Here is a 57671-nt window from a genome sequence, read left to right on the forward strand (position 1 = left end):
GAACCTCCGCCAGTGCCCTCACGCAGCGTCCGTCTCACCAATCTGCCCTGGGCATCATAGTGGCTGGTGGCCCACTGCCCATTGCCACTCAACTGGCCCACGGCGCGTCCCGCCAGGTCGTAGCAATAACTCGTGGTCCGCCCGCCCTCGGTGATGCCCACCGGCCGATTGAGCGCATCAAAGGTGCGTGCCTCACTCCTGCCTGTGCCATACGCCGTGGCGATGCGATTGCCCGCAAGGTCATAGGAATATGCATGGGTGAACCCACGGGACACCTCAGTGCTCACGCGGCCGAGGTCGTCATAGGTATAGCTCACATTACCCGCAGGCTGCGCGCCTTCAGTCACGCTCAGCAACTGTCCCACCGCGTCGTACGCATAGGTGCGCGTGCCTTGCGCTCCACCCACGTACGTGACCGTGCTCAGGCGATTGCGCATGTCATACGCATAGGTCGTCTGGCGTCCCATCGCATCGGTGCGGGAGGTCTTGTTGACCTCATCATAACCAAAGGACGTGGTCTGATTCCCTCCTTGCCCTTCGAGCGGATGTGACACGGAGGTCTCGCTCAACACCCGGTTTTGTGCGTCATAGACAAATTGTGTCAGCCGGTTGTTGGCGTCCTTCACTTCCGTGCGATTGCCACCTTTGTCATACTTGAAGTTCGTCTGGTAACCCAGCGGGTCGGTGGTGCGCGTCATGCGGCCCAGGGGGTCATACACGTTGAACACGCTGCGCCCGCGGGCGTCGATCGTCTCCAGGACATTGCCGCCAGCATCATACTTCGTACGGGAGTAGGTGGCGAGCGTGCCCAGTCCATGGACATCCACCGCAGGACGTTTCACGCCGGTCGCACGGCCGAGGCGGTCATAGCCGGTCTCCGTCACGTGACCCAAAGGGTCCGTCACCTTGATTGCACGTCCCATGACGTCATACTCCGTGGTGGTCATGGGCTGCTTCCACGTGCCGCTCATGGCGTCCGCGATGTATGGCATCTCAACCTCCACGGGGCGATTGCGATTGTCATACTCGGTCTGAATCACGCGGCCCAGCGGGTCCTGCACGGCAACGACATTGCCATTGGCATCGTAGGCCGTGCGGGTCACCGGTCGCACCATATTGCCATACCCGTCATCCACCACGGGCGCTTCCGCGCGAATCATCCGCCCGGCATCATCATAGAAGCTGTAGGCAGTGCGCCCCAGCTCATCCACACTCTTCCATACCTGCCCGGCTGAAGTGTAGAAGGACTGCTTCACGGATGCAGGAACACCAGACCCAAAGGGCAAATGCACTTCCGTGGGCCGGTTCAGCCCGTCATACTCCGTGGTGGTGATCCTGCCCAGGGGATCCGTCACGCTGATGGCATTGCCCACTTCATCATACTCCGTTTCCGTGGTGACATGCTGGACGGTGGTGTGGGAGGTGTCCACCATGGTGGTTTCCACAGGGCGATACAGCTTGTCATACTCCACCGTGGTCACGAACCCCTGTGGGTCCGTGGTGCTGGTGGGCTTGAATCCACTTACGGAGAAAATGCTCCCTCCGGAATTGGCTCCGCTATAGCTGAAGGTGCTGACCAGCTTCTCCGAGGTGATGCCCGTCGAGTTGACCGTCGTCTTGGTGAGCCGACCCATGTTGTCATACTCATGCTCAGCCATGACACCCCGTGGGTCCTTGACCGTCACGGGCAGGTTAAAGACATTGTAAGAGGTCTCCGTCACGAGGTCTCCGTTGTAGTCCGCCACGAGGTCAGTGCCCGAGGAGAACGTCCCACCCCCCGTCACTCGCGCGCCGGCCATGCCATTGCCATTGAGGTCCACCGTGCTCTTGGTGCGGCGGTTCAGGTCGTCATATTCGTGGAAGGTCTTCGTCCCCTCCTCATTGCGCTCCCACAGCACGTTCCCATGAGGGTCGTAGCTGAGTTCCTTGAAGGTGCTGTCGGGATGGATGACCTTTTTCAAGCGGAGGGTGTCCGCTTCATATTCGAAGGTGGTTGTATATCCCCTGGGATCCTTCACCGTCTTCTTGCTGCCATTCCCAGTGTAGGTGTACGAGGTGATGCTCTCCATCCCTCCCGCCACACGGACGATTTCGTTGCAGACGCGTCCATTGTCGTCAGGCTCATATTCCGTCACCATGTCCCCGATGGCCGTCGTATTGGACTGCACCGTGCGTTTGGTCAGGAAGCCATCATAGTCCAGATCCGCATAGGCATAGTCCGTGATGCGCAGGGGTGAGCCTCCCCCTGAAGGAATGACCCGCTCCTGCAGACGCAGACCGGTCACAGGCTCAATCGTGTACTCCGTACGCGTGCCACGCTCATCGGTCACGCTCTTGAGCACCCTGGTCGCTGCATCGTACGTGAAGCTTTTCACGCCCTGCAACGCATTTTCCTGGCTGGTGGGATCGTCAAAGTACCCGACTTGCTCAGCGGGTCCCTCCCAGACGTCTTCATAGTTGAACAGGGTGGTATTACCGCTGACATCCGTAGCCGATGCCAGCGCCATGCCTGCCTCAGCGTTGAACTCGAACGTTTCAATACCTGCCGCCGAGCTCAGCGCCATTTTCTTGAAGGTCAGAGTCAGCGACCGGCTCGTGGACATCTCATCACCCGGATCGGGCAGCAGCGGAATGAAGATATCCGGCTCGGTGAAGGTGTAGGTATAATTCCCCGCGGGCCCCGACACTGTCGTCTGCACTGCACTTTCGATCAGCTCCCCTTCGACATTAATTCCCACCTGTCGTGTACCGCTGAAATTGACGACCGTTCCTCCGGGCATGGTCACGCTCGTCAACAGACGTGGCAAGCCCGTCTGGATGCGGGTAATCAAGTCCCCCACAGACCATTGAACGAATTTTTGTGAGTGGTTGAGGATGTACTCAAAGTTGTAGTTCTTACCTCGCTCATCGGTGATCCGATTCAACTCAAGGTGAGTGGTAACGTTTACCGGACCTGGCGCCTCTGGGTCCGGTGTGGGATCCGTTTCGTAGGCGACCTGATAACCGTAGCCAACGGTGTTTCCCCCACGAGTGACACTCTGCAATACCGGGATTGCGTTCACCCCTTCTCCGAGGAGCGTGTAGTTGTAATTGATGAACTCACCTGATGGTCCGCGCACGGTGGTGATACGCCCATCGTTTTGGATGATGTCCATGCGGAGGGCCGGCCGCTCTGGATCGTGGATGGTGCGGGGAATCAGCGTCTTGAAAGCCCTCGGCGGATCGTCCTCACTCACCGGATAGGTATAGACCAGCCTATTGCCGAGCCGATCCTGCACCCACAGCAACCTGGCATAGTCCAGCCTGTTGAGGCCATCGCTTCCGGTCAGACGGTCATGGGGGAAGCTCTGCGAGAACGTTGAAGTCTCAAACATGCACGCGGTGCCGAATTTTTTCTTGTACTGGAGATAGGTTGTCCCGCCGATCACCACTTCCTCCAAGGTGTCAAAGCGCGTTTCCCCGTGCTGTTTTTCCTGTCGGCTGTGAATCCAGGGCCTGGGCAGAGATTCCAATCCCATCGCCGGAAGCATCCTGACAAAGACGACCGTACTTCCCTGTTCATCGGTCACCACGGCACGTGTGCCACTGTCTTCAAACCGAATATGAGGTGTCAGATTGGACGTCCAGCCCATGCCAAAAGGCCGGTCCGGTCGCTCCAACGGGCGGAGTCCTGAGCGCGCCGAATAACTTTCCGGAGTTAGATCCCGGCGCACCGCAAAAGGCATCAAGCTGCTCTCGACGCTGACATACACATCGCTCACGGAATGGCGCAACAGTCGGGAGTAAGCGTCAACATAGGTTTCCTCGGGAATTTCTCCCGATTCATCCTGCACCTGCGGCTTGTCATCTGGGATTGGTGTGCCATTCAAACCAACTTTGCGGTACCTCGGGCCAGCCCCGTCCGTTGCTGCGAGGGTGAATGGAGAGTTGTGTACGGGAATGGGCACATACCTGACTGCTCGCTGAGGGCCGTAGGCAAGATCCGAACCACTGGACTCCAACAGGATTGTCTGACTGCTGCTCTCCTGGCCCATTGCGAGAGTCATCGTCTGGATGCCACCCACCCAACTGATACTCGTAACGCGCTCCTCAGGTGGCGCGTACAAGTCAAACACCGTACGCGCGACTCGGAATTTTTTAGTGATGGGTTTGTTGGCACCTCCGGCAACGTGCAGTCTGAGCACCTGCTGTTGTTCGATGCTGGTTCGGGAATAGTTTTCCCAGTTGGCCACTACATTTGAGGGAGTCTGACCATTCGAACCCAGCAGCATGGAATACTCCACAGAGCTGCTGGTGCTCGAATCCCACCACGTATAATACTCGCTCTCGAGGCCGTAGTTGAAATGGTCCCAGAGATCTGGCTGCTCCAGGACACCATCGCTGAGCACCACCCAGTCACCCATCGGCAGAACGGGGCGCGTAGGAGAGACGTCCTGAGCAGTCTCCCAAGTAAGCCCAAAGAATCCGTAGCCATCCGGCGCCGAGCGCAAGCTGCTCCACGCCTCTTCTTCGGTGATCTCCCCTTCATACCGCGTGCGGTTCACGTAATGATACACCAGCCCACCGCGTGCCTGCCAGCGGAGATCGTCATGATACTGGCTCAAGGGTGGCAGGTACTCAGTGAAGTCGAACTCCTTTACGATGCCCGGTAGCAGCGGCATGACGGAGGGAGTTTGCGCCGAGGATCCCCCGTTATTCGCACCGCTCTGGTTTCCTGACCACCCTACTGTCGGCGGAGTACCTGAAGGAACACCCGCACTCACCGGAAGAGAGTCTGCATCTCGCGGATCACTGCCTGCCAGCACTTCGGTCCGATTGTCATGTCCATCAGCATCCCAGTCGTCATTGTATGCCCGACCATCATTGCCGAGATCCGTTTGGTTGAGTCCCAGCGAGGCTGAGGTGATGGAGAACGCGAACTGGAAGTCATCACCATTGGCCGGATTGGAGTCGGAATCAGCCACTGTCGGATGCGTGTTGCGCACATATTCTTCCACGTTGAACACGTAGTCACCGTCCGGGTCGTCGTACGCATCGGTGGGATCTTCAATATTCAAGCCCCAAGTGAGCTCCCAAACATCGGTCATCCCGTCGTTGTCCCTGTCATATCGCGCCTGATATTGAGCCCCCAGATACCACCCTTGTTGATAGGCGCTCACATTGCTCACCCCGTCACCATCCAAGTCGCCATGGATGTCATCCCATTCGTCACTGGGATTGAGCCCATAGTGCTGTTCGATGCGATCGGGAATTCCGCCGTAGTCCGAGTCCGTCATGTCCACCATGTACCAGTCCGTATACTGGCCGCTCAAGCTGTGAGCATTGGTGGGACTTACTCCCATGTTCTGATATACCACCGCTTCCTCATAGTCCGTGAGTCCATCGTCATCAGAATCCACGTCCGTGTCGCTGGTTCCGAGGGCTGTCTCCTCGCTCAGAAGCAACCCATCACCATCCTGGTCCCAATCATCGGGCATGGGATCCTGCCAGTTAAGCAGCAAATCGCCATCATTGTCTTGCAGTGCGGCTCCGTACCACGCGGTGTTGTTGATGGAGCTGTAGTTGGTATAGTCGCCCGGGAATGGATCCAATGAGTTCTCGATTCCATCACTGTCGACGTCATTGGCGGGTGGATATGGCTCGGGGTCGTTCCAGTTGGGAATGCTGTCGTGGTCATCATCAGCCACCACGTTGCCGTACCACGGAATATTATTTACGCTGCTGTAGTTGGAGTAGTCGTTCGGGAAAGGGTCGTTTTCGTTTAGCAGTGCATCGTTGTCATAGTCCCCACTCGGATCGACTGACGCCAGGTGGTCCTCGAAGTCTGTGTGGCCATTGTCATCGGTGTCAGTATCCAACGGGTCCGTGCCCGTCGTGAATACCTCATCAAAGTCTGTGATGAGATCGCTGTCCGTGTCGGGGGAGTAGGGATTGGTCCCCAGAAAGTTCTCGTACCAACCTTGCAGAGCATCGCTATCCGCATCGCTGTAGTCTGGTCCTTCTGATGGCTCAGGGTCTGTCGAGTTCCAGACGGGATTGCCATTGGTGTCCGGTTGATACTGCGATTGTACCGGCCCCAGCATGCACAGCAGCGCTGCCAGCAATTGAGCACCATGACCGAACACGAACCAGCGGCGGTAAAATGCGCGAAGGGAACAAGACGGGGACTGAGACAGTTTCATCAGCAGAATGCGCGTTTTTTCCTATATAGAACTCGGAAGAATTCTTGGCTTATATAGGTTATCCGCGCATCACGCAACTGCATATTTGAACAGTTGTCGCGATTTTTGCGCGCTCCTGTTGTTTCGCTGGCCCGAGATAGGAGGCGAGCCCGCCAGCACCAGCCGTTGCATGATTGCGCGATGTTGGCTCTCCGGCGCTGAGCAATTGCGTCAAAACGGCTCGAATTGCCGGGCTTGGCGACCCGTCGCTCGCACACAGCATTCTTATAATTGCCTCATTACGAGCAATTTCTGATGTACACGCTTTCAATGGCACGCCTCCTGCCAGATAGGGCGCGCACATTTCTCACTTTACCCCTAACTATGAGCAAAATTCTCGGCATTGACCTTGGTACCACCAACTCCTGTATGGCTGTCCTCGAAGGCAGCGAGCCTCAGGTGCTGGAGAATTCGGAAGGAGCGCGCACGACGCCGTCCGTGGTGGCCTTCACCAAGAGCGGTGAACGCCTCGTGGGCCAGGCAGCCAAGCGCCAGGCGGTGACCAACCCGCGCAATACTGTTTTCTCCGTGAAGCGTTTGATGGGCCGCAAGTTCTCCGAACTGACGGAGGCGGACAAGCGCGTGCCCTACAAGATCGTTCCTGCCTCCAACGGCGACGCCCACGTGGAAGTGGAAGTCGGCGGCGAAAGGAAAACCTACAGTCCGCAGGAAGTCTCCGCGATGATCCTGGCCAAGCTGAAGGCGGATGCGGAAGCCCGTCTCGGTGAAACCATCACGGAAGCGGTCATCACCGTTCCTGCCTACTTCAACGACTCGCAGCGCAATGCGACGAAGGCCGCCGGCGAAATCGCGGGCCTGACCGTGAAGCGCATCATCAACGAGCCCACCGCAGCCTCCCTGGCTTACGGCCTTGAGTCCAAGAAGGACGAAAAGATTGCCGTGTATGACCTTGGTGGTGGTACGTTCGACATTTCCGTACTGGAAATCGGCGACGGCGTCTTCGAAGTGCTCGCCACGGATGGCGACACCCACCTCGGCGGTGACGACTGGGACAACAAGTTGATCAATTGGATCATCACCGAATTCAAGAGCGAGAGCGGCATTGACCTCAGCGGTCAGCCTGACGCACTCCAGCGCATCAAGGAAGAGGCGGAAAAGGCGAAGATCGCCCTGAGCTCCAGCCAGAGCTACGACATCAGCCTGCCCTTCATCACGGCCGACCAGACCGGTCCGAAGCACATCACCAAGACGTTGACCCGCGCGAAGCTGGAGCAGCTGACGGATGACCTCTTCGAGCGCACCGTGAAGCCGGTGCGTGACTGCCTTGCCGCAGCCAAGCTCGACGCCTCCAAGATTGATGAACTCGTCCTCGTGGGCGGCATGACCCGCATGCCCCGCGTGATCGAAACCGCGCGCAAACTGGCTGGCAAGGAACCGCACAAGGGCGTGAACCCGGACGAAGTCGTCGCGGTGGGTGCCTCCATCCAGGGCGGTGTGCTTGGCGGCCACGCAGCGATGAAGGACATCGTTCTTCTCGACGTGACACCGCTCACGCTGGCGATTGAAACGGAAGGCGGCATCGCCACTCCGATGATTGCCCGCAATACCACGGTGCCGAAGAAGGCGACGCAGACCTTCTCCACAGCGGCGGACAACCAGCCCGGCGTGGAAGTCGTGGTCGTGCAGGGCGAGCGCCCCATGGCCCGTGCTGAGGGCAACAAGGTGCTCGGCACCTTCAAACTCGATGGCATCCCACCCATGCCCCGTGGCATGGCACAGATTGAAGTCTCCTTCGACATCGACCGCAACGGCATTCTGCACGTCACCGCCAAGGAAAAGACCACGGGCAAGGAGAGCAAGATCTCCATCGCCGGAAGCAGCGGTCTGACCCCTGAGGAAATCGAGCGCGCCAAGCGCGAAGCCGAGGTGCACGCCGAGGAAGACAAGAAGCGCAAGGAAGGCGTCGAAACCAAGAACAAGGCGGAATCCCTCGTCTATCAGGTGGAGAAGTCCCTCAAGGACCTGGGCGACAAGGTGCCCGCCGACCAGAAGCAGCCCCTGCAGGACAAGGTGGACGGCCTGAAGAAGGCCATCGCCGACGACGACACGACTGCCATGGCGTCCCGTATGGACGAGCTGGAGAAGCTCTTCGCTGCGGCCTACCAGGCCATGGCGGCCGCCGGTGGCGCTCCTGACATGGGTGGCGAGGCCGGACCGGAAGCCGCCGCCACAGGCGGCAGCGCAAGCTCCTCAAGCGACGCAGGCAGCGGTGCCAGCAAGGACAAGGGCAACGTGGTCGACGCCGACTTCGAAGTGGTGGACAAGAACGACAACAAGTCCTAAGCCCCAGCCTTCTTCTTCAGTAGATTAGTTTCCCCACAGCCGGCTGCGAAGCCGCACTCGCGGTACGCAGCCGGCTGGGTGAACCAAACCAAAACACAACACAGAACCGAAACAGCACACAGCATACCAACCATGGCTACGAAAATTACACCCCTGGGTCGCCGCATTCTTGTGAAGCGTGTGAGCTCCGAGGAAAAGACCGCCGGCGGCATTTTCCTTCCTGACACCGCAAAGGAAAAGCCCCAGGAGGCTGAAGTCCTCGCACTCGGCACCGGCAAGGACGATGAAGGCAAGGACGTGAAGGACCTCTTCACCGTGAAGGTGGGCGACAAGGTGCTCATCAGCAAGTACGGCGGCACCGAAGTGAAGGTGGACGGCGAAGACGTGCTCATCATCAACGAAAGCGACGTGCTCGGCATCGTTGGCTAAGGCCCGCGCTGTTCGTTCTGACGCCCCGTTTCCAAAAAGAACAAAAATACTAAGAGATAATACACCATGGCAAAGCAACTCAACTTCGACGAAAGCGCCCGCCAGGCCCTCCTGCGCGGCGTGCAGAAGATCGCCAAGGCGGTCAAGGCCACCCTCGGACCTTCGGGCCGCAACGTGATCCTGGAGAAGAAATTCGGCTCCCCCACCATCACCAAGGACGGCGTGACTGTCGCCAAGGAAGTGGAACTGTCCGACCCCTATGAAAACATGGGCGCCCAGCTCGTGAAGGAAGTCTCCAGCAAGACCAGCGACGTGGCCGGTGACGGCACCACGACCGCCACGGTGCTCGCCGAGGCCATCTATTCCGAAGGCCTGCGCAACGTAACCGCCGGTGCGAACCCGACCTCCCTGCAGCGCGGCATCCTGAAGGCCACTGAGGCCGTCGTCGCCAAGCTCAAGGAAATCAGCGTGCCCGTGACCAAGGCGACCGAAATCGCCCAGGTCGCCACCGTCTCCGCCAACTGGGACACGGAAATCGGCAAGATCATTGCTGATGCCATGGACAAGGTGGGCAAGGACGGCACCATCACTGTGGAAGAGGCCAAGAGCATCGAAACGACCCTCGAAGTCGTGGAAGGCATGCAGTTCGACAAGGGCTACCTGTCCCCCTACTTCGTGACGAACGCGGAGAGCATGGAAGCCATCATCGAGAACGGCTACATCCTCATTCACGAGAAGAAGATTGGCAGCCTCAAGGACATGCTGCCCCTTCTTGAGAAGGTCGCTCGCTCCGGCAAGCCCCTCCTCATCATCGCGGAAGACGTGGAAGGTGAAGCGCTCGCCACCCTCGTGGTGAACCGCCTGCGTGGCACCCTCAACATCTGCGCTGTGAAGGCTCCTGGCTTCGGCGACCGCCGCAAGGCCATGCTCGAAGACATCGCCGTCCTCACCGGCGGCCGCTGCATCACCGAAGACCTCGGCATCAAGCTTGAGAACATCGAGCTTTCCGACCTCGGCCGTGCGAAGCGCATCACCGTGGACAAGGAAAACACCACCATCGTCGAAGGTGAAGGCACCAGCGAAGCGATCGCCGGCCGCGTGGCCCAGATCCGCCGCCAGATCGACGAAACCACCAGCGACTATGACCGCGAGAAGCTCCAGGAGCGCCTTGCCAAGCTCGCCGGCGGTGTGGCCGTCATCAACGTCGGTGCTGCCACCGAAACCGAGATGAAGGAAAAGAAGGCCCGCGTGGAAGACGCCCTGCACGCCACCCGTGCAGCCGTTGAGGAAGGCATCGTCCCTGGCGGCGGTGTGGCCCTCATCCGTGCTCAGGTTGCCATCGACGGCATCAAGCTCGTTGGCGACGAAGCTACCGGCGCCGACATCGTACGTCGCGCGATCGAAGCTCCTCTCCGTCAGCTCGCTGCCAACGCGGGCGTGGAAGGCGCACTCGTCGTCTCCGAAGTGAAGAAGCAGAAGGGCAACGGCGGCTACAACGTGGCCACCGGCGAATACGTCGACCTCATCAAGGCCGGCGTCGTCGACCCGACGAAGGTGACCCGCAGCGCTCTCCAGAACGCCGCCTCCATCAGCGGTCTCCTGCTGACCACCGAGTGCCTCATCGCCGACATCCCCAAGGAAGAAAAGGCCGAGGCTCCTCACAGCCACGCTGACATGATGTAATCAGCATCCGGGCAGGTTCTTGAAACACCAGAATCAGCTCTGAACAATCAGCGGGTCGCAATGCATATTGCGACCCGCTTTTTTGTGCCGCTTCGCGTCAGGCGATACAGTCATCGCTCCAGAACCAATCATGACAGCCCGCGACAGTTTTGAAGAGTTTGATGCCCTCCTGTCAGTATCCAATTGCGACCGTTGGGCTGATGGACAAGGTCTTGAGGATGCCCAGGAACTCCTGGGGAAATTCACCAGCGCTCAGTGGAGCCGTCTGGAACACGAATGGAGGACACGCGACAAGAAGTGGCGCCTGTGTCTGGAATCCGCCCTCTGCCCACTCCAAAGCGCAGCTGAGGGCCGCCTGCTTCTGGAGATGGCATATGATGTTGACCCGGACGTGAGGTACTCCGCGCTCCACACGATCTCGTTCTACTGTGGCGTGAATAGTTCGGGCACCTATTTTTTTTGACGAGAGTTGTCGAGTGCCCGGGTTTTATGAGTCCGCGAAGGAGGGAGGGAGACTCTTGCAAGTACTCCGAAGGGAGATGGAGGCTCGAGCTCCCACGGTCTTTGACGGCTGGGAACTGATGGCCAAAATGTTGGCGGAGTGAACGCGCTGAGGCAGCGGTCAAAATGCAGGATTATCCATCCTTCATTCGGCCCAGGCCATTTTTTGTTATTTTTTTGAAGCTTGGTTGTCGTACGATGTCAGATAGCGTCTTCCCAAAGAGACCCATGAATTTGCGCACTCTCGGAGAACCCCTCATGTGGGCGAAAGCCCTGTGGGAGCGGCGTACTACGATCCGCCTGTCACGCGAGCAACTGGAAGCCCAGCAGCTCCGCAAGTTTCGCCGCTTCGTCGCTTATGTGCAGAAGCGGTCGCCCTATTATCAGAAGATTATTCAGGAGCGGGGTATTGATCCCGCCACATGCGTGCCCACGGATTTCCCTGTGCTGACCAAGCGCGATGTGATGGCGAACTTTGACGATATCGTCACCGACCGCCGCATCACCCGCGAGCGCGTGCTGGATTTCCTCGCCAAGTCGAAGGACCCCGGAGAGCTCTTCGAGGACGAATATCACGTACTGCACACCTCCGGCACTTCCGGCACCATGGGTGTGTACGTGTATTCTCGTGAAGGATGGATTAAAGGTGCGAGCAACATCACGCGTGTGGCGCCGCCGCGACTGCGCCGGCGTTCCGCATTTGTCGCGGCCACGCGTGGCCACTTCGCCGGTGTGAGCCTCATGGTCACGGGGAACCGTGGCACGAACCGCCTCTTCTACAATGTGCGTACCTATGACGTGGGCCGCCCCATGCCGGAGATCATCGCGGACCTGAACAAGTTCCAGCCGCATGCGCTCTCTGGCTATGCTGCCGTACTGAAGGTGCTGGGCGAAGCGCAGGAGAGAGGGGAACTGAAGATCAAACCCGAGCTGGTGGGCAATGGCGGCGAACCTCTCATGCCTGAGGTGAAGACCCTGTTGCAGCGCGCGTTCAAGGCACCCGTGTCCAATGCCTACGCCACCAGTGAGCTGCTCTATATGGGGCTCACGCTTCCGGACTCTGGCCCGGATGGCAGCATGCACCTCATGGAGGACAACCTCATCTTCGAACTGCATGACGACCACACCTGCGTGACGAATCTCTTCAATGAAGTGATGCCTCTCATCCGCTACCGATTGGATGACGTGCTGGTGCCGGACACGGAGAGCGAGAACAATCTGCCCTTCACCAAGATACGCGGCATCGTGGGTCGCGCTGAAGACGCACTCGTCTTCACCAACAGTCAGGGCAAGGAAGATTTCATTCATCCCATTGTCATTGTAGAGCTGGTCATCCCCGGCCTGAATGCCTGGCAGGTGGTGCTGGAGAGCAAGACATCCTTCCGTTTCCGAGCCCGCTTCGAGCCTGGTCAAAGCGAGGCTGAGCAGCAGGCCACCAAGGAACGCATCATGCAAACCGTGGGTGCCCTGCTTGCCGAGAAGGACATGGGCAATGTGAAGTTCACCATTGAGCCGGTGGAAGAGATGGAGATCGACAAGCACTCCGGGAAATTCCGTCTCGTAGTGCGCGACCCTGCGCTGAAGCCGCCAGTGAGAGCGTGATCACCAACAGGCGACTCGATAGGCAATTCCATCTGGAACGCCAGAAGCCCCGAGTGTTGACTCGAAAAGATTGGGAGTACGGAGACCTGTGATCGTTTCCGCTTCGATACGAAGGTACTCCTTTCAGGATTTGCGTGAGAGAAAAGCGCTGCGCCTTGGAAGTCTGGCAGTCGCAGCCTCCTGCAGCGGAATGGCGAGCTTGAAGAGCAAATGCGATGCAAGCTTCACCAGCCAAGTCTGTGAATGTACGTCCACCATCGCTAGCTGGGTGGTGCCCGGGCAGAGCCACACGCAATAAAAAAGGAGCGGCCCGAAGGCCGCTCCCACTGCAATTCAATCTACTCTTAACTTAACCGACTGATTAGAAGCGGATGGTCAGGCCACCTTCAAGGATGTGGCCGATGGAGTCGTCATATCCGGCAACTGCATCCTGACCGTAGAGGAAGCGATAGCCGATGTTGAGGCTGGCAGCTTCGGTCACACGGAAGGTCACACCGGCCTTGGCTTGGGCTGCGAAGTTCCAGTCGCTGTCGGATTCGCCGCTGAAGAAGGCATCGCCGCCGACGCTTTCCACCTCAGCTTCGCTCCAGATCACGCCCAGGCCACCACCGACGTAGATGCCGACAACATCGGTCACATCAACCGTGTAGAGCACGTTTGCAAAGATGGGGACCTGACGGAACTCACCGTCCACATCGAAGTTGCCAAGCCCCGGGACATGGACTTCGGCGTCTTCAACTCCAAGGTAACCGGATTCCAATTCCACTGACAGGCCATTGCCAAAGGCATAGCCGACCGCACCGAGGATGGAGTAGCCGGTGTCAAAGTCGAGGTCGACACCGAAAGCGCTGGCGTCGTCGAGCCAGAGAGCGCCACCGGCGAGGGACAGGTAGGGGCCGCCGACAGGTGCGGAAGCAGGAGTCGGAGCGACAACGCCCTTGCTGGAGGTGTAGGTGCCAGCCTGGCTGGTCGCCACCATGGCGAGACCAAGCAGAGCGAGGAAGCTATTACGAAGAAGTTTCATGCGATTGTGTCTTGGTTTGTCGGTGAGGGTGAATCATGCCCTTGGAGGGCATGATTCCTTCTGCCCTATACGTCAGAAGTTGCCAATCGCATGCACTTTTTTCAGACGGCAACCAATTATTTTTCGAAGTGCCCCAATCCATATTTCTCCACTCCATGATTAATCATGGAGCTCTCCTGGCTCGAACCAGCCTCGCTTGCGGGTTTCTTTGAGCACGGGATCGTTCACGCGCTTCATCCAGGCTTCCATCTTCCCATCCAGGTCACTCACGACCTTTTGGATCTTTTGTCCCTTGTCCTTGCGTCCTGCTCCGCCAAGCAGATTCTTCGTCTCTCCTGGATCGTCTTTTAGATTGTAGAGCTCATCCATGAGATTTGCGTGGAAATGCCGGACATACTTCCACTCTTCGGTCCGGATCATGCGCATGTAAGCCAGGCCGCTGTTATGCAAATCATACTGGCCAAACCAGTCACCACGCCACGAGACAGCTTCTCCACGCAGCAGGGGCGCGAAATTCTCCCCCTCCACCTTCCATCCAGCGGGAGGCGTCACCCCCGCCATGCCGAGCAGGCTGGGATAGTTATCCAGATTGAGCACCTGCTGCGGGATCACCGCACCTGCCTTCGTGACTCCCGGCCAGCGCACCAGCAACGGGATGCGCAGGGAGGTATCCCACATGTTGGGCCGCTTGGGACCACCCACACCGCCGGCCACCCACATGCCGTTTCCCTTCGTGTGGATACCATGGTGTCCTATGTTGTATCCGTGATCGCTGGTGAACTGGATGATCGTCTTGTCCCAGAGTCCTTCTTTCTCAAGCCAGGCAAAGAGGCGCCCGAGATTCCGATCCACACTGTGGATCGCCGCATAGTATTCACGGGTCCAGTTCTTGATCTGCTGTGCATCCGCGCCCTTCGGCAAGGGCACCGTGGGATCAAGATTGGCGAAGAGCTTGCTGTCCTCTTCCGGCACAGGCGCATAAGCGGTGTGTGGCTCGCGGAAGTGCAGGCTCAAGGCAAAGGCCTTTGCTTTGTTATCCCCGAGCCAGCGGATGGCTTCATCGGTAAGCAGATCGGCTCCATATCCCTTCACCTCCTTCGGACCATCGGGAAAATCATAGGTGGGGTTCATGGGTGAGGTGCCGCCACCCAGGAAGCCATAGAAGTGACCGAAGCCCTGCGCTGTGGGATGCGACTCGGGCTTTTCCCCGAGGTGCCACTTTCCGATCAAGGCCGTGGCGTAACCCGCCTGCTGTAGCACCTTGGACCAGGTGACAGCATCCTTCCCAAGGCCCAGTCCGGCTTTGGCCTCATTGGGCGCAATCCAATCCGTGACCCCCAGTTGAGCTCCATACTTGCCCGTCAGAAACGTCACCCGGCTCGGTGAGCACACTGGTGTAACCGTGAAAGCGTTCTCGAAGCGCACGCCCTCCTTTGCGAGACGATCCATGTTCGGCGTGATGCTCTCCTTGTTCCCGTAGCAGCCGAGGGTCCACGAGGCCTGGTCATCCGTGACAATGGAGATGATGTTCAGGCGCGAGGCATCGGCTGCAGCGAGCACAGACGGCAGAAGCAGGCTGACCAGTAGGAGGAAGATGCGGGACATGCCGCTCACAACGCCCCCTTGCGACGATATGTTGCACGCATGTGAAGCGAAGTGGGGACACGATAGCGGACGTTTGCGCATGCAGCCCTTGCGTGTGCGATTAGACTGGAGCACCTCCATGACTGAACCTGCCCAGCAGCAGCAGCAGCAATCCAGACCCAAGCGGCCGCTCTGGAGGCGTCTGCTCCGATGGATGATTCTGGCTGGTCTGACGCTGGTGTTCCTTGTTCTGCTGGTGCTCGGAGGCGGGCTGTGGTACGCGAGCCACAATCGTGTGCGGATCGCCAACCGCGCTCTGGAAACCGTGGGACCGTTCCGCGGCCGCCTTGAGGCCGTGGAACTCGATCGACTGGGCAACTTCGACGTGCGTGGACTGGAGCTTGTGAACAAAGCTTCCGGCAAAACCGTCGTGCGGCTGCCGAAGATCAGCGGGAAATTCGAGTGGGGTGCCCTGCGCTCGAATGCCGTCGAGTCCCTCGTGCTTGAGAATGCGGAAATCCATCTCGATGAGATGGCACTCAAGTCCTTCATGCCGGCAAAGGATGCAGCGAACGCCACAGGATCCACTGAAGGAGCGAAGGGATTCGCAGGGCTGCGTATCGATCACCTGCAACTGAAGGACGCGAAGGTCAGCTTCACCGACAAGGACGGGACACGCCATGAAGTGGAGATGGACTACCTCGCGAACAAGCTGCAAGTGGACGCCCAGGGCCTGCTCAACAGTGGCGAGCAGCAACTGACCATCTCCCACGAAGACCTCGACGTGGAACATGCCCCCTACGGCGTGCGTTTGCTGGAGGCAAAGGGACGCATTAAGAACGGCGTGGTGGATCTGGATGAGGTGAATGTGCAACAGCCAGTGCTTCATGCCACACCCCAAATGCTGGGCGAGTTTGGCATGGATGCCCGCACCGGATCCGCGGCACCCACCACGCTGCCAACCAACGGACCGATGGCACTCGCAACTCCCGGGCTCATTCGCGGCATCCGTGTTGGAAAATTGGCCGTCAAGGATCTCTCCGTGAGTGCCCATGGCTTCGCTCCCGGAAACAGCACGGGAATCGTGATCCCGGATGCCGGCATCGTGATCCCACGCTATGAGGCTGACGACCTGGCATGGAACCCGGGCGACCAACTCCAGGCTGGTGCGCAGCGGCTGCTGTTCCAGGATCTAAGCATTGTCTCGGAGACAGATGACGGGGCGCTGAGGATTCGGGAATTGAGCGTGGCGCTGAATCCCAAGGAAGATGGTCAGCCCTGGACCATCCGCTACCTCCGTGTGAATGACCCAACCATCTATTGGACCCGTGGACTTCACCAAGAACTACAGGAAAAGGCAGTGGAGTTTGGCCTGGGAACGAAGTCTGCCGCAGTTGAGGGTGATGCTCCTGCTGACTCCTCGTCTGCAGTCCCCGGCAATGCAGAAGCCAGCGCAAGCACGGTGCGCATCATGAAGGCCGGCATCACAGGGGCCACGGTGAAAATCTCAGATCTGGAGCTCATGCCTTTTGATCTGTCTGCCAAGGCCGGGCTGATGCTCACGGAGATTGAATTTGGAGCACAGGGTTGGAAGTCGCAAAGCTTCCAATCGCTGGAGGTGACGGAGGGCAGGCTGCAGTTTCCCACGAAGAAGGGCGAGCAGGCTTACATGCCCTTCTTCGAGCTTCCTGCCGGAGAGCTGGTGATGAAACCGGATGAGTGGAATGCCAACCGGAAAGTCGCCCGTCTTTTGCTGGAGAAGCCTGTGGTGCGGCTCCGTGAGGGCAACACTCCCTGGATCGCTCATCAATATACGCTGGAGGGTCCGCCTTACCCGGTGCCCACACCATCCACTGCGAAGGCGGAAACCTCAAAACCACCTCCACCATCTCCCGTGGAGGAACAGCCTCTCGTGGGACCGCCACGACCGATCGAGCAACCGTGGTGGAAGCGGCTTCACTACGGCCAGCTCGCTGTGAAGGACGGGTTCGCGGATCTGGTACTCTTCCTGCCACGACCGGTGGATATGCAGGCGAAGGTGAACATCACCACCGAGCGGACCACGACTGGCGGCAGCCGGCACCATGTGCGCATCGAGGACTTCGCGGGAAAGCTGCCCACGCTCTCCAAGCTGCCCTTCCCCGTGCTTCAGGCAGGCGTGCTGGAGGGATCCGTGCTCCTGCCGGAAATGTGGAGCCAGCGACGCATTGAAGAACTGAAACTCACCGGGGCGAACATCGAGGTGGGTGAGGCTCTGATGAAACTTTTCGAACCGGAGAAGAAGCCGAAACCCAACGAGAACACCGGTGCAACCGCGGACACACCTTCGGAAGTTTCAATCACCACCACGCACGGGGAACCATGGCGTGTGGGCCATCTTCAGGTGGCAGACAGTTCTGTCTCGTTGCAGCACATCGTCCCGGGATCGGAGTCCGTTCACTTTGGGCTCGCCTTCGAAGTGAACGAATCGCCGCTATTGATGGAGGACATTCTGAAGGACTCCACGCCGCAACGCGTCGAGCTGGCAAACATCCGCATCCCTTCAGTGCAGGATCCCTCACGCTCCGTGGCCGAGCTGGAGAAGATTGCCATCTCCCTCAGCTTGCAGGGGCTTGCTCGCAAGGAGGTCGACCACATCGAGATTGTGAGCCCCACGCTCTATGTGGGCGAGGATCTTTTCTGGTATGTGGACTACTATCGCAAGTACATGGCAGCGGGCGCCCGCCCTTCGCCAGACAGCCCCCAAATAGTCGCTGCCAGTGACGATTTCGAATTCGAGGTCTCCAGCGCTGTCATCGAGAGTGAACCGCCCCTGAGCGAGGCCGCATGGAGCATCAAGCGACTACAGGTGCATGATGGAAAATTGGTGATCGCCCCGAAGGGCAAGCCGCTTTTCAAGACTCCCTTCCCCTTCAGCGTAGATACCGAAGTGACGCGAGGCACGCTGCAAGCCGACCTCGCCATTCCGCCAGACACCTACCCCATCCCACAGATCAATCTCAAACTCGTGGGCATGCGCGGTAATGTGCAGTTCAACCTGCCCTTCAAGCAGAAGGACAACAACCTCACGGAAACCTTCGAGGTGGACAGCATCCAGTACGAGGACTTCAAGACGGGAAAGGCCTTCCTCACTGTGACCTATGACAAGGCGGGTATCTACGCGAAATTCGGCGCCGAGGCATACGAGGGCTATCTCAACGGTGAAGCGAATGTCTACCTCAGCGACAGCTACCACTGGGACGGTTGGATCACTGGCAAGGATGTGCAGACCAAGTACCTCGCGGAGATCATGACGCCGACCTACTTCTACATGGAAGGAAAGGTGGAAACCTCGCTGGTGGCCCAGGGAAGCATGATGGAGCTCTACCAGGGAGACGCGTCCTTCAAGAACCTGACTCCCGGCAAGATCAGCATCAAAGCCCTGGATGATGTGATCAAGGACCTGCCCAAGGTGTGGGATCCCCTGAGGCAGCAGATCACCAAGATAGGACTGGAAACCATGCGTGACTTCGCCTATGACCGGGCGGAAATGAAGGCGCGCTTCTACGGACGCGAAGGTAATGGGTACTTCCGGTTTGTGGGCCCCCAAGGGTCACGCAACTTCGACATCAACGTATACGACCACCGATGGACCGACGACAAGGAGGCCAAGACAACGTCCCCATGACCCAGGATGCCTTGACGCCAATCCCCCGGAAAGTCTCGCAAGCCATGCTGGCGTTTCTGCTTCTGGGCCTCTCCTCTTGCAAGTCGTTCAAGGTGGACCTTCAATCACCGGAACCCATCAAGGTGGATGTGAACATGCGCCTGGATGTCTACCAGTACAAAGGTGACGAGCCTGAGAAGCCCAACGAAGAGCAAGCACGCTACGATGAGGCGCAGACCCGCATCCGCAATCGCCTCGCAGAAATCCAGACCTTCAAAAACAACGGCCTGGTGGGCGAAGACCATCGCGGACTGCTTTTCCTTCGCGAAAAACCCGCCGGGGAATGGGGAGACCGTGTGGAGAAGGAGGTCAATGAGGAGAACGAAGACCGCAACCTCATGATTCGCCACGAAGCCAAGGCCAGCAATCGTGCCATGCATGAAGTGCAGGAGGAATTCTGGAAGCAACGCACGAATCGAGCCTTCCATGGCGAGTGGATCGAAGTTGCCGGAGACAAACCAAACACCTTCAAATGGGTGCAGTCCGACGGCCCACGCGAGAAACCCACGGCAGATGCCACCGGCGGCAACAAGCCAGCCGCCGGCACCACGCAGTCCGCTCCCGGGAGCTGAGTTCCTACCTCAGTGGCAGAGGATTCGCGTCCACGGGCGGAGACTTTTCGCCGATGTAGACGGGCTCGCCCAGCATCTTGGGCTCGGTCTTGAGGAACTCGACATCGAGTACCGCCATCACGCGGGCGATGGTCTCGCGGGCATATTGTTTCCACATGATGGCGCCAGTGGCATCCGTGGCATTGAAGGCGACACACTCGGACAAGCCGTTGCGGTGGGCGATGTAGATGGCCCGCTCGTTGTGATACTTCTGGGAGATAATGGTGAACTCTTTCTGGCCAAATACCTTCCGGGCACGAATGACACTATCGAGAGTGCGAAAGCCCGCATAGTCACAGTAGATCTTCGTGGCTGGCACGCCGAGGGCGATGAGCGCCGCCTTCATCTCACTGGGCTCGTCATAACCATTGCGGGAGTTGTCTCCGCTGACAATGAGGTAGCGAACTTTCTGCTCCTTATAGAGGTTTGCGGCTGCCAGCATGCGAGCCTTGAAGAACTGATTGCTGCGACCATCCGTCTTCGGCACGGTACCGAGGACCAGGCCGCACTCCCTGCTCGGTATGTCGGCAATATTGTCATACACCTTGCCCCGCGCCATGCCCCATACCGCAAAGTAGAAGGCGGTGATGGCAATGGCCAGGTGGGTCCCCAGCACCATGATGCGCACCAGCCAGCGTTTCAGGAATTTGTCGAACCAGACCATCTCGCCATGGATCCACTCCCCGAGGGAACGCCGCTCTGGCCTCGCTCCGGTAATAGACGCCGCCACGCCAAATTTCGCGCGACCACCTTGGACCTTGGAATCTTGACGCATGCGCTAGCATCCTGCTCCATGCGAGCGTTGGTTCAACGGGTTTCCACTGCGGAAGTACTTATCGACGGGAAGTCAGCGGCCCGAATCGGGGCTGGTTTGCTTGTCCTGCTGGGCATCGAAGAAGCAGATCAGGATGAGGACATCGAGTGGCTGGCCGGAAAACTCGCCCGGCTGCGTATCTTTTCCGACTCAGAGGGCAAGATGAACGCCTGCATCACCGAGATCGGCGGTGACGCACTGGTAGTGAGCCAGTTCACGCTGCACGCAAGCACGAAAAAAGGCAACCGCCCCAGCTTCATCCGGGCGGCAAGACCGGAGGCAGCGATCCCACTTTACGAAAAGTTCCTTGCCCGTCTGGAGGGGGAAATCGGGAGACCGGTGGGACGTGGGGTTTTCGGGGCGGACATGAAAGTATCCCTGGTGAACGATGGCCCCGTGACGATCTGGATGGACACGAAGGCCAAGGAGTAGGACCATTGAGCAAATCCGCCCTTCGGGCGTCCAAGTCCAGCATGATCGGGTCAGGCGTTGCAAAGACGGTGGACCCATGTATTCTCTGCGCCCAAAATGACCCCTGTGGAACATTTTTTCCTGCGTCCTGCAACGGTGATGTTGAGCATGCTGTTGCTATGCTCCAGCGCGGGTGGTCTGGCGGTGGGTGCTGAGACGACGACCAAGAAGAAGGCGTCTGAGGAAGAGGAGTCTGGCAAAAAGTCCACCAAGGGTGGCAGCAAGACTACCACCACACCTTCCTCCTCCGGTGGAACCAAGTCCACCCCTGAGAAGACCGAGAAGACCGCTCCTGCCACGACCACCAAGTCAGGCAGCAAGTCCTCCAAGGGCAGTTCTTCGTCGTCGAACACTGCTGCGAACACTGCCAAGAAGGAAGAAAGCAAGCCCAAGACCGAGCCTGCACCGGCCCCGAAGCCAAAGATCATCGCCAAGGTTGATCCCCCCAAAGAGGAGCCCAAGACCAAAGAATCCGAAAAATCCAAGGACAAGGAGTCCACGAGCAAAACGGCCGACAAGACCGTGAAGCCGGAGTCAAAAACGGAGCCTGCCAAGCCCGCAGAGCCGAGGGATGTGACCTCCACCTCCAAGGCAACTTCCCGGGAAATGGACCCGAAGGAGAAGCCGGATTCCGAGTTCGGCCATGAAACCGAGGCCGATAAGAAAGCTAGATCCGAGGCTGCAAAGGGAAGCAAGACGGCGGCTGCAGTAACCACCAGCAGCGACATCTCTGGCTGGGAAATCCTTCACTATCAAGGTGCTGACTACGTCACAGCAAATAGCATCCACCGCTTTTATCGGTTCCACAATCTGGAAGCGGACGGCAATCGCGTGTCCTTCACCTCACCCGTGCTCATCATGCGGGCCACGATTGGCAGCCAGGACCTCCTCATCAACAATATCAAGTTCGTGATGAACGACCCGGTGCTGGAACTCAATGGCAAGCCCTGTTTCTCACGGCTGGACCTGTGCAAGCTTATCGACCCCGTTCTACGCCCCAGCTATATTAATACCAGCAGCGGCTTCGACACGGTGGTTATCGACCCGGGTCACGGCGGACATGACTCTGGGGCACGGGGCATCTACGGATACGAGAAGGATTTCGCCCTGAAACTGGCCTTTGCGTTGAAGTCACAGCTTGAGGCTCAAGGCATTCGGGTAGTGATGACCCGCACGACAGACACCTTTATCTCGCTCGGCGGCCGCGTACAGTTCGCCAACAAAGTCCCGAACAGCATCTACGTGAGCCTGCACTTCAACTCCGGGCCAAGCACCGGAACGGGTATCGAGACCTTCGCCCTGACACCTCAAGGTGCATCGTCCGTATACGGCTCGCGTACAGTCGACGCCTACTCCTTCAACGGGAATCAGCGTGACTCGGAGAACATTGCCCTTGCCACCGCCATCCATGCCTCCGTGGTAAATCACTTCAAGCTCGTGGACCGTGGTGTAAAACGCGCTCGCTGGTACGTGCTGAAGGGTTTGGAGCGTCCCGGAGTGCTTTTTGAGGGCGGATTTGTCACCAGCCCGGTCGATGGCCGCCTGATCGCCGCCGACAATTTCCGTAGAGAGATGGCCGCGACCCTGTGCCAGGCCATCATGAACTACAAAAGGGCCCTCCGTCCCAGCGGTGTCCGGCCCATGGGCTCAAGATGAGATAACTTCTCGATAGGCCTTGTGCTTACCGCCGGAGTGACTTAGTCTACCCGCCCACTCACGAAAAAATCGCTGAAGGCATGATCTGCTCGGTGCCGGTATGCGACACTTGCGTGCCCCGAACATGACTGAAACCCAACCTTCCGCTTTTCGACGTTTACTCTCTGGAGTTTTCACCACTGCCCGTCAGTGGGTGGACAACGACTACTGCACCACCGAGGAACAGGCCCACGCCAAAGATCGCGTGGACTGGAAACGGTGCCTTCCCTTCATCATCATTCACGCTGGCTGCTTCGCCGTGATCTGGGTGGGCTTTAGCTGGTTCGCGCTCGCTGCGGCGGTGCTTCTCTATTTCGCCCGCATGTTTGCCATCACGGCATTCTACCACCGGTACTTCTCACACCGCACCTTCCGCACCTCGCGCTTTGTGCAGTTCATTTTCGCTGTCTGGGGCAATACCGCCATGCAGCGTGGTCCCCTCTGGTGGGCAGCTCATCATCGCCACCACCACCAGCACTCGGATGATCATCCGGATGTGCACTCCCCCACCCTCAAGGGTTTCCTCTGGTCGCACATTGGCTGGATCACCAGCCCGAAGAACTTTCCGACGGACTACAGCCGCGTGAAGGATTTCATGAAGCACCGCGAAATCGTTTTCCTCAACCGCCACGACGTGCTGGTCCCCGTGCTCTACGGCATCTCGCTCTGGCTTATCGGCTGGGCTCTTCAGACCTGGGCTCCCGGACTTGGCACGAGCGGCGCACAGCTCTTCGTGTGGGGCTTCTTCATCAGCACCGTAGCCCTCATGCACGGCACCTTCTTCATCAACTCGCTGGCCCACGTCTTCGGCAAACGCCGCTTCAAGACGGAAGACACCAGCCGCAACAGCCTCTTCCTTGCTCTCCTGACCCTGGGTGAAGGCTGGCACAACAATCACCACCGCTACATGCACTCTGCGAAGCAGGGCTTCTACTGGTGGGAAATCGACGTCAGCTACTACATGCTGAAGATCTTCTCCTGGATGGGCCTCATCTGGGACCTGCGTCCGGTGCCCGCGCACATTTACGAAGAAGCGCGCCTCCACGCACAGAATCCTGACGCATCCCACCGCTGATGCGCCGGCGTGAACTCGAGGCGTGTCTGGATCACCAGACGCGCCTCAAAAGTTTACGCCACATGAGCCGCCCGCATCTTGCCATCACTGTTATGGGAGCCGGCATTGCCAGGCTGAACTGCGGCAACGTATGACATAGCAATCCGCCAGCCAATCGCCTCGTGTGCTGCTGAACTGTCTCGTTCAATCGCTTCTCGGTGCCCGCACCTGCTCCACAACTCATTATTGGATGCGCACGCTCCAAGGAGGCGTCAGGCAAGGCGAATTACTCACGCGCCTGAATGCAAGCGAGCTGAGCGGGCCACGTCCACCCTCACGCATCCGCTCTTCATCCTGACAACGGCAGCTGTGCAGAAGGACCTACCGGAACTTCGTCGCAACAAGGACCTGTCATACCACCACGACGCCGCTGCGAATGAGCACGAACAGCTGATGAGGCACACTTCTCTGCCGGTGGTCTGATACGCACCACAGCGTGCTGCTACCGCGAGCCGGAAGAACAAGCTCCGGCAAAAGCACGTGGCCTGCCGAAGCTCATGAGGATGGCCGGGGGATTCCGGTAGACTACCGCGACTGCGGCATCATGCGTCCCATGCCGGCGCCGCTTTCGAAGGAGCGGGGACGGTTCCACGGCAGGCCGCTGGAATCATCGCTGGGCGGTACGGGCACCTTCTTCTTGGGCTCGTCCGTGGCGGCACAGCCAATTGCGGAAAAGGCCACAAGGCACAGGAGAAAGCTTTGCAGGAGCCGACGCAGATTCACTCGCTTCATACGTGACGGAGCATAATCGCGTTACTCTCCTGCGCAAGAGCCAGACTGCCCCTTGTGCCCTTTCCTGACGTCCCTCCTGCGGTCGGGGGAATGATGGAGGTCTGCGAAGGCAAAAAGACGCCCGGGCTGGTCAGCCCGGGCGCGCAAATCTTTATCGCAGGTATTCGCCGTTGGCTTACTGGTACAGCGTTTCGAGAATGACACGGTCCCCGGGGGAGATGGCCACGCCGTTGCGGACGGATTTCATGTCGATATTCGCCAGCGTCTTGCTCTGGTCCACGGACACAATCTGCAGGCGGCCGATGGGCTGGTTGCCACGGGTCACGAGGAGCTTGGTATCCACCGTGATGCCCTTGTTTTCGCCGCCTTCGATGACCACGAAGCCCCAGTCGTTGTTCACGGCCACGATGGTGGCGGAGAGGGAGTTGCGGTCGAAGGACTTCTTGCGGGTCTCAATGCTTTCCACGATGTCGGAAAGCTGGCTCTGAACTTTCTTGAGTTCGCCTTCCTTGGCATCGATCAGCTCCTGGGTCTTGGAAGCCTTCGTCTGGTTGTCCGCGATTTCCTTCTTGATGCTGTTCATCACTTCCGGAGCCTTCTCAATGGAGAAGCCGGGAGGAAGGTCCTTGGCAATCTTATCGATCTCCGTCTTGTACTCCGAGATCTTGGTATTGGCGGCCTCGACGTCCTTCTGGGTGCGCTCGGCTTCGGCTTCCGCATTGCGGAGCTTGTTCTTGGCCAAGTTGAGGCGTTCCTCTTCATTCGTGATTTCCATGTTCGCCGTGGCGACCTTGTTCTTCGCGGTCTCGGCTTCGGTCGCGAGCTTGTCCGCGTTGGCGCGTTCCACCTTCAGCTTGGTATCGCTTTTGTGCCTCTCGGTGCGGAGGTTTACCAGGGACTGGTTGTTCTGGTAGGAGATGACAATAGCGACCACCATTACGACGGCGCTGAGCATGAAGAGGACTTTGGTCATGGCTTCGGAAAAAGGGGCGGAAGGACTGCGCGAAAGAAAGGAGGCGGCTGATTAGGGCTTCGGGGCGAAGGGGTCAGCACCAGCAGGAGGTGTGGTCGGAGCAGGAGCAGGGGCGGGAGCCATGCCGCCAGCAGGAGCGGGGGCAAAAGGATCCGCTGCGGAGGGGGCTGCGGGAGCAGCAGGGGCTGCCGGAGCCATGCCGCCAGCGGGAGCGGGAGCAAAGGGATCCGCCGCGGCTGGGGCCGCAGGAGCAGCAGGGGCTGCCGGAGCCATACCACCACCAGGAGCAGCAAAAGGATCTGCACCAGGAGCAGGGGCAGGAGTGGCACCGCCAGCAGGGGCGGGAGCACCAGGATCAGGTGCAGCCGTGGGAGCGGGAGCAGGAGCGGGAGGCTGCGGTGCAGCCACCACGAGGTCGCCGGGGCGAATTGTCTCACCTTGGGCCAATGTGCCGGGCACCACATCCGCCACGGACGAGGCTTGCTCCACGTCGCGGACCTTCAGCTTGGCGACGACGTAGCGACCGCGCTTCACATCCAGTATTGCATTGGCAATCATGCCACCGAGGTTGCCCTTGTTAAGGATCACGAAACCGAACTCATTGAACGGGGCGGAGACGCGGGCGGTGAAGTCCGGGGCGAGGACACCAGCGCGCATGCGCTTCTGAACTTCGCCCATGTTTCCGATTTCCAGCGTCACCTTCTTGATCTTCTCATCCGCGAAGGCGAGTTGCTGATCCTTGTTGGTCACTTCAGCGACGGAGGCTTCCTTCTCCTTGTTCAGCTTCTCGATGTCGGCCACCAGCAACTTGATGTCACCAGCTTTGCGGATCTGCTCTTCGAGCTGGGTGAGCTGCTTGGAAACCTCCTCGTGGCTCTTCTTGAGAAGCTCCACCTCAGCCTGCTTGGCGGTGGTGTTGGTATCCACTTCGGTGACCTGGGACTTGATCTGGTCACGCTTGGTCTCGGCCGTTTTGAGCTCCTCGTCACGCTGGGTCTTCACCTCAGCGATTTCCTTCATGAGAGCGTCTGTTTTCTCAAGATTGCTCTTGGCACGGTCGCCCATGACACGCTCCTGCTCGTGAACGCCCCTGTTGAGGTTCGCAAAATAAGCACCCGCGGCCAAGGCGAGCGCGGAGAAAATGGACAAAACTTTCCAGAGCATGTGAGGAACAGCAGGTTAAATCGGCAGAGAAATTTGTGAATTGGATCCTTTTCTATCCAAAAGCCTCCCCTGAGACAACATAAAAAGTGCGACTCAAGAGCGGTGGCGGGACCTTTTTTGCGCATCATTGCGCTAGAATGGCAATTCCCGTTTGAGTTCAACGCGGTGCGTGCCATGCTGAGCGCGTCAGGGACCGTGGATGGCAAGCTGGCGAACCCCGCCAGGGCCGGAAGGCAGCAACGGCAGTCAGTCTTTCCTTGCCGCGGCTCCCTGGCCTTTTTTTTGAAATTTGCACGAACGGTGCACCTCGTGGCTTGGGCACCAGAGTCTGTTTTGCCCATTGCCGGCGGATTTCATGGCAATAAGTGTCTGGCTACTCCGTTCCACGGGCCAGCTATGAAGTCCGTCGTCCTCTCTGCCGCTTTTATCACCGTTGGATTGCTGTCGTCGCCCCTCGCCGCTGCAGATGCCCCGCTGCTGGCCGTGCCAGGGAAGATCATCCTTGAAAGCAAACTCGACACTGCACCGGGAGCCCCGTGGCGCGCCGTCAAAGGTGGCTGGGAATTGAAGGAGGGAGCGTGGCGCGGTTCGGAGAAAGCGGAGGACAAGCACGGCGCCGTCACCCGCATGAACACGAAGCTGAAAGACTTCGTCATCGAGTACGAATTCAAGTTTGAAGGGGCCAAGTCCACCAGCCTCAGCATCAATGCCGTGAAGGATCACATGGCCCGCATCGCCATCACCCCGAACACGGTGTCTATTCAGCGGGATGACAATGACCACGAAGGACCGGACAAAGCCGTGGTCTTCGCGCGCATTTCCGTGAATTTCCAGCCTGGCACCTGGCACAAGGTGCGTCTGGAAATGGTGGGCGACACCCTGCTGGGCAAAGTGGACGACCTGGTGGCGTGGGGCAGCAACGACCTCTTCAAGCAAGAGCGGGCGAACCCCGGCTTCACGGTGGGAGGGCAGTCGGTGGACTTCCGCAATCTCACGATCCGCGAGGCGACGCTCAATCCCGAGTGGGAGAAGGTGAAGACGACCCTGCCCGCACCCGGCAGCCAGCTTGCCGCCGCGCCGACACGCAAAGGAGCGGCCCGTCCAAAGAAGTCTGAGTAAAAGACATCACTGCCCATGAGGCGACGCGGGAATGCGTCGCCTTTTTTATTGCCTCAGAAAAGAACCCTGCGGGTGGGGCCATCCGGCGTATGCCAAACGATGCATGCAAGACCGACCACCCCCCATGGACCCGGAACTGACCCATTTGGATGACCTCTATCATGCTCACTGGCGCCTCAAGATTATCAGGCACCTCATGACCACTCACCGGGCCTCTCCGTGGAAGGGCAGTGTGGCGTGGCGACTCCAGGAGGCGGACTACCTCCAGAGGCTCGCATCCGCGGAAGATCAGCTCGTCTTGTGCCGGCAAAAGCTTGCCGACTTTCATCGACGGCAGGAAGAAACACGCGGTCATGCTGGTGCTGGGAGAGACGGCTACAAAGAGTCCGCAGCTTGAGCCGGATGGGAGAATGACACGGTGAAGGTGACCCACACGGAGCACTGAACCTTTTCCGGGGCCTGAGACACGAGGGATGCATCCGAGACGTTTGCTTCCCGCTCCATGCATCGCTGCCGCCATTTTTCCCAACTGCTGCTCCCCGCATTCCTAATCGCCGCTCCCGCGGGAGCGCAGGATCAGTCGCCCGTCCCTGGAGAATCGCCGAGGGTGAAGGAAGGCCTCGTGCTCTCGCTGGACGCCAGCGTGCAGGCATCGCTGAGGCAGGCATCCTCGCTACCGCCTCTGCTGAACCGCCGGGCGGTGGATGCATGGCTCGATGACGCGAAAGGCCAGGCGCATGCAGTGCAGCCGGTGGCGGATCGCAGGCCGGTCCTCGTGAGCAATCAAGATGCGGCGTTCCTGCGTTTCGATGGGAAGGATGATTTCCTGTCCGTCACGCCGGGAAGGCAACTCGCTCCTGAGGTCACAATCTTTCTACTGGCGGCGCCGAAGAAAAATAGCGGGACGTTCTCCGCCCTGCTTTCCACAGCAGAGACCGGCAAGAACGACTACACCAGCGGGCTGAATGTGGATCAGGGTCCGGCCACCACGGATGGGCTGAGTGTGATCAATGTGGAGTCCGCAGGCGCAGCGGGATTTCGTGATCTGCTGGTGCCCGGCATCTTGGGAGCGGCGGAGCGGCCCTTTGGCGCGTTTCATGTGTTCACGATTCGTTCACGCATCGGCAAGACAGGCAATGAGGTCTTCGTGGATGGCATCAAAGCCGGTGACCGCGAACGCCTGGAGTCCCACATCGGCCTGGATCAAATCACCGTGGGAGCGCGACGCTATTCACATGATGCGGGGCAGCCTCCCTATGTGCAGGGATTCTTCGCAGGGGACATGGCAGCGGTGCTGATCTACAATCGCGCGCTGACAGATGCGGAAAGGGACAAGGTTGAGCAGCAACTCATGGCGAAAATGCCGGCCCTGCACGCACTCTCCGATGGGGTGCAGGGACACGCGCTCGAAGTATTGGAGAGCCCGCCGCTGGTGCAGATGCTCGTGCCTGGATTCACCGTGGAGGAGCTGCCGCTACGCATCGGGAATCTGAACAACATCCGCTACCGAGCTGATGGCAAGGTGGTGGCGCTCGGTTATGATGGGCGCATCCATCTCCTGAGCGATACCAATGGGGACGGACTGGAAGATCGCAGCACACCGTATTGGGATCAGACGACAATGCGTGGCGCACTGGGCATCGTGGTTTCCGAAAAGGGCGATCCCCATGGCAAGGGTGTGTTCGTGGCCAGCAAGGGCAAGGTATCCTTCTTCCCCGATGCCAATGACGATGATCGTGCTGACGGAGAGAAGGTGATTGCCTCCGGCTGGAAGGAAACTTTTCATGGCGTGGACACGATTGGCCTCGCAAGAGATCCCAAGGACGGCTCGCTCTACTTTGGTCTTGGCTGCACCAACTTTGCGGACGGCTATCTCATGGACCGGAACACGGGCAAGTCAGGCTATGACGTGCGCGGAGTGCGTGGAACGATCCAGCGGCTGAGTGCGGACTTTTCCCAGCAGGAGACGATCTGCAGCGGTGTGCGGTTTACGTGCGCGCTGGCCTTCAATCGCGCAGGAGACCTTTTCGCAAGCGAGCAGGAGGGCGCGACCTGGTTGCCCAACGGCAATCCCTTCGATGAACTCCTGCACATCGAGCGTGGGAAGCACTATGGCTTCCCGCCCAGGCATCCCAAGCATCTGCCAGACGTGGTGGATGAGCCCGCCGTGATGGAGTATGGCCCGCAGCACCAGAGCACCGTGGGCATGGTTTTCAACGAGGGCGTGAACGGTGGTCCGTCGTTTGGCCCCAAGTTCTGGGCAGGCGATGTCATCATGTGCGGCGAGTCACGTGGCAAACTCTGGCGCACCAAGCTGGTGAAGACGCCACAGGGATACGTGGCGCAAAATCATCTCCTTGCCTGCCTGGGAATGCTGCTTGTGGATGCGTGCGTGACGCCCCAAGGAGACCTGCTGCTGGCCTGCCACAGTGGTCCTCCGGATTGGGGCACCGGGCCCGCGGGCGAAGGCCGCCTCTTCAAGATTCGCTATCTGGGAAAAGAAACTCCGCAACCAGTGATGGCGTGGGCTTCGGCCTTGGATGAGTTTCGGATTGCCTTTGATCGCAAACTCGATCCCGCGGACTGGGCGGCCGCGCTGAAGAAGATTCGCATCGAAGCCGGGCAATTCGTCAGCGCCGGGGACCGCTATGAGACCGTGCGTCCCGGCTACCAAGTGGTGCGGGACCAAATGGGTGCCCCACGGCGCTGGGTGGAAGTGCTGGGTCTTTCCATGAGCCAGGATCAGCGGACACTCATTCTACGTGTGTCCAGGCAGACAGAGGCGGTGGGTTACGCGGTGACATTGCCGGTGCCACAGAAGTGGATCCCCAAGGGTGGCCTGGAACAAAAGGCAGAGATGGACCTGGCGCTCACCTTGAATGGAGTGGTCGGGAGTTCAAAGGCGGCCACGGGTGAAGCCACCACCTGTGTGCTGCCGCATCCTTCGGTGTTTGTATCAAAGGAACTTTCCCGTGGCTCTGCTGACCATGAAACGTTTTTTGAGAAGGTGACTGAAGGCGGCACGGTGTCCATGAGTGCTCTGGTGGACTCGTCCAATCCCTTTGTCCCAGCAGTCCAGCCGGGAGCGAAGCTCGACTGGGACGCCACGACAGACCCCTTTGTGAATGCGCTCTTCACGGTGTGCAGTGGTGGAAAGAGTGACGAAGTGCGGATCACTCACGACCTCGCGAACGCGGGAAGGCTCAAGCCTCTCAGTGTCACTGCGAGTGCTTTGTCATCATTGGGGGACCTTTACCTCGAAGGTCAGGGCCGAAAGCTCGCGCTGGGAACATCACGCGTCTATGTGCCATGGACCGCAGAAACCAGGAAGACGAGTGAAAAGGCGACACCTGCGCTCGCGAAAGTCCGCACCGATGTGAAAGGGAACTGGATGGAAGGGCGGCGGCTCTTCTTCGGTCAGGCCGCATGCTTCACGTGCCATACGTTGCGCGGGGAGGGACTCGCCTTTGGGCCGGACCTCACGAATCTCGTCCACCGGGATCGTGGCTCTGTGCTGCAGGACATCCTGCGTCCCTCCGCCACCATCAATCCCGATCAATTTGGCAGTGTGGTGAAGATGAAGGATGGCACCAGTCTCGCGGGCATCATCAGAGCCGGAGCAGGAGAGACGGTGAAAATTGGCCTGCCGGGCAGTGCGCAGATGGAGATGAGTCGCGACAAGGTGGCAGCCAACGAGCCCATGAAGATCTCGCTCATGCCAGAAGACTTCAGCAAGCGGTTGAGCGCCACGCAGCAAGAAGACCTGCTGACCTTCCTGCTGACGGCACCGTTGGAACCTGCGACCATCACGCGCGTGGATCCTCCTGCGCCTGCGCCACGTTCCTTGAAGGAAATGGCTTCCCTGCTGCCACCAACAGCGTCCGCTGAAATGCGTGCCACATGGAAGCCGCTACGCATCCTCCTTGTCATCGACACCAAGGACCACGGCATTGATGAGCATGACTATCCACTGTGGCTGGAGCGCTGGACGCGTCTGCTCTCCCTCGGTGAGAAGGTACAGGTGGATACCTGCGAAGGATTTCCAAGCGTTGAGAAACTCGCCAAAGCAGATGTAACGGTGTTCTACTCCCGAAACACAGGTTGGGATCTGCGGACCGCCAAGTTGCTGGATGACTATCAGGAACGTGGCGGCGGGCTCGTCTATCTCCACTGGGCCATTGAAGGCGGAAAACACGCCATGCCTCTCGCGGAGCGTGTGGGCCTTGCCTTCTCATTCTCGAAGTTCCGACATGGTGACATGGAACTTGAGTTCACAACTTCCGGGCACCCGATCACCCAGGGATTCAAGAAGCTGAAATTCACGGATGAGTCCTATTGGAACCTGCGTGGTGAACCCAGCCGCGTGTCATTGCTCGCCACTTCACAGGAAGATCAGGCACCGCAACCGCAGCTCTGGACCATGGAGCGCGGGAAGGGGCGTGTCTTTGGCTGCATCCCAGGACACTACACCTGGACGTTCGATGACCCGCTCTACCGTCTTCTCGTATTGCGTGGAATCTGCTGGGCGGCCAAGCAGGACGACGTCGAGAGGCTCTCTGAACTGTCCCTGATTGGGGCCCGTGTACAGCCCTGAATTGATCCTGCTGATCCAAGATTGCTTCCTTGCGAGAACGAATTATTTGGGAGCCGATCAATCGGGGTCTTCACGAGCGTTCAGTTTTCTGCTTTGCTCTCCCCGATCATGAACACTGACTCCAAGCCCGCTTTCTCACGCCGACGCTTCGTGGCCTCCGCAGGCCTCGTGGCTGGCACGATGATTACCCGCCCGCTCTTCGGTGCGGATGCTCCCAGCAACAAGCTGAACATCCTGCTTATCGGTGTGTGGGGCCGTGGCCTCGCGCACTACGATGCTCTCAGCGAAGAGAATGTGGTAGCGCTTTGCGACGTAAACGAAAAACGTTTCCCGGACGCGCTCAAGCGTTTTCCCAATGCGACGACGTATGTCGACTGGAGAAAGGCGCTGGATCACAAGGGCCTCGACGCCGTGGTGATCTGCACCACCGACCACACGCATGCATTCATCGCGAGCTGGGCCCTGAGCCGCAACCTCCACGTGTATTGCGAAAAGCCCCTCGCCATCACCGTAAATGAAGCCCGTGCCGTGCGTGCGAAATGGGAGGAAAAGAAAGGCAAGCTCGCCACGCAGGTGGGCATGCAGCGCCACGCACAGGCAAACTTCCGCCGTGTGCGCGAGCTCATCCATGACGGCGTCATCGGTGATCTCCAGGCCGCCTACGCGTGGGGCAACCGCCAGATCCGCCGCTCCGGTTATCTTCCTGCGGAAGGCACGCCTCCCGAGGGCTTCAACTACGATCTCTGGCTCGGACCTGCTCCCTATCGCCCCTACAACCCCGGCTACTTCAAGGGCGGTGCGGGTGCAAATTGTCTTGAATGGAACATGTTCTGGGACTTCGGCGCCGGCCAGATTGGCGACATGGGCAGCCACACCATGGACATTGTGTGGAACGTGGTGGATGCCAAGCTGCCAACCTCCGTCTCGGCGAAAGGTGAAGCCTTCAACTCGGACGTCACGCCCGTGGAATGCGAGTCGCACTTCGAGCATCCCGCCAATGACTGGCGCGGCCCCATCACGGTGAGCTGGTATCAGGGAGGCGTGATGCCACGTGCACCCAAGCCGATGATCGATCTCACCAAGATCGGCCACGGCGCGATGTTCAAGGGATCGAAGGGGTTCCTGATTTCCGACTTCGACACGCGCATGGTCCTGCCCTTCGGTGATGATGCCGATCTCACCTACTACAAGCCACGCACCAAGGAGACACTCATCCCGCCGGTGGGGCACTTCCAGAAGGAGTGGCTTGCCGCCTGCCGCGAACCCAGCAAGAAGACTTCCTGCGACTTTGGCTACAGCGCGGACATGATTGAGCAGATGCTGCTGGGCCTCGTGGCCTACCGTGTCGGTAAGAAGATTCAGTACGATCCGAAGACCGGCAAGAGCCCTGATACGCCTGAAGCGGACACCTTCATGGGCAAGCAGTATCGCGACGGCTGGACCATGGACGGCTAAATCCAAGCTTTAGTCGAGCGACGCAACCGCGGCCAGCTTCACGCTCGCCGCGGTTTTTTTATGCTATCGGGAAGGACAGCACGGCCTTTGGCATTATCCATGCAGCAATTATTTATGCGGTTCTTTTCGAAAGCATTCTATGCGACATCGAAAAAAGAACTGGCCGGATGAACCACTTTCCAGTAGCAAACCACCCTACTGTATGTCCGCAAAACTTCAGGCCCTTCGAGCTGATATCACCACGTTGGCGGTGGATGCGATTGTGAACGCTGCCAATACCACGCTGATGGGGGGAGGTGGTGTGGATGGCGCCATTCATCGCAAGGCAGGTCGCGAGCTGGTGAATGAATGTGCCACGCTCTATGGGTGCCGCCCCGGTGAGGCCAAGATCACCAAGGGGTACAAGCTTCCTGCCAGACATGTGATCCACACCGTGGGCCCCGTGTGGCGTGATGGCACACGGGGAGAAGCTCAAACGCTGGAGTTTTGTTATCGCAACTCGCTTCAGGTGGCGCGTGCTCATGGTCTGCGCACGCTTGCGTTTCCATGCATCAGCACCGGAGTCTATGGCTATCCTCCAGAGAAAGCGGCCAAGGTAGCCGTGGACACCGTGAGGGCCGTCACGGCGGAGCATCCGGACGCGTACGACGACATCACCTTCTGCTGCTTCTCGGATAGCGACCTGAATCTCTATCAGGAACTCTTGGCGGCCTGAGGTGTGGCTGGAATGCTGAGGAGTGCTTTTGATGCCCTGTCGCCCAGCTTCAGATAGAGCTTGCGCACATCTGCGCCTTTTGCCTGCTCGTGCAGTCTGCTGCTGAGGAAGACGTAGAAGGAGCGTGACTCGGGATCGATCCACAGGCAGGTGCCCGTGAAGCCGGTGTGGCCGAAGCTGGTCGCGCCAAAGTTTCCACGAGGCTTGCTGAAGGGAGTGTCCATGTCCCAGCCGAGGGCCCGCTTGTCCTGCATTCCGGCGGGTGTGTGCGGTGTGGTCATGAGACGCACGGTCTCCGGTTTCAGCACGCGCACGCCATCGAGTTCCCCGTTGTTCAGAATCATGCGCGCATAGCGGGAAACATCCGCCACCGTGCTGAAGAGCCCTGCGTGACCTGCCACACCGCCCATGCGCCGTGAGGTGGGATCATGCACCACGCCACGCAGCAGGATCTCGGTTTCGTCCTTTTCTGTCGGAGCGATGCGTGGACGCCATGAGGCAGGCGGATTGAACCCTGTGTCCTTCATCCCAAGCGGCTGGAAGATATGCTTCGCCGCAAAGACATCCAATGGCTCGCCCGACACGCGACGCACGATTTCACCCAGCAGGATGAAGTTGATATCACTGTACCGGAATTTTTCATCCGGGTCCGTGGTTGGGAAAGCCACACACGCCCAGCCCATGCCGCTGCTGTAGCCGGACCACGCAGGATTGCGGGGAAGCCCAGGCTTCAATCCTGACGTGTGCACCATGAGATGCCGCACCGTGATGCGCTCCCGCACCCCGCCGGCGAACTGAGGAATGTATGTGGATACGGGCGCATCCAGCTTCACCCTTCCCTGCTCCACCAGCAACATGATGCTGGGTGTGGTGGCGACCACCTTGGTCAGGGAGGCGAGGTCAAAAATCGTGTCCTGAGAGATGCTCTCTTTTTCCGGTGCCTTCGCGCGGAATCCATAGCAACCCTCCCGCCACACTCCCCGATGCTCCACGTGCCATGTGGCTCCTGCAATGACGCGGTCCCAAACGGCCTGATGAATCGCCTTGCTGAATTCCCGGGTGTACTTGCTGTCGAGCTGTTGAAGCGGGGGCGTGGCCGCTGTCTGTCCATGAAGCGCCGCTTTCGCCAGCAGCATCATGGCAAGTGCCAGTCCCAAGCTGCGACGTCCGCCTCTCATGACTCAGGCTGCTTCGTCTTGGCGCTGCGCAATAGACGTGCCGCCAGTTCCAAATCGGAGGGATAGGTGACTTTCAGATTGGGTAAGGGATTGTCCACCACGTGGATGGGCTCGTTCAAGAGCTGCACGGCGGAGACTTCGTCCGTGACCAGGAGGCCATCTTTCACCACATGCTCATAGGCGAGGCTGAGAAGCGCCTTGTCAAATACCTGGGGAGTCTCCATCACCCAGGCGTGCTCCCGATCGATGTCACCGGAGATCACCCCATGCACATCCGCGCGCTTGAGCGTTTCTGTCATGGGGCGTGCGCATACGGCAGCCTTGCAGGCACGAGCACGCTCAATGCAGCGCGTGATCTGCTCCGTGGTGATGAGTGGGCGCGCGCCATCGTGCACAGCCACGATATCGGTGTCTTCGCTCAGGCGTTTCAAGCCCTCGTAAACGCTCAGATAGCGCTGCACCCCACCCTCGCTGAGCGTGATGGGTTTTTTGAAGATGCCTAGCTCTGCCCAATCCAGCACCATCTCGCGCGTCGCATCGCCCACCACAATGAGAAGGGCGTCCACCGACGGGCACGCGTCAAAGGCCTCAATGGTCCAGCGCAACACAGGTTTACCGAGTAGATCGGCGGTCAGCTTGTGAAAACCCATCCGGGAACTGTTCCCGGCGGCAACGATGATGGCAGTGGTGGACATGGGAGCGGAAGCGTGGGGTTATTATGCTCCAATGAGCCGGGACAGGCAACCCTGCCGGGAGTCACTTTCAGCGGAGACATGTGGAGAAGAAGAGGCATCACGCCCGCGTACTGCTGCCTGATGCGCTCGATCCTTGCTTCATTACTCCTGATAATGGCCCTTCTCCCGTGCCCGCTCCGAGCGGAATTCCGGGCTGGCGCCGCCGTGGTGGATATCAGTCCGCCGAAGCTTCCTGTCCTGGTGAATGGAGGCATGCTGAGCCGCTATGTGGACAAGATCAACACGAAGGTCCATGCCCGCGCCATCGTGGTCGCCGATGGGAAGACCCAGGCCGCCATTGTGGTGGCGGATAGCTGCATGATGAGCCGGGAGGTGCTGGATGATGCCAAAAAAGCGGCGGCGGCGAAGACAGGAATCCCCATGGATCGCATCCTGATTTCCGCTACTCACGCGCACTCCGCGCCCTCTTCCATGGGGTGCCTCGGAACAGATCCTGATCCCGCCTATGTGCCCTACCTCAAAGAAAAGCTGGTGGAAGCCATCGCCGCCGCCCAAGCGAAGCTGGAGCCGGCGCGCATTGGTTTTGCAAAGGCGAACGCCGCGGAGTTCACCGCGCTGCGGCAATGGATCCGCAGGCCTGACCGCGTGGTGGAGGACCCGTTTGGCAACATGACCGTCCGGGCGAATATGCATGCTGGCCGTAAATGGGAGGACGTGACCGGCGAGTCGGGACCTGAGGACCCGGACCTGTCCATCATCTCCATCCAGACCAAGGGAGGCAAACCGCTGGCGGTGATGGGCAACTTCTCGATGCACTACTTTGGAGACAAGGACATCAGCGCGGACTACTTCGGACTTTTCTCAGAAGGGCTGAAACAGCGCATCGATCCCCAGGGCATGATGGTGGGCATCATGTCCCATGGCTGCAGCGGCGATATTTATCGTGTGGACTACAAGGTGCCGGAGGCGGACCGCCCCAAGCCGACCATCGATGAATACACGAATGGCCTGCTGGACATCGCCATGAAGGCATACGCGGGCATTGAGTATCGTGATAAGGTCGATGTGGCCATGGCCGAGAAGCGCATGACGATGAAGTACCGGGTCCCGGACAAGCAACGCCTCGAGTGGGCCCAGCGCATCGTGACGGAGATGGGGGACCGCCCCGCAAAGAACCCGACCGAGGTCTACGCCCGTGAACAGATCATCCTCCACGAGCGGCAGCAGACGGAGATCGTCGTGCAAGCTCTGCGAATCGGAGACATCGGGATCGCGACCACGCCCAACGAGACCTACGCCATCACGGGGCTGAAGATCAAAGCAGCCAGCCCATTGAAGCACAACATGGTCATCGAATTGGCCAATGGCGGGGACGGCTACATTCCTCCGCCGGAGATGCACGCCTGGGGTGGCTACAACACCTGGGCGGCGCGATCCGCGGGCCTGGAGGTCATGGCGGAGCCAAAAATCACACAGGCAGCAATCGCACTTCTTGAGGAGGTCAGTCATGCGCCTCGCAAGCCATGGAAGCTTGCCATGGGCCCTGCTTCAAAGACCATCGCGCAAATGAAACCCCTGATGTGGTGGCGCCTCAACGAATTTGGAGGGCCACTGGCTGAAGATGACAGCGGAAATCATCGTGATGCCACCTACGAAGGTGGTGTCGCCTATTATCTTGATGGACCCAATGCGGCGCCGTTCACCGGAGGTGAAGTGAATCGCGCCCCGCATTTTGTGAGTGGCCGCCTGTGCTCGGAATTCGCTGGAATGGACGCTGATTATTCCGTCTCACTCTGGGTCTGGAATGGCATGCCGAATGATGGCCGCGACGTGAGCGGTTGGTTCTATTCGCGCGATCACAACCACGGTCTGAGTACCTACGGTGAGCATCTCGGGGTGGGCGGCAAAAGCGGCAACACCGGCAAGCTCATCTTCCAGGGAGACAAGCTCCTGGCAGGCAAGACAGAAATGCCCCGCTGGACCTGGCAGCATGTGGTGCTGGTCCGTTCAGGCAACTCCGTGCGGGTCTACTTGAATGGCTCCCTCGAGATCGAAGGAGAGTCGAGAGCGTCCAACATCACAGACTGCTTTTTCGGAGGCAGAAGCGATCATGACTCCGGTTGGGAAGGCCGCCTCGATGAGATCGCTGTCTTCAATCGCACGCTGAGTGCCGATGAGGTGGCCCGTCTCGGGGCGAATTCCCCGAAGTGACGGGATCAGCAAGGCAACGGGTCGGAGGCGCGCTCAGACAAACTACTGCTGAGCGACGCCCTGACCGATGTCGATGCGGTGATACTTGTTGGGTTCAAGGTGGTCCAAGGTGGTCTCCCTGCCATCGGGCCAGGTGATGTGCACACGCACTTCGCGTGGCGCTTCACCCAGTCCGAAAAGCAGTCGCCTATCGCCCTGAGCGGAGAAGCCGCTGACGCACTGTGCCTCGCGAGTTTGCAGCATCTCGCGGCCCTGGGCATCCTTCTGGATGAGTCGCACGCGGGTGCCGAGCGCATCGCGACTGACGTTCATGCCATCCCCTCGCAGCTCAAGACCCAGCCAGGGGTGTGGCTTGGCGAGGTCATTCCGGTAAAGGGACGCGTTTTTGAATTGATGCGTGATGAGACAATCGAGGTCGCCGTCATTGTCGAAGTCCGCCAGGGCCACGCCACGTGAATTGCCCAGCTCCGGCATGCCCACGGCCTCCTGGACTTCACGGAACTGCATGCCTGCATCGTTCCCCTGATTGAGCAGCACCTTGTTTTGCTGCCAGCCCCAGATGGCGCAGCCACGCAGGTCTGCCCAGCGATCCGCGTAGGCATGCACACTGGGACCGCTGAGCATGATGAGCGTGGCCGTGTACCAGTAGTCTGGAGGGCGCGTGTACTGGCGGTCGATGGAATCATCCACCATGCCATTCGCCTGTACGATGTCCTGCCATCCATCCAGATTCAGGTCACCGATACCCGCGCCCCAGCCGAATGCCCGCGCATTCAGCGCGCCTCGTTCCGTGGCTGTATCCGTGATGTGCGGACGCATGGGATTTTTTGGATCCGCCTGCATGTGCCACAGCAAGCTGCCCTCAGCCTGCAGCGGAGCGTGTACATTGGAAATGTAGATGTCGGTATCGCCCGCATTGTGCAAGTCCGCGATGCTCACGTTCATCCCCTTGTAGGTGTCACGGCCAATGCTGCCGAAGTGGGGGCCGATGATCTTGCGGAAGTATTTCCCGCCTTCATTCATGTAAAATTCATCAGGGCCAAAGTCATTGGCGATGTAGAGATCCGTATAGCCATCGCCATTCACATCGGCGGCGCCCACGGCGAGACTCCAGCGCGTGCCTTCCAGGCCCCACACCTTGCTGTCCTGTTTCACAAATTTCCCTTCGCGTGTGCCCAGGTACAGGAAGTTGCCACCACCATTCGCCGCATCATGCCACCCCTGGTGCATGAAGTGGAACATACGACGATCGCCTTCGTACTCCGGTTCTGGCAGTTTGAAGACCGTGAAGGGGGTCGGCTTCTCGTAGTCGCGCAGATAGGGGGTGAAGCTGTTGCAGATCAGCAGATCCAGGATGCCATCGCGATTCGCGTCAAAAAAGGTCGCGGCCAGGCTCACGCTATGTTCGCTGATGCCCGCCTCGCGAGAGACATCGGTGAAGGATACCTTGCCTGAAGGCATCAACTCATTGCGCAGCAGGCGGCAAGGACCATAGCCCGTGGTGATGAGCAGATCCTGATCGCCATCGTCGTCGTAGTCAGCAAAGGCAGCACCCGCGCTGAGGCCGTGTGTTTCTGGGTGACGCGACACATCATCCATCCCTGGCAGCGGCACGCGTTCGAAGCGCAGTCCACCCACATTGCGGAAGAGCGCATTCCGATCCTCAGGACGCTTCACTGGATTCGTGAGGAAGAGGTCTTGCAGTCCATCATTGTCGATGTCCGCCACGGCAACGGCGTCGCCCACACTGAGCAGCCACTTCGCGATGTGGCGTACGCGCGGGTCAATCTCCTCCAGTACTGTGCCCGGCTCCGCATGGATGCCGCTCTGGGCAGGTTCAAGTTTGGCAAAGGTGAATCCGGTGTCCCTCACCGAGGGCACGCGGAAGACCCATGAGTGAAACAGAAAAAATCCCGCTGTCGCGAAGGCCGCGATGACTCCTGCACGTTGCAGCCATTTGCTGGTGAGCAGCAGCGCAAACGCCTTTCCACGCGTCTGGATGAGTCGTCGGATGTGCAGGAAGAGGAAACGGCCCGTCGCCAGGGTGAAGGCAGAATAGAAGAGCGTCTCGTACGAGCGCCGCCAGTGGAAGATAAAATCCAGCGTCACCAGACCCAGGGCCACGAGAATCTGCGGTTTGCGTCCCTCCGGCGAGGTCCGCGGATCCGTGATCATGAAGAACGTGAAGAGATACAGCGAAGGCGCGCTGAAAGTCCCGTAGAGCAGCGTGGTCGGTGGCAGGTGATGGCGCAGCAGCCATGCGCGAATGCACGTCTGGATCAGATAGAACACCAAAAACGCCCCCACCAGCCACTGTCTCTGCACGCGAAAGATGAAAAGCGTGAGTGCGGCCGTGATGATGAAAATGGGCAGCCCGATCCAGTGCCCCCATTGATAGGCCGGAGCGGGTGCGTAGAGGTCACCCCCTACCAGCAGCGCCATGACCACGGCGAACATGGACGGGTTGTACACATGCTTCCCATTGAAGGTGATGAGGTACTTCGAGGCCACCATCACAAACACCGGAGGCAGGAGCAGCCAGAGGTTGTGTGCATAGTTCAGCAACAACCCCAACCCGCATGCGCTGATGTAGGCACTCAGCGGGGTATAGCGCGAAGGCTCACGGAAGATCCGGGCAAAAAGCATCTCCAGCACACAGCCGGCGAGGACGGTCAGGATGAGCTGCAAAGGGCTGCGATTGAACCCCAGCGTGGTGCATCCCAGCACGGCATAGAAGGTCAGCAGCGCTGCAAAGGGATAGCGCGGGTCGGTGCGGAGTGGTGAGGTGGGAGAGAGAAGGGACACAGGATGTAGAGGAGTCTAGCGTGATTTTGTTGATTGGCGACGTCTGTGAACGTCCATCCTGGCTGAAGCCCATTTTACCGGAAGCGGCTTCCAGTTTTGACACGTCGTGGTAGAAAATTCGATGATGAAGTCGAAACCTTGGAGCCTGTTGCTGTTCGGGATGGTGCTACTGGCATTGCTCCTTCCCGCCCATGGCCAGCGTGGCAATCCGCGCGTGCAGTTCGAGGGCGAGACCATTGACGAGATGATCGAGCAGTTCATGGCGGAGCATCAGGTTCCCGGCATGACACTGGCGATTGTGCAAGCGCCTTACATTCCACGAGCGGTTGGCTACGGCATGTCGGATGTCTCCCGTGAATTACTCGCTTCACCGAATACCCTTTGGAACATCGGCCAGATGACACGGGCCTTCACTGCGGTGGCGATTGTACAACTGCTCGAAGACGGCAGGCTCAAGCTGGAGGAGCCCGTGGGGAAGTTCGTCACAGAGCTCCCTCCAGCTTGGCAGGGCATCACTCTCAGACAATTGATGGCACACGCGTCGGGCCTGCCGGACTATACGCAGCAGAAGGATTTTGATCCTGCCCGTGAATACAGGCCCGCTGACATCATTGCCTTGATCAAGAACCAGCCTTCTGTCTTCCAGACGGGAGCGAAGGCGGCTGACAGCGCCACGGATTTTTTTCTGCTGGCACTGGTGATCGAGAAAGCCAGTGGGATGAGCTACGAGGAATTCGTGACGAAGCACCAGATTGAGCGGCTGGGCTTGAAGAACACCATGTTTGCCTCAGACTTCGCGAAGGTGAAACGCGAGGCGGTGGAGAAGAATGAAATGAGGCACAAGCAGTTCTTGTCAGAGCGTCCCTACATTGATCCCACCGAGGTGGCAGTTGGCCATGCTGAGATCGAAGGCAAGATCGTGCCGCTGAAACAGAACAGTCAGAGTGCCTGGCTGGGTAGCGGCTCCGTATTTGCTTCTGCCACGGACATCAGCCTGTGGGACGTGGGGCTCGCCGGTGGTCTCCTCATCAAGGAGAAAGAACATCGCGCACTGATCTATGGCCCGTCCAAACTCAATGATGGTTCGGTGCTGCCGGCAAATTGCGGATGGCGATTCCCAGCGCACAAGGGACTCATGGACATAGAGGGCCACGTTCCGGGCTACTCCACCTACCTTTCACGCTTCACGGACAAGTCGGAGCTCGTCTGTGTAACCTTGTGTGCGAACAAAAGCGGCGTGGATCTCTCCGGCCTCGCGCGAAAGATTGCCGGTGCCTACAATCGGAAGCTCGGTCCTCCGGTGGGGGCAACACTGATGAAGTGCCGGGAGAGCTGTTATCCAGTAAAGGTCACCATGGATCGACTGGAATCCTTCCTACGCGAACGAGAAGTGGGAGTCGTTGCGCGGGTCGACCATGCTGCGGCAGCGAAAGCCAAAGGCTTGGAACTGCCACCGACAGAGGTGATCATCTTCGGAGATCCAACCATGGGCACACACTTGATGCATAGTCAGCGAAGCATTGCGGTCGATCTTCCCCTGCGTGTGATGGTCTGGCAGGAAGCTGACGGCACTGTGTGGACCGGCCATCATGAAGTGTCCGCTCTCGCTGAGGAACATGGCATCAAGGATCAGGAGCGCGTTGTCAAAGCGATGAATGCGAGACTCGAAGCGGCTCTGAGATTTGCGACGGCACCGTATTGATCCACTTATCCAGCATCGCGATCGCAGCGCAGCCCTGCCTGCGTGTATCTGCTTCGTGACGTTATTGACTCTTGCGATCAGCAAGGCGGCCCAAGACGCAATCTGATTGCGTGCGCGGTGTCTGAATTGCCACCCAAGCTGACTCGACTGAACGTCGACATTCAGCAAGAAAGGGGCGCGCCCAAACCCACGCCCGCCCCATGATCCTACGTTCTCGCGAAGTTTCCATGTTGTTCGTTGTGCCAGTTGTGGTGCTGGCCTCGCTTCTCCAACATCGCGCCATGGCGCAAGATTCCAGCGTCACAGAAGGAGCGAATGCAACAGCAGAAGCCACGTCATCGCGCCGCAAGATCGCCACGATGGAAGAGCTGGCTCAGGTGCTTGATAAAGAGAAGACCGCCGTTGGAAAGACTGCGAGTGAAGTGATGAAGGAACTTCCGGCGCTGCCCGAGGGCGTTGCGGAATTGCGCTTCGATGAATTTTACAAGATGCCCGTGGGAGATCGCGGATTGGAACCCACGGAAAAGCTGCTTTCCCTGAATGGCAAGCGCGTGCGCATTCTCGGCTACATGGCGAATATGCAGATGCGTGGCAACCGGCAGATGCTTCTCGCGTCCGTGCCGCTGAAAGCCCAGCCACTGGAGTACGGCCAGGCGGATGATATTCCCGCTGCGCATGTGCTCGTGCGAGTGCCTGGCAATGCCTCGGAACGTGTGCCATTCACCGCGGGCCTGCTGCTGCTCACTGGCAAGTTGACCGTCGGTGGCAGGTCGCTGGATGGCGAGAATGCGTTCGTACGTCTCCTGCTGGATCCTCCTCATGAAAACGCACCTGCAGCAGTAGCGCCGACGCCTGCACCGACTTCCGCACCTGCAGCGAGCCAGTCTCCGCAGTGATTTGGGCCCACTTTCAGTGCCGTCAAACCACCATTCGTCCCATTCCATGAAATCTCACAAGGGATCCTCCATCCTCTCTGCCGTGACCACGCTCACGGTCGCTCTCGCTGCGGGCGCTTCGTTCGCGGCTCCCACGGTGACGCGCCTCACGCCTCCGAGCGCGCTCTTCACCTACAATGATGCCACTCCTCCCATCGTCGCACGTTTCCTTCCGGGACAGCGTTTCGACCTTCAGGCCACGATCGTGCCTGATGCGGGGCAGACCATCACCAGCGCCATCTTCAAGGTCGATGGCAAGCCCATCGGTGGCGCCGTCTCGCTTCTCGCGACGAACGGCACTCCTGCCAATACCGTGGCTGCCACACGCCGTGCCTATGAAAACTTCAAGCCCGGCATTCACACCTTCACGGTTGAAGCTACTCAAAGCAATGCCACGAAGGTGACCGCCACGGGCAACTTCCAAGTCGTGGAGCTTGAACACCAGGGCCGCAAGATCGACGCGAAGAATGTCATCATCCTCATCGGTGACGGCTTCGGCATCGCTCACCGCACCGCTTCCCGCATCATGAGCAAGGGTGTGCTTCAGGGCAAGGCCGTGGGCCAGCTCAACACGGACACCTTCCCCAACACGGGTCTCGTGATCACCCATTCGTTGAACTCCATCGTCACGGACTCCTCCCCAGGCGCGGCCTGCTACTCCAGCGGCAACAAGGCGAACAACAACCAGCAGGGTGTGTTTCCAGATGACACCACGGCCAACTTTGACAATCCGCGCGTGGAACTCATTGGTGAATACCTCGCTCGTACGGAAGGCAAGGCGCTCGGCATCGTGACCACTTCTGATGTGTTTGACGCCACTCCTGGTGCGTTCGGCACGCACACGCAGAATCGCGGCGCAGGCACCGGCATCTGCGACCAGTTCCTTGATGAAGCGGTCGCCAAGGGCGGTCTGAAGGTTCTCATGGGCGGTGGCCGCAAGTGGTTCCTCCCCAACACGACCCCCGGCAGTGCGCGCAACGCCTCCACGGACTACGCGCATGCCGCCGAACTCGCCGATGGTTGGGACGTCGCTTCCGGTGCCGTGGATCCTGGCCGCGATCTTATCGCCGATTTCCAGGCGGAGGGCTTCGCCTATGTGCCAAACGCGACCAGCCTGAACGCCATTCCCAACAACACGAAAAAGCTTCTCGGCCTCTTCGCGCTGTCCAACATGAACGTGGCTCTCGACAAGATCAATGGTCCCACCAAGCGCAACGTGGTGCCCGCCGGTTCCTCCAGCGGCCAGCCCGTGGTCGTAGACTATGGCTTCCCGGACCAACCCATGCTGGATGAGATGGCTGCCAAGGCGCTTCAGGTGCTCAAGCAGAACAAGCAGGGCTTCGTGCTCATGATCGAAGGCGCCTCCATCGACAAGCAGGCGCACAACATGGACAGCGAGCGCTGGATGCTTGACGCCATTGAGTTCGACCGCGCCATCGGTGTGGCGAAGGCCTTCGCACAACAGAACCGCGACACGCTCATTGTTGTGACCGCGGACCACGAGTGCGCCGGTATCAACATCATCGGCGCTTCCACTGTGCCGGATGCCACGCTCTCGACGTTGACGAACGCCACGTCCCCGACCCTTCAGGGCGCTGTTGGTCCCTACGAAGCCGCTGGCTTCCCACAGTATGTCACCGCTCCTGATGGTTACCCTGCCACGACCGATATCGACAACCGCATGATCATCGGCTACGCCGGCAACTCGGACCGCTACGAAAACTGGAGGACGAATCCCCTCCCGCTTCGTGACAGTCAGCAGCCCTTCAATGGTTCTGCTCCGCTGAACACCTATCCCTCCGGTCCGCTCAATCGCGACACCGCCGGTAACTTCCTCATCACCGGCCAGGTATCCGGCTCCAGCGCGGTGCACACCGCCTCGGACGTGCCGGTGTATTCCTTCGGCAACGGCAGCGCGCTCTTCGCCGGCACCATGGATAACACAGACGTGTTCTTCAAGGTGATGCAGGCCATCTTCGGCGGCTGCAAGAACTAAGGTCAGTCACGTTCCTTGAGTATATTGTCATCCAGGTTGTTGTTCCTTCCGGCTGGGCTCGCACGAGTCCAGCCGGAATGCGTTTGCCGTGACAGCGGCCATGAACGAAAATGTGTTGTTACTCGCTTCGTGAGGCGGGCATTTTGCGCATGGATGCTTGCCGCACCGGTATTCGCACCAGCGCAGGAGGTCGCCACTTTCTCCCCGCCCAGCGCCCACCCTGCGGAGCGGTATGAAGCATCATGGGGGAAGAATCCCTTTGTCCTGAAGACTGCACCGGTCACTCCTGAGCGTGTCTCGTTCGCGCGGGATTGGATCATCGCCGGGTGTTTCGGAGCTGAAGACAATCCCATCGTGGTGCTTGCGAACACAAAGACTCGCGAACGCCTTCGCCTGAAGAAAGGCGAGCCTGGAAGCAATGGCATGAGCCTACAGTCAGTCACGTTCGCCTCCAACCGCAAGGACACCGTGGCCACAGTATCCCTGGGCGCAGAATCGGCCGTGCTGCGATTTGACGAATCCCATCTCAAGCAGGCTAGGAGCCTGAAGAAGCCACCAATGGTGGCGGCGGCGGTGCGTCAGTCATCTCCGAGTCCGGAAGGCACCCCAGCACCGGATGATGCACTAGTGGCTTCCACGCCGCGAGATCAGGGTGCTGGATTTCCCTACACTTACGGAACTGGCGACGGGGTGAATTCCATTGCCAACGCTGACTCTGCCAATCAGGACAGCGGCAGGCGTCGCATGCTCACCGCGCAGAAGCCGCTGGCAGGAAGCAGATAGCACCATGACTGATCACCAGAATTGCTCTCCCCGCCAAAAGGAAAGCGGCAGACTGCTTTCGCAATCTGCCGCGTGTTCAGCACCTTCTGTTTCTGACGTGAGGTGAACGCTTACTTGTTGCCCTTCACCTTGTTGATTTCATACACCGTCGTGGTGCCGCTGACTTCGTTGGCCACGAGCAGGAGAGGCTTGCCATTCGGGCTGTTCTCTTCGGAGATGAAGAACAAACCTTCAGGACCGAGGTCACCAGCAGCTGGTGTATTGGGAGCTTGGGTGAAGTCGCGGTTGTCCGCGTATTGCACGAACTCGGGGGCCGTCGGGCTGGTGATGTCATAGACCATCACGCCACTCACACGCTCAAGTCCGACGAAGGCGTAGGTGCGTCCGAAGGCCTTGCCCAGAGTCACGCACTCGGGTTCCGGTCCTTTGTCGTCGCTGCGGTCGTCGAATTTGTTGATCTCGTGGTTTGAGTTGAAGAAGTCTGGAAGGATTTCCTTGAGAATCTGCTCGAACTGATCGCCGCTATCCCACAGAAGATTGCCCTGGGCATCGCGAATGGAGAAGGAGCGGGAACCGAAGGTGTAGATCTCCTTGTAGATGTTGTTTCCGTTCGTGTCGCCCTGAGCCTTGGTAGCCTTCAGACGGCCGAGGTTGTTGTTCTTTTTGAGTTCCGTCGCCACCGCCGTGGGGAAGACTGCCGGGTCGAGCGCCATGCTGCCTACGCGGGTTTCTTCCGCATAGCCGGACCACTCACGGCTGTCACCTTCGTTGGCTGTCACAAGGTAGGTCTGGTTACCCACCTTGTAGGAGGCAATGCCGTCCGGAAGAAACAAACCCTTCACAGGCCAGTTCTGGATGTTGATGCGGCCGTTGTTTGCCACAGGGATGCCGTCACGGTCACTCGCGTCCAGTGCGTTGCTGGAGCCAAAGCCATTCGACGCGAGGGAGTGATCCTTCGTTCCGAGACCCACGAGATCCGACACCGTGCCGGAGTTGACGTCGATGATGGCAATCGCATTGGCTTCCTGGAGCGTCACCCAGGCAGTATTGGAGTCATGGGACACAGTGATGTATTCCGGCTCCAGATCTTGAGCCACGGTGGCGTTTGGGCCGAAGACGCGAATCGCGGGCTTGGGCCCGGTGCCGTTGAAGAGTTCCGCACGGCTCTTCGAGTTGAAGGCACGGAAGTCCACCGTGCGCACATCGGCCTGGGTCACAGAAGCCACGCCCTTGGAGACGTCGATGATGCTCACGGTACCTTCGGGATCCACGGAGTAGTCGTCGCTGGGCTCACCTTCGTCCGCCGTCAGAACGTAGCGGCCATTCGGGGTGAAGGTCACCATGTCGGGCAGCGCTCCCACGGTCACTTCCGCAAGGAACTGCAGGTTCGTGTTGAAGAACACGACCTTGCCAGGATTCGTCTTCACCGTCGATTCCACCGCCACGGCGATGGCGCCATCATGCACGGACACGCTGTTGGCGACTCCACCGAACTGACTTGCCTGAATCGAACCTACGATCGTGGGCTCAGCAGGGTTGGCGATGCTGAAGACATCGATGCGCGCAGCCTGTGCATTCACGACAAACACGCGCTGCGTGGCTGGATCGTGGGCGACGATTTCAGCGGCGCTCGTGAGGAAGGAACCGGCAGCCACCGTCGAGACGGGCGTTACGGAAATGGAATGCGGCGACTTGGCCGCAGCACTCAGCGGAGCAAGGATGGCCAGAGCGGCGCATCCGAGCGTGGTCAGGGATGTTAGTTTTTGATCGATCATGATGTCGGCAGTGAGTTGAACTTCACTCGCTACCGACGCTGCAATGATGGGCAAACTGCCTGAGGTGACGATTCCGTGAGGTGGCAGTACGTGGTGGCTATGACCCGCTCAGCCATGCGATGCGCTGACGTCGCATCCGCCGTCCGCAAAGGCCCGCGCTTCCGTCGAACGCTGCCTATTTGGCCTCCCTGTACAGCAAGGTCAGATGAATCGTCCCATCGTACTCAGACTGGGCCATGCTGATCACCTCGATATCCGGATGCTCCTTCAGCCAATCATTGACCTGCGCGGTGATGGCTGGCGAGGTGAAGACGATGATTTTCATAAGCCCTTCATACGACAGAAGGGCATGAACTTCAAATCACCGTGCCTCAGGGCACGCTGCCTTGGATGAAGATATCATCGCGAGTCTCGCTGAGCGAATCATCGAAGCTCCCATTCTTTCCTGCGGACCTTGCAACGAAGGTTTTCCCGGAGGCAAGGATCTGAATGGGGTGTTTCCATCCATCGAGCGAGACATCGCCTGCGTCAGGTTGGTTCGCATCGGCTACTTGGAATCCTTCCTTGTTCAGGGCCTCCAGGATCCCCTTGGCATCGCCGCCAGGGAATTGGCCGTGCTTGGCGTGATAATTCTTCAACGCTGTGGCAGTCTGCTGCAGGAGCACCTTGCTGCGATGTTCGGGAGAGCCACCGGGCCCTGAGTCACCTTCCGTATCAAAGAACACTGTCCACCCAAAACCTGCGAGCACCAGCACCGCTACAGCGGCGAAGACTTTCCTGCCGCCGCCCTTCGTTCCCGCACGGCGCAGGAAGAGGATGTTGCGTCCGTAGAGGAATGGCAGGAAGCAGTTGCCCAGCACCAGTGGTGCCTTGTCGAGGTGCAGGAAATAGAGAAGGTTCAGCACGCTGCCCCAGAAGCTCAGGTGCCAGAAGTACCAGGGCACCACCAGCTTCTTTTCCTTTTCACTCTGCAGCCACTGAAGCACAAAGCGGCTGCCGAAAATGGCGGCGCCGAGAAAGCCGACCACCGTCCACAGCATGGAGTCGACATAGAGCCAGTGTCCGAAGATGGGTTCGAGCCAGTTTTGAAGGAAAGCTGAGGTAGCCGGCATGTGAGCGGAGGAGGAGCGATGCGCGAAGGGAAACTGAACTGCGGGAGTACGGCGCTTACTCCATCAAGAAGGAATTGAGTCTCTCGCGCTTGAGATTCAGATCATTGAGGGTCTTCTTCTGGGTCGCTTCAAACCCACGAAACTCTGCCGCTACTTCCCTGCGCAGCGCTTCGTCTCCGGGATTGTGCAGGGCTGCCTTCTCCACAACCACTTTGAGCGACTCTACCAGCTTCTGCTGCCCATCCAGATAGTTCAGCATGCTGGTTCGGTAGGCCGTCACGGCATATTGGTTCTCGGGATAAGGCAGCTTTTCGAATTCACCGCGGAATTTCCCAGGCAGCGGCTCGATGGATGCGAGCGCGCTTTTGAGGGCTGCAACGTCGGTCCGTTCGCCATCCATCCACTTGTTCATGTGAGATGCAAAGGGAACGCCTGCGCTCGTGAGTGCAGCACAAATCTCCACCGCACGGTTGTCGAGATTTACAGCATCCTGCTTGTCCTTGCTGGTACAGCCCACTGTAAGCAGGCAGGCAATGAGCAGGAGCAGGACGCCGGTAGATTTCATGGCAGTGGGGATTCGACCGGCAGCCTGGGTGAACGTGGAGTCAGGTGCTAAAAGAAGAACTTCTTCGCCCGCTCAAAGAACGACTCCTGCATGGGCGAGTGGTGTTCGCCAAGCGCCTTGGCAAACTCCTGCAGCTTCTCCTTCTGTTCCGCATTGAGCTTGGTGGGCACGGCCACCTGCACGTGCACATACAGGTCACCACGACGATCCGCATCCAGGCGCTTCATTCCCTGACCACGCAGTCGGAATGTGGAACCTGTTTGCGTGCCAGCCGGCACCTTCACCGTGGCTTTGCCGTCGAGCGTGGGCACCGTGACCTCGCCACCCAGCGCCGCAGTGGGGTAGCCCACGGGCACTTCGCAATGCAGGTCAAAGCCATCTCGCTCAAAGAGGTCGTGCGCCTTGATGCTGATCACCACGTAGAGGTCGCCGCTCGGGCCACCTTTGGTGCCCGCGTCACCATTGCCGCTGGAGCGCAGGCGGGATCCGTCCTCAATGCCGGCAGGGATTTTCAGCCGGATGCGTGTCTTGTCCTTCGCGCGGCCCACGCCGTGGCAGTCACGACAGGGATCGGAAATGGTCTGCCCTGATCCCTGGCACTCCGGGCAGGTCTGCTGGATCTGGAAGATGCCGCCGGAGCGAATCACCTGGCCCACGCCACCGCAGGTGCGGCACTGCTTCGTGCCGCTCCCGCTCTTCGACCCGGAGCCATTGCACGTCTTGCAGGCGATGAGACGCTCGAACTCAAGCTCCTTCTCCACGCCCTTGGCCGCTTCTTCCAGGGTGATTTCCAAACCGTAGCGCAGGTCACTGCCGCGCTGTGCGCCGCCAGGCCCGCGACGGCGACCACCACCGCCGAAGAACATGTCGAAGATATCTCCACCGCCACCACCGCCGCCAAACACCTCGCGGAAGATATCCATGGGATCATGGAAGCCGCCACGCGGGCCACCGGCTCCCGGTGAGCCGCCTGCGAACGCTGCATGACCATAGCGATCATAGGCCGCGCGCTTCTGCTCATCACTCAGCACGTCGTAGGCCTCGCCCACTTCCTTGAACTTCTCCTCGGCAGTGTGGTCGCCGGGATTCTTGTCCGGGTGGAATTGCACCGCGAGCTTGCGGTAGGCCTTTTTGATCTCGTCCTGGGTTGCGCCTTTGGCGACGCCGAGGACTTCGTAGTAGTCACGCTTGTTGGCCATGTGAGGGGAAGTTCTATCAGTGCTGATGTGGGAGGACTGGAGGGCGGGAGACCCGTGGTCAGTGGAGGGATGCGCCTGTCGTGCCAATCCTCGACCATCCTGCCGGGGAAGCAGGATTACGCATCCGCAGCCCCACTGGAGACCACGACATTGGCAGGGCGGAGGAGGCGGTCCTTCAGCTTGTACCCCCGGCGCTGTACCCGCAGGATGGTGCCGTCCGGCACGGTATCGCTGGCTTCCTGGCTGAGAGCTTCGTGCAAATTCGGGTCAAAGGGCTTGCCTTGGGCCGGCACCTCCTCCACGCCGAACTCCTTCAGCAGGTTTGCAAACATGCCTTGCACCATCTTAAGGCCTTGGAACACAATGCTTTGTTCGCTTTCGATGCGAGCCGCTTCGAGACCCATCTCAAAGGTGTCCAGCACCGGAAGGAGGCCGCGGAGGAGGTCGGCGTTGGCATAGGAGCGGGCCTCTTGCATGTCGCGGGCCGAGCGCTTGCGGAAGTTATCCAGCTCGGCGGCGGTACGCACGGCGAGGTCCTTCCACTTCTCCACCTCAGCCGCCAGGGCGGTTGCGGGGTCCTGCTGGCCAGCTTCCACAAAGGGCTCTTCTTGGGGCTGCTGGGCGGGAGCTTCGGTTTCGTCGACGCTGTGATTCATTTCTTCAGTGGGAAAAGGGGTGGGGGAAAGGGGCAGGGACTATGCATGGAATGGGGGCCCGTGGCAAGTTCGCCATGGCGGGCAGGGTGGCCTGGCGGGATACCGCACCAGGGCCGGGGGGGCGGTGGGGGGCGCAACGCGCCTCCACGGATTACTTCTTCCGGATCACCACCAATGTGATGTCGTCGGATTGGGGTTCGCCGCCAATGAACTTTTTCACCGCATCGCAGAGGGCATCCACCACTGCATCAGCGCCATTGGGCGCGGCGAGGGCGAAAATGGTCTTGATGCGCTCCTCCCCGAACTCCAGTTCCTTGTGGTCCACGGCTTCATTGACGCCATCGGTATAGAGCAGCAGCACATCGCCGCTTTCCATGGGGATGGGCACATCTTTGGTGATCCGTTCAAAGACGCTGCCCTTGTCCACGCCGACGGCTACGCCCGGCGCGGAAATGACTTCCACCTTGCCTGTGCTCTTGCGCCAGACGAGGGGGGGCGTGTGACCCGCTCTACCGATGGTGAGACTGCTTCCATCGTCTGCCAGCACGGCATAAGAGACCGTGATGAACATGTCCTCGCGAATGTCGGGGAACAGATTGCGGTTCACCGCACCCAAGACGGCGGCGGGGCTCAAGGTCTCGCGCGCATTGGAGCGCAGCACACTACGACACATGGCGGTGATGAGCGCTGCGGGAATCCCCTTCCCGCACACATCCGCAATGGCCACGCCGATGTGTGTGTTCCCCACGGGGACGAAGTCGTAGTAGTCGCCACTCACCAGCCTGGCCGGCACGTTCTTGGCAGCCATTTCCCAACCGGAGGTTTCCGGCGCTTTCTCGGGAAGGAGGATGCGCTGGATCTCGCTCGCGTTGCGAAGTTCACTCTCCAGCTTCCGCTTGGCGCCTGCTTCCTGGTGCGCCTGCGCATTTCCGAGGGCGAAGCCGCACTGCTCTGCCAGCGCGTCGAACATTTCCAACTCGTGCGGAGAGAAGGGTTTTGTGCGCTCTGACGCGGCGGCGAGCACACCCAGGCCGCGAGCACCATGCTTCAGCGGCGCCATGAGAGCCGCGACATGCTGTTGGAATGGATTCGCCTTGCCTTCAAACTTCGGGTGGTGACGTAGATCCGGGACATTCTCCTCCTTGAGATTGCTGAAGACGGAGCCTACCACGCCCTCACCCGGCTTGATGCTGTGCAGACGCAGAAAGCTGGGCAGGGTACCGGCGTTCGTCTTGGCCTGGTTCACGATGCGCTCGGGTAGTGCAATAAGTGGCGGGCAGTCGCGGGTGCAATGGCGCGGCACCAGCACTCCGGCCTTTTCATCCAGCAGGTACAGCACGGCGCCCTCTGCTTCCACCACGGTGGCTGCGCCCTGTGTGATCAAGCGGTGCAGCGTGCTTTCCGGCTGCCCACCTTGGATGGCATCCCCAACGACCTGAAGCACATCAAAGACACGCTTCCGACGCGACGCACGACGTGCATCACCCTCCTTGAAGAGCTTCATGGCCTCCCGTTCCCGTGCCAGACTTCTGTACAGCAGCATAGAAACCCCTGCGCCCGCCAGCAGAAGCACCACCGCAACAATCCATCCCGTCATGCTGGGAGAAAGGTTGGCACAGGTGTCTGCATCGGGCAAGGAAGTTGAGCAAAACTCACGGGGTACCGACGTTGGAAAGTATCTTATTCGCCCTTTCCCGCAGGGGTTTGAGCAATTCCGGATCCATGCCGACCTCACTTGGCGGGCTCGATGACGTTGATGCCGCGATACCCTGTGCCGCTTCACCGGGAGACAACGCGCGCGAACCAGTCTCCCCTCCCATCAGCCTCCGGAAGTCCTCCAATTTCCCGGCAGCGAATACCTGCTGCCCCACTCTCCAAAAAGCTACGTCATAAACATTCTCCTCGCTGCGCCACAGGGAGTTGGTCCACAGGATGATCTCCGGCTTCGGTTCGCCGTTGATGAGCGACTTCCGTATTGCGGCATTGCCGCCGGGTGTCACCTGGATGTTGAGATTGGTGATGGTGCAACGCTCTGCTTCCAGCACGCCACCCCGGCCCACGCGGACTTCATTCGCTCCGCCGCCCACACGTTGCATGGAGACATTGCGCATGCGGAGCGTGCAGGTCTGCCCATCCGTGAGGCGGAATCCATCGAGGTGAAAGGCGCGAGCCGCGCTGCTCTCGATGATGGCATTCTCCACCGAGTGCTCAAGACCGATGAAAAACAGGTCATATCCCACGCAGTCTTTGATGTAGACGTTCTTGTAATAGGTGCGGCTGGTGCCCGTGTCACAGAGGCCCGTGGCATTTCCAATGCTCACAAACCCGTCAATGCGGCAGTCCCCATCCTCATGGGCGCTGAAGCCATCATCCCCGCACTCGATGGCAGCAATGTTCTCGAAAGTCAGCGCTCGCTGGGCGCCGTGAATGTTGAATCCATCGTTATGCACGTGCGTGGCCGTGATATTTCGTACGGCCAGATGCGAGCCCTCGCGCGAAAACACCACACCGCTGCTCCGCAGTGGATAACGGATGCGGACGCTATCTAAAGGTTTATCCGCTGGAAGTTTAACATAAAAGGCGGTTTCCTCCTTTACGTAAGTCCATTCCCCCGGCAGCAGGTCCGCAGGTTTTTTGAGGGGTTGACTCGGGCCTTTTGAGCAGCGACTCATGCGGTTTATCTTATCATCCCAAAGGAAAAACCAGCGCGATAAGATTGCCTCATCCATGCGGGGCATCAGTTTCACCCTGCGATAGAGGCCGTCGCCCATGGATTCCCACTCGGCGAGTTTCACAGGATCGGAGCCCTCGATGATCGCACCATGTCCATCGATGGTGATGGGACGGCCCGGCTCACCATGCTTGCCGGACAGGTCGACACTTTCAAAATACGTCGCTGGCTCGAGGTGTACGGTGTCCCCGGGTTTTGCCAACCGGATCGCGCGTGCAATGGTTCGCACTGGTCCTGCCACGCCGTCATGGGTGTCATCACCCTTTATCGGGTCGACGTGAATGCTGGAGCCCCCAATTGCGGGCACTGGAGGCGATGCATCTGGGTGCTGGGCGCGAAGGCCAGCACCACAGGTGATGAAAGAGAATAGAAGCAGAGCGCGAAAAAGCGGCATGAGAACATCACACCGCCAGAGCGCGCATTCTTGCAAAGAGGGACGGGAACACGTCCTGCTGGGCTACTTGGCCCAGTACTCGTACTTGTCCTCTTTGTTCTTGGCGCGGTTCAGACGTCCTTCCTGGACGAACCGAGCGAGAGGACCAGAGAGATTGGTCACCTTGATCGCGACGCCGACTTTGGCTTCACAGGCTTCCACAACATCTGCAATGGTGCGGCGTGTCTTGAAATAGCCCTGCTTGATAAGGGCATTGAGTGCGCCGGTGGCGCCCATCTTGCCACGAGCCCTGCGCTTGCCAGCCACTTTCGGTGCGCCCACTGCAGCTGCAGCGGCCTTTTTGCCCGAGCCCGGAGGCCTGCCCTTGCGACGCGGAGCATCTGCGGGCGCGGAAGGAACGCCTCCACCGGAGAAGAACATCTCCACCAGCTTCGTCTGCACCAACTCGCTTTTGAACTGGTTCAGAATTCCAGCCAGTTTTGTGAGATCACTTTTGAGGGGGTCTAAGTTCAGGAACATAACGCTTGCATAGCAGAGGGTCCCTGATTTGACAAGGAATTCCGGCGTATGCGACCCTGCAATGCATAAGGATTGCGTTGCATTTTCATGCAGGACGGTGAGCATGCCCGCATGAAACTCCGCACCTTCCTCTCCTGCTGCGCTCTTGTTTTTTCGACGCATGCTCTGGCAGATGTAAAACCGGAGGCGCCTCGCGAAGAAAATAAAGCCGCGAATACCAGCAAATCAGAGAATGACCAAAGCAAGGAAAAACCTGAATCAGAGGAGAGGAAAACCCCGAAGGACGTGTCCACCAAACACGCAATCACACTGGCAGGTCAGCGTCTGGAGTACACTGCCGTGGCAGGCATGCTGCCCATCAGGGATGCGGAAGGGAAGACCAAGGCGGAGATATTCTATATCGCGTATACCAAGGACGGGCTGAATGATCTTTCGCAGAGGCCTGTGACATTCTCGTTCAACGGAGGCCCCGGTTCCTCATCCGTGTGGATGCACCTTGGGCTGCTGGGCCCCCGGAGGGTCAAGCTTCAAGACGATGGCAGCGCAGTGCCTCCGCCCTATCAACTGGTCGATAACGAATATTCGCTATTGGATGAGACGGACCTGGTCTTTGTCGATCCCGTGGGCACAGGCTACAGCCGGGCGACAAAGGCAGATGAGGCCAAGAACTTCTATGGGGTGGCGGAAGATGCCCGCAGCGTCGCCGAGTTCATCCGGCTCTATGTGACCCAGAACACACGCTGGTCCTCGCCCAAGTTCCTGATTGGAGAAAGCTACGGCACCACCCGCGCTGCCGCGCTGAGCGGTGAGCTCGCGCAAAAGCATCGCATGAATCTCAATGGCATCATGCTGGTGAGCACGGTGCTGAACTTCCAAACCATCTGGGGCGGCGAAGGCAACGACCTCCCGCACGTGTTGTATCTCCCGAGCTATACCGCCACCGCGTGGCATCATCGCAAACTGGCTCCAGACCTGCAGAAGCTCACCATCCAGGAAGTGCTGAAGCAGGCAGAGGCCTTTGCGATGGGTGAGTACCTTCAGGGTCTCATGCTTGGCGCGGCATTACCCGAACCTCAGCGGAAAGCCCTGGTGGACAAAATGGCCCGTTTCACCGGAGTGTCAGCCGAATGGCTGGATCGCGCCAATCTGCGTCCGGGGCTGGAGAGGTTCTCCGTCGAGTTGCTGAGGGAGCAGCGACTTCAGGTGGGGCGTTTCGACAGCCGGTACACCGGGCACGTGCGCAACGGACTCGCCTCGTCCGCGGAAGGCGACCCCAGTGCGGACGCCTTCTTCTCGCCCTTTGCCTCCACCTTCAATCAGTATGTGCGCAGCGAACTCAAGTACGTGGAAGACCGCCCGTATGAAATTCTCGCGAGCGTGGGCAAGTGGAATTGGGGTGCAGAGAACGACTTTGTGAATGTGGCCGATACGCTGGCGGTGGCGATGACGCGCAATCCCTTCCTGAAGGTGCATGTCTCCTGCGGATACACCGACATGGCAACGCCCTACTTCGCCTCGCACTACACCTTCAATCATTTGAATGTGGCCCCGGAGATCGCGAAGAACATCACGATCGATGACTACTACGCTGGCCACATGATGTACCTCAACCTGCCCGATCTCGCGAAGCAGCGAGCAGACCTGGTAAAATTCATCCGGACCGCCAGCGGAAGGTAATTGGCAAACCGGGGTGTTGGGGACAATATGTGCACCGCACATGAAACACCTGCTCTTCTCCGCTGCGGTGGTCCTGCTGATGACGGCGGGACGTGTCTCTGGCGCCACGACGAAGTGGGACGGCTCGGCAGAGATCGCCTTCTCGGGCAACTCCACCTTGCATAGCTGGGACGGTGCTGTGAACGCAGAGCCGTTCGTTGCTACCGTGGTGACGGGCGATGACGATC

Annotated in this window: 40 protein-coding genes and 1 other RNA gene (1 of these 41 running past the window's edge); 22 read left to right on the top strand and 19 right to left on the bottom strand. The window is 59.2% G+C overall.

Annotated features, from left to right (window positions below; translation table 11 throughout):
- On the bottom strand, nucleotides 1-6182 hold a 6182-nt coding region (locus tag DES53_RS24360; protein WP_147263587.1), incomplete at its 3' end, for an RHS repeat protein.
- Between the two features lie 363 nt (nucleotides 6183-6545).
- Here DES53_RS24360 and dnaK point away from each other — a divergent pair.
- The 5 genes from dnaK to DES53_RS24385 all read left to right on the top strand — a co-directional run bounded on the left by dnaK (nucleotide 6546) and on the right by DES53_RS24385 (nucleotide 12740).
- Entirely contained in the window at nucleotides 6546-8525 is a 1980-nt protein-coding gene (gene dnaK / locus DES53_RS24365) for a molecular chaperone DnaK (RefSeq protein ID WP_113960950.1), read from the top strand.
- Between the two features lie 132 nt (nucleotides 8526-8657).
- Nucleotides 8658-8954, top strand: a complete 297-nt coding sequence (locus tag DES53_RS24370; RefSeq protein WP_113960951.1) for a co-chaperone GroES — start codon at nucleotides 8658-8660, stop codon at nucleotides 8952-8954.
- Between the two features lie 66 nt (nucleotides 8955-9020).
- Nucleotides 9021-10637: a chaperonin GroEL gene (gene groL, locus DES53_RS24375; RefSeq protein ID WP_113960952.1), complete on the top strand. Its 1617-nt coding sequence runs from the start codon at nucleotides 9021-9023 to the stop codon at nucleotides 10635-10637.
- A gap of 130 nt (nucleotides 10638-10767) precedes the next feature.
- Nucleotides 10768-11100 (top strand): hypothetical protein, encoded by a 333-nt coding sequence (locus DES53_RS24380; protein WP_113960953.1) that lies wholly within the window; start codon nucleotides 10768-10770, stop codon nucleotides 11098-11100.
- A gap of 266 nt (nucleotides 11101-11366) precedes the next feature.
- Entirely contained in the window at nucleotides 11367-12740 is a 1374-nt protein-coding gene (locus tag DES53_RS24385; RefSeq protein WP_170157358.1) for a phenylacetate--CoA ligase family protein, read from the top strand.
- A gap of 361 nt (nucleotides 12741-13101) precedes the next feature.
- On the opposite strand, the gene DES53_RS24390 is transcribed toward DES53_RS24385, so the two are convergent.
- Nucleotides 13102-13764 carry an outer membrane protein gene (locus DES53_RS24390; RefSeq protein WP_113960955.1) on the bottom strand — a complete coding sequence of 221 codons (663 nt, stop codon included), beginning with the start codon at nucleotides 13762-13764 and terminating at the stop codon, nucleotides 13102-13104.
- Between the two features lie 159 nt (nucleotides 13765-13923).
- Nucleotides 13924-15369: a sulfatase family protein gene (locus DES53_RS24395; protein ID WP_170157359.1), complete on the bottom strand. Its 1446-nt coding sequence runs from the start codon at nucleotides 15367-15369 to the stop codon at nucleotides 13924-13926.
- Between the two features lie 118 nt (nucleotides 15370-15487).
- On the opposite strand from DES53_RS24395, the gene DES53_RS24400 reads away from it, so the two are divergent.
- Nucleotides 15488-19015, top strand: coding sequence for an AsmA family protein (locus DES53_RS24400; RefSeq protein WP_170157360.1), 3528 nt, complete (start codon nucleotides 15488-15490; stop codon nucleotides 19013-19015).
- Nucleotides 19012-19626 (top strand): DUF1318 domain-containing protein, encoded by a 615-nt coding sequence (locus DES53_RS24405; protein WP_170157361.1) that lies wholly within the window; start codon nucleotides 19012-19014, stop codon nucleotides 19624-19626. Before DES53_RS24400 ends, DES53_RS24405 begins: the two co-directional genes overlap by 4 nt.
- Before the next feature lie 4 nt (nucleotides 19627-19630).
- Here the strand turns inward: DES53_RS24405 and DES53_RS24410 are convergent, their stop codons facing one another.
- Nucleotides 19631-20440 carry a SanA/YdcF family protein gene (locus DES53_RS24410; protein WP_211325668.1) on the bottom strand — a complete coding sequence of 270 codons (810 nt, stop codon included), beginning with the start codon at nucleotides 20438-20440 and terminating at the stop codon, nucleotides 19631-19633.
- 18 nt (nucleotides 20441-20458) lie between these two features.
- Here DES53_RS24410 and dtd point away from each other — a divergent pair, with 18 nt between their 5' ends.
- The 3 genes from dtd (at nucleotide 20459) to DES53_RS24425 (ending at nucleotide 23720) form a co-directional block, all read left to right on the top strand.
- The gene (dtd, locus tag DES53_RS24415) at nucleotides 20459-20911 is read left to right on the top strand and encodes a D-aminoacyl-tRNA deacylase (protein WP_113960959.1); all 453 of its coding nucleotides are present in this window, start codon (nucleotides 20459-20461) and stop codon (nucleotides 20909-20911) included.
- Nucleotides 20912-21007: 96 nt separating this feature from the next.
- The gene (locus tag DES53_RS24420; RefSeq protein ID WP_113960960.1) at nucleotides 21008-22606 is read left to right on the top strand and encodes an N-acetylmuramoyl-L-alanine amidase; all 1599 of its coding nucleotides are present in this window, start codon (nucleotides 21008-21010) and stop codon (nucleotides 22604-22606) included.
- 124 nt (nucleotides 22607-22730) lie between these two features.
- Entirely contained in the window at nucleotides 22731-23720 is a 990-nt protein-coding gene (locus tag DES53_RS24425; protein ID WP_113960961.1) for an acyl-CoA desaturase, read from the top strand.
- A 564-nt stretch (nucleotides 23721-24284) separates the two neighbouring features.
- Here DES53_RS24425 and DES53_RS24430 read toward each other — a convergent pair.
- The 3 genes from DES53_RS24430 to DES53_RS33170 form a co-directional block, all read right to left on the bottom strand.
- Nucleotides 24285-24440 (bottom strand): hypothetical protein, encoded by a 156-nt coding sequence (locus DES53_RS24430; RefSeq protein ID WP_170157362.1) that lies wholly within the window; start codon nucleotides 24438-24440, stop codon nucleotides 24285-24287.
- A 226-nt stretch (nucleotides 24441-24666) separates the two neighbouring features.
- On the bottom strand, nucleotides 24667-25464 hold the full coding sequence (locus tag DES53_RS24435) for a coiled-coil domain-containing protein (protein WP_113960963.1): 798 nt from the start codon (nucleotides 25462-25464) through the stop codon (nucleotides 24667-24669).
- 51 nt (nucleotides 25465-25515) lie between these two features.
- Nucleotides 25516-26628, bottom strand: coding sequence for a hypothetical protein (locus tag DES53_RS33170; RefSeq protein WP_170157363.1), 1113 nt, complete (start codon nucleotides 26626-26628; stop codon nucleotides 25516-25518).
- Nucleotides 26629-26812: 184 nt separating this feature from the next.
- Here DES53_RS33170 and ffs point away from each other — a divergent pair.
- The 5 genes from ffs (at nucleotide 26813) to DES53_RS24470 (ending at nucleotide 34511) form a co-directional block, all read left to right on the top strand.
- An RNA gene (gene ffs / locus DES53_RS24445) (signal recognition particle sRNA small type) lies at nucleotides 26813-26907 on the top strand.
- A 117-nt stretch (nucleotides 26908-27024) separates the two neighbouring features.
- The gene (locus DES53_RS24450; protein WP_113960964.1) at nucleotides 27025-27747 is read left to right on the top strand and encodes a 3-keto-alpha-glucoside-1,2-lyase-like domain-containing protein; all 723 of its coding nucleotides are present in this window, start codon (nucleotides 27025-27027) and stop codon (nucleotides 27745-27747) included.
- 502 nt (nucleotides 27748-28249) lie between these two features.
- Entirely contained in the window at nucleotides 28250-32341 is a 4092-nt protein-coding gene (locus tag DES53_RS24460; protein ID WP_113960966.1) for a ThuA domain-containing protein, read from the top strand.
- Between the two features lie 108 nt (nucleotides 32342-32449).
- Nucleotides 32450-33796: a Gfo/Idh/MocA family protein gene (locus DES53_RS24465; RefSeq protein ID WP_113960967.1), complete on the top strand. Its 1347-nt coding sequence runs from the start codon at nucleotides 32450-32452 to the stop codon at nucleotides 33794-33796.
- A 202-nt stretch (nucleotides 33797-33998) separates the two neighbouring features.
- Nucleotides 33999-34511 carry an O-acetyl-ADP-ribose deacetylase gene (locus DES53_RS24470; protein ID WP_113960968.1) on the top strand — a complete coding sequence of 171 codons (513 nt, stop codon included), beginning with the start codon at nucleotides 33999-34001 and terminating at the stop codon, nucleotides 34509-34511.
- Here DES53_RS24470 and DES53_RS24475 read toward each other — a convergent pair.
- Nucleotides 34490-35689 (bottom strand): serine hydrolase domain-containing protein, encoded by a 1200-nt coding sequence (locus DES53_RS24475; RefSeq protein WP_245958254.1) that lies wholly within the window; start codon nucleotides 35687-35689, stop codon nucleotides 34490-34492. The two genes, DES53_RS24470 and DES53_RS24475, sit on opposite strands and share 22 nt — an antisense overlap.
- Nucleotides 35686-36384, bottom strand: a complete 699-nt coding sequence (gene ispD / locus DES53_RS24480; RefSeq protein ID WP_113960970.1) for a 2-C-methyl-D-erythritol 4-phosphate cytidylyltransferase — start codon at nucleotides 36382-36384, stop codon at nucleotides 35686-35688. Before ispD ends, DES53_RS24475 begins: the two co-directional genes overlap by 4 nt.
- 153 nt (nucleotides 36385-36537) lie before the next feature.
- Here ispD and DES53_RS24485 point away from each other — a divergent pair, with 153 nt between their 5' ends.
- Nucleotides 36538-38595, top strand: a complete 2058-nt coding sequence (locus DES53_RS24485; RefSeq protein ID WP_170157364.1) for a LamG-like jellyroll fold domain-containing protein — start codon at nucleotides 36538-36540, stop codon at nucleotides 38593-38595.
- A 42-nt stretch (nucleotides 38596-38637) separates the two neighbouring features.
- Here the strand turns inward: DES53_RS24485 and DES53_RS24490 are convergent, their stop codons facing one another.
- On the bottom strand, nucleotides 38638-41400 hold the full coding sequence (locus tag DES53_RS24490; RefSeq protein ID WP_113960972.1) for an FG-GAP-like repeat-containing protein: 2763 nt from the start codon (nucleotides 41398-41400) through the stop codon (nucleotides 38638-38640).
- A gap of 121 nt (nucleotides 41401-41521) precedes the next feature.
- Here DES53_RS24490 and DES53_RS24495 point away from each other — a divergent pair, with 121 nt between their 5' ends.
- The 4 genes from DES53_RS24495 to DES53_RS24510 all read left to right on the top strand — a co-directional run bounded on the left by DES53_RS24495 (nucleotide 41522) and on the right by DES53_RS24510 (nucleotide 46816).
- Entirely contained in the window at nucleotides 41522-43102 is a 1581-nt protein-coding gene (locus DES53_RS24495; RefSeq protein WP_113960973.1) for a serine hydrolase, read from the top strand.
- 200 nt (nucleotides 43103-43302) lie between these two features.
- Complete coding sequence (locus DES53_RS24500) at nucleotides 43303-43998, top strand: hypothetical protein (RefSeq protein ID WP_147263589.1); 696 nt, start codon at nucleotides 43303-43305, stop codon at nucleotides 43996-43998.
- Nucleotides 43999-44044: 46 nt separating this feature from the next.
- Nucleotides 44045-46033, top strand: a complete 1989-nt coding sequence (locus DES53_RS24505) for an alkaline phosphatase (RefSeq protein ID WP_113960975.1) — start codon at nucleotides 44045-44047, stop codon at nucleotides 46031-46033.
- A 153-nt stretch (nucleotides 46034-46186) separates the two neighbouring features.
- Nucleotides 46187-46816: a hypothetical protein gene (locus DES53_RS24510; RefSeq protein WP_113960976.1), complete on the top strand. Its 630-nt coding sequence runs from the start codon at nucleotides 46187-46189 to the stop codon at nucleotides 46814-46816.
- A 110-nt stretch (nucleotides 46817-46926) separates the two neighbouring features.
- Here DES53_RS24510 and DES53_RS24515 read toward each other — a convergent pair whose 3' ends face one another.
- The 9 genes from DES53_RS24515 to DES53_RS24550 all read right to left on the bottom strand — a co-directional run bounded on the left by DES53_RS24515 (nucleotide 46927) and on the right by DES53_RS24550 (nucleotide 55767).
- Nucleotides 46927-48591 (bottom strand): choice-of-anchor I family protein, encoded by a 1665-nt coding sequence (locus tag DES53_RS24515; RefSeq protein ID WP_113960977.1) that lies wholly within the window; start codon nucleotides 48589-48591, stop codon nucleotides 46927-46929.
- Nucleotides 48592-48766: 175 nt separating this feature from the next.
- On the bottom strand, nucleotides 48767-48916 hold the full coding sequence (locus DES53_RS33175; protein ID WP_170157365.1) for a hypothetical protein: 150 nt from the start codon (nucleotides 48914-48916) through the stop codon (nucleotides 48767-48769).
- 46 nt (nucleotides 48917-48962) lie between these two features.
- A complete protein-coding gene (locus DES53_RS24520; RefSeq protein ID WP_211325669.1) occupies nucleotides 48963-49703 on the bottom strand; it encodes a lipid-A-disaccharide synthase N-terminal domain-containing protein in 741 nt (246 codons plus the stop codon).
- Nucleotides 49704-49758: 55 nt separating this feature from the next.
- The gene (locus DES53_RS24525) at nucleotides 49759-50268 is read right to left on the bottom strand and encodes a hypothetical protein (RefSeq protein ID WP_113960978.1); all 510 of its coding nucleotides are present in this window, start codon (nucleotides 50266-50268) and stop codon (nucleotides 49759-49761) included.
- A gap of 47 nt (nucleotides 50269-50315) precedes the next feature.
- The gene (dnaJ, locus tag DES53_RS24530) at nucleotides 50316-51467 is read right to left on the bottom strand and encodes a molecular chaperone DnaJ (RefSeq protein WP_113960979.1); all 1152 of its coding nucleotides are present in this window, start codon (nucleotides 51465-51467) and stop codon (nucleotides 50316-50318) included.
- Nucleotides 51468-51583: 116 nt separating this feature from the next.
- Nucleotides 51584-52123, bottom strand: coding sequence for a nucleotide exchange factor GrpE (locus DES53_RS24535; protein WP_113960980.1), 540 nt, complete (start codon nucleotides 52121-52123; stop codon nucleotides 51584-51586).
- Nucleotides 52124-52274: 151 nt separating this feature from the next.
- A complete protein-coding gene (locus DES53_RS24540) occupies nucleotides 52275-53627 on the bottom strand; it encodes a GAF domain-containing SpoIIE family protein phosphatase (protein WP_211325670.1) in 1353 nt (450 codons plus the stop codon).
- Nucleotides 53628-53775: 148 nt separating this feature from the next.
- A complete protein-coding gene (locus DES53_RS24545) occupies nucleotides 53776-55248 on the bottom strand; it encodes a right-handed parallel beta-helix repeat-containing protein (protein ID WP_113960982.1) in 1473 nt (490 codons plus the stop codon).
- A 63-nt stretch (nucleotides 55249-55311) separates the two neighbouring features.
- Entirely contained in the window at nucleotides 55312-55767 is a 456-nt protein-coding gene (locus DES53_RS24550) for a hypothetical protein (RefSeq protein ID WP_113960983.1), read from the bottom strand.
- A gap of 111 nt (nucleotides 55768-55878) precedes the next feature.
- Between DES53_RS24550 and DES53_RS24555 the strand changes: the two genes are divergently transcribed.
- Together DES53_RS24555 and DES53_RS24560 are read left to right on the top strand one after the other, a co-directional pair.
- A complete protein-coding gene (locus tag DES53_RS24555) occupies nucleotides 55879-57444 on the top strand; it encodes a S10 family peptidase (protein ID WP_113961129.1) in 1566 nt (521 codons plus the stop codon).
- Nucleotides 57445-57484: 40 nt separating this feature from the next.
- Nucleotides 57485-57671: the beginning of a YceI family protein gene (locus DES53_RS24560; RefSeq protein WP_113960984.1), read on the top strand. Its footprint extends 398 nt past the window's final position; 187 of the gene's 585 nt are visible here — the first part of the coding sequence; the start codon lies at nucleotides 57485-57487; its stop codon lies beyond the right edge, outside the window.

The sequence above is a fragment of the Roseimicrobium gellanilyticum genome, from assembly GCF_003315205.1.
GTDB classification, from domain to species: domain Bacteria; phylum Verrucomicrobiota; class Verrucomicrobiia; order Verrucomicrobiales; family Verrucomicrobiaceae; genus Roseimicrobium; species Roseimicrobium gellanilyticum.

Coding starts and splice junctions, on each gene's coding strand:
- dnaK (WP_113960950.1), top strand. CDS start 6,546: ATGAGCAAAATTCTCGGCATTGACCTTGGTACCACCAACTCCTGTATG.
- DES53_RS24370 (WP_113960951.1), top strand. CDS start 8,658: ATGGCTACGAAAATTACACCCCTGGGTCGCCGCATTCTTGTGAAGCGT.
- groL (WP_113960952.1), top strand. CDS start 9,021: ATGGCAAAGCAACTCAACTTCGACGAAAGCGCCCGCCAGGCCCTCCTG.
- DES53_RS24380 (WP_113960953.1), top strand. CDS start 10,768: ATGACAGCCCGCGACAGTTTTGAAGAGTTTGATGCCCTCCTGTCAGTA.
- DES53_RS24385 (WP_170157358.1), top strand. CDS start 11,367: ATGAATTTGCGCACTCTCGGAGAACCCCTCATGTGGGCGAAAGCCCTG.
- DES53_RS24390 (WP_113960955.1), bottom strand. CDS start 13,764: ATGAAACTTCTTCGTAATAGCTTCCTCGCTCTGCTTGGTCTCGCCATG.
- DES53_RS24395 (WP_170157359.1), bottom strand. CDS start 15,369: ATGTCCCGCATCTTCCTCCTACTGGTCAGCCTGCTTCTGCCGTCTGTG.
- DES53_RS24400 (WP_170157360.1), top strand. CDS start 15,488: ATGACTGAACCTGCCCAGCAGCAGCAGCAGCAATCCAGACCCAAGCGG.
- DES53_RS24405 (WP_170157361.1), top strand. CDS start 19,012: ATGACCCAGGATGCCTTGACGCCAATCCCCCGGAAAGTCTCGCAAGCC.
- DES53_RS24410 (WP_211325668.1), bottom strand. CDS start 20,440: ATGCGTCAAGATTCCAAGGTCCAAGGTGGTCGCGCGAAATTTGGCGTG.
- dtd (WP_113960959.1), top strand. CDS start 20,459: ATGCGAGCGTTGGTTCAACGGGTTTCCACTGCGGAAGTACTTATCGAC.
- DES53_RS24420 (WP_113960960.1), top strand. CDS start 21,008: ATGACCCCTGTGGAACATTTTTTCCTGCGTCCTGCAACGGTGATGTTG.
- DES53_RS24425 (WP_113960961.1), top strand. CDS start 22,731: ATGACTGAAACCCAACCTTCCGCTTTTCGACGTTTACTCTCTGGAGTT.
- DES53_RS24435 (WP_113960963.1), bottom strand. CDS start 25,464: ATGACCAAAGTCCTCTTCATGCTCAGCGCCGTCGTAATGGTGGTCGCT.
- DES53_RS33170 (WP_170157363.1), bottom strand. CDS start 26,628: ATGCTCTGGAAAGTTTTGTCCATTTTCTCCGCGCTCGCCTTGGCCGCG.
- DES53_RS24450 (WP_113960964.1), top strand. CDS start 27,025: ATGAAGTCCGTCGTCCTCTCTGCCGCTTTTATCACCGTTGGATTGCTG.
- DES53_RS24460 (WP_113960966.1), top strand. CDS start 28,250: ATGCATCGCTGCCGCCATTTTTCCCAACTGCTGCTCCCCGCATTCCTA.
- DES53_RS24465 (WP_113960967.1), top strand. CDS start 32,450: ATGAACACTGACTCCAAGCCCGCTTTCTCACGCCGACGCTTCGTGGCC.
- DES53_RS24470 (WP_113960968.1), top strand. CDS start 33,999: ATGTCCGCAAAACTTCAGGCCCTTCGAGCTGATATCACCACGTTGGCG.
- DES53_RS24475 (WP_245958254.1), bottom strand. CDS start 35,689: ATGAGAGGCGGACGTCGCAGCTTGGGACTGGCACTTGCCATGATGCTG.
- ispD (WP_113960970.1), bottom strand. CDS start 36,384: ATGTCCACCACTGCCATCATCGTTGCCGCCGGGAACAGTTCCCGGATG.
- DES53_RS24485 (WP_170157364.1), top strand. CDS start 36,538: ATGGCCCTTCTCCCGTGCCCGCTCCGAGCGGAATTCCGGGCTGGCGCC.
- DES53_RS24495 (WP_113960973.1), top strand. CDS start 41,522: ATGATGAAGTCGAAACCTTGGAGCCTGTTGCTGTTCGGGATGGTGCTA.
- DES53_RS24500 (WP_147263589.1), top strand. CDS start 43,303: ATGATCCTACGTTCTCGCGAAGTTTCCATGTTGTTCGTTGTGCCAGTT.
- DES53_RS24505 (WP_113960975.1), top strand. CDS start 44,045: ATGAAATCTCACAAGGGATCCTCCATCCTCTCTGCCGTGACCACGCTC.
- DES53_RS24510 (WP_113960976.1), top strand. CDS start 46,187: ATGCTTGCCGCACCGGTATTCGCACCAGCGCAGGAGGTCGCCACTTTC.
- DES53_RS24515 (WP_113960977.1), bottom strand. CDS start 48,591: ATGATCGATCAAAAACTAACATCCCTGACCACGCTCGGATGCGCCGCT.
- DES53_RS33175 (WP_170157365.1), bottom strand. CDS start 48,916: ATGAAAATCATCGTCTTCACCTCGCCAGCCATCACCGCGCAGGTCAAT.
- DES53_RS24520 (WP_211325669.1), bottom strand. CDS start 49,703: ATGCCGGCTACCTCAGCTTTCCTTCAAAACTGGCTCGAACCCATCTTC.
- DES53_RS24525 (WP_113960978.1), bottom strand. CDS start 50,268: ATGAAATCTACCGGCGTCCTGCTCCTGCTCATTGCCTGCCTGCTTACA.
- dnaJ (WP_113960979.1), bottom strand. CDS start 51,467: ATGGCCAACAAGCGTGACTACTACGAAGTCCTCGGCGTCGCCAAAGGC.
- DES53_RS24535 (WP_113960980.1), bottom strand. CDS start 52,123: ATGAATCACAGCGTCGACGAAACCGAAGCTCCCGCCCAGCAGCCCCAA.
- DES53_RS24540 (WP_211325670.1), bottom strand. CDS start 53,627: ATGAAGCTCTTCAAGGAGGGTGATGCACGTCGTGCGTCGCGTCGGAAG.
- DES53_RS24545 (WP_113960982.1), bottom strand. CDS start 55,248: ATGCCGCTTTTTCGCGCTCTGCTTCTATTCTCTTTCATCACCTGTGGT.
- DES53_RS24550 (WP_113960983.1), bottom strand. CDS start 55,767: ATGTTCCTGAACTTAGACCCCCTCAAAAGTGATCTCACAAAACTGGCT.
- DES53_RS24555 (WP_113961129.1), top strand. CDS start 55,879: ATGAAACTCCGCACCTTCCTCTCCTGCTGCGCTCTTGTTTTTTCGACG.